The 57,671-nt window shown below is 56.2% G+C and carries 50 protein-coding genes; 27 read left to right on the top strand and 23 right to left on the bottom strand.

Going from position 1 to position 57,671, the window contains the following annotated elements:
- Positions 1-29: 29 nt before the first annotated feature.
- Together AC2FFP_RS21050 and AC2FFP_RS21045 are read left to right on the top strand one after the other, a co-directional pair.
- The gene (locus tag AC2FFP_RS21050) at positions 30-3,293 is read left to right on the top strand and encodes an adenylate/guanylate cyclase domain-containing protein (RefSeq protein ID WP_496881475.1); all 3,264 of its coding nucleotides are present in this window, start codon (positions 30-32) and stop codon (positions 3,291-3,293) included.
- Positions 3,294-3,309: 16 nt separating this feature from the next.
- Positions 3,310-4,473 (top strand): hypothetical protein, encoded by a 1,164-nt coding sequence (locus AC2FFP_RS21045; protein ID WP_496769542.1) that lies wholly within the window; start codon positions 3,310-3,312, stop codon positions 4,471-4,473.
- On the opposite strand, the gene AC2FFP_RS21040 is transcribed toward AC2FFP_RS21045, so the two are convergent.
- Positions 4,470-8,042, bottom strand: a complete 3,573-nt coding sequence (locus AC2FFP_RS21040; RefSeq protein ID WP_496769545.1) for a flavoprotein — start codon at positions 8,040-8,042, stop codon at positions 4,470-4,472. The genes AC2FFP_RS21045 and AC2FFP_RS21040 overlap by 4 nt on opposite strands.
- A gap of 472 nt (positions 8,043-8,514) precedes the next feature.
- Here AC2FFP_RS21040 and AC2FFP_RS21035 point away from each other — a divergent pair, with 472 nt between their 5' ends.
- Positions 8,515-9,621 carry a saccharopine dehydrogenase family protein gene (locus AC2FFP_RS21035; protein ID WP_496845238.1) on the top strand — a complete coding sequence of 369 codons (1,107 nt, stop codon included), beginning with the start codon at positions 8,515-8,517 and terminating at the stop codon, positions 9,619-9,621.
- 18 nt (positions 9,622-9,639) lie between these two features.
- On the top strand, positions 9,640-11,136 hold the full coding sequence (gene amaB, locus AC2FFP_RS21030) for an L-piperidine-6-carboxylate dehydrogenase (protein WP_496845239.1): 1,497 nt from the start codon (positions 9,640-9,642) through the stop codon (positions 11,134-11,136).
- A gap of 45 nt (positions 11,137-11,181) precedes the next feature.
- Here the strand turns inward: amaB and AC2FFP_RS21025 are convergent, their stop codons facing one another.
- Entirely contained in the window at positions 11,182-12,759 is a 1,578-nt protein-coding gene (locus AC2FFP_RS21025) for a DUF5928 domain-containing protein (protein WP_496881474.1), read from the bottom strand.
- A 144-nt stretch (positions 12,760-12,903) separates the two neighbouring features.
- Here AC2FFP_RS21025 and AC2FFP_RS21020 point away from each other — a divergent pair, with 144 nt between their 5' ends.
- Entirely contained in the window at positions 12,904-13,722 is an 819-nt protein-coding gene (locus AC2FFP_RS21020) for a sulfotransferase family protein (RefSeq protein ID WP_282120959.1), read from the top strand.
- 9 nt (positions 13,723-13,731) lie between these two features.
- Here AC2FFP_RS21020 and AC2FFP_RS21015 read toward each other — a convergent pair whose 3' ends face one another.
- A complete protein-coding gene (locus tag AC2FFP_RS21015) occupies positions 13,732-14,181 on the bottom strand; it encodes an NUDIX hydrolase (protein WP_496769556.1) in 450 nt (149 codons plus the stop codon).
- Positions 14,182-14,296: 115 nt separating this feature from the next.
- Positions 14,297-16,129, bottom strand: a complete 1,833-nt coding sequence (gene ilvD / locus AC2FFP_RS21010) for a dihydroxy-acid dehydratase (RefSeq protein WP_496769557.1) — start codon at positions 16,127-16,129, stop codon at positions 14,297-14,299.
- Positions 16,130-16,236: 107 nt separating this feature from the next.
- Here ilvD and AC2FFP_RS21005 point away from each other — a divergent pair, with 107 nt between their 5' ends.
- Positions 16,237-16,791, top strand: a complete 555-nt coding sequence (locus tag AC2FFP_RS21005; RefSeq protein ID WP_496769559.1) for a helix-turn-helix domain-containing protein — start codon at positions 16,237-16,239, stop codon at positions 16,789-16,791.
- A gap of 130 nt (positions 16,792-16,921) precedes the next feature.
- On the opposite strand, the gene AC2FFP_RS21000 is transcribed toward AC2FFP_RS21005, so the two are convergent.
- A complete protein-coding gene (locus AC2FFP_RS21000; RefSeq protein WP_496881473.1) occupies positions 16,922-17,998 on the bottom strand; it encodes a peptidoglycan-binding protein LysM in 1,077 nt (358 codons plus the stop codon).
- A gap of 638 nt (positions 17,999-18,636) precedes the next feature.
- Between AC2FFP_RS21000 and sseA the strand changes: the two genes are divergently transcribed.
- Both sseA and AC2FFP_RS20990 read left to right on the top strand, forming a co-directional pair.
- Complete coding sequence (gene sseA / locus AC2FFP_RS20995) at positions 18,637-19,491, top strand: 3-mercaptopyruvate sulfurtransferase (protein WP_496769561.1); 855 nt, start codon at positions 18,637-18,639, stop codon at positions 19,489-19,491.
- A complete protein-coding gene (locus tag AC2FFP_RS20990) occupies positions 19,491-20,675 on the top strand; it encodes an amino acid aminotransferase (protein WP_496769563.1) in 1,185 nt (394 codons plus the stop codon). Before sseA ends, AC2FFP_RS20990 begins: the two co-directional genes overlap by 1 nt.
- A 68-nt stretch (positions 20,676-20,743) precedes the next feature.
- Here AC2FFP_RS20990 and AC2FFP_RS20985 read toward each other — a convergent pair whose 3' ends face one another.
- Both AC2FFP_RS20985 and AC2FFP_RS20980 read right to left on the bottom strand, forming a co-directional pair.
- Positions 20,744-22,054, bottom strand: coding sequence for an ammonium transporter (locus AC2FFP_RS20985; RefSeq protein WP_496881472.1), 1,311 nt, complete (start codon positions 22,052-22,054; stop codon positions 20,744-20,746).
- A 33-nt stretch (positions 22,055-22,087) separates the two neighbouring features.
- A complete protein-coding gene (locus AC2FFP_RS20980; RefSeq protein ID WP_058273036.1) occupies positions 22,088-22,426 on the bottom strand; it encodes a P-II family nitrogen regulator in 339 nt (112 codons plus the stop codon).
- Between the two features lie 259 nt (positions 22,427-22,685).
- On the opposite strand from AC2FFP_RS20980, the gene AC2FFP_RS20975 reads away from it, so the two are divergent.
- Positions 22,686-24,872 (top strand): transglycosylase domain-containing protein, encoded by a 2,187-nt coding sequence (locus AC2FFP_RS20975; protein ID WP_496769566.1) that lies wholly within the window; start codon positions 22,686-22,688, stop codon positions 24,870-24,872.
- 50 nt (positions 24,873-24,922) lie between these two features.
- On the opposite strand, the gene leuB is transcribed toward AC2FFP_RS20975, so the two are convergent.
- The 7 genes from leuB to AC2FFP_RS20940 all read right to left on the bottom strand — a co-directional run bounded on the left by leuB (position 24,923) and on the right by AC2FFP_RS20940 (position 31,177).
- The gene (gene leuB, locus AC2FFP_RS20970) at positions 24,923-26,026 is read right to left on the bottom strand and encodes a 3-isopropylmalate dehydrogenase (protein ID WP_496769567.1); all 1,104 of its coding nucleotides are present in this window, start codon (positions 26,024-26,026) and stop codon (positions 24,923-24,925) included.
- A 166-nt stretch (positions 26,027-26,192) separates the two neighbouring features.
- Positions 26,193-27,224 carry an endonuclease/exonuclease/phosphatase family protein gene (locus tag AC2FFP_RS20965; protein ID WP_496769569.1) on the bottom strand — a complete coding sequence of 344 codons (1,032 nt, stop codon included), beginning with the start codon at positions 27,222-27,224 and terminating at the stop codon, positions 26,193-26,195.
- On the bottom strand, positions 27,221-28,051 hold the full coding sequence (locus AC2FFP_RS20960; RefSeq protein WP_496726728.1) for a hypothetical protein: 831 nt from the start codon (positions 28,049-28,051) through the stop codon (positions 27,221-27,223). Before AC2FFP_RS20960 ends, AC2FFP_RS20965 begins: the two co-directional genes overlap by 4 nt.
- A gap of 331 nt (positions 28,052-28,382) precedes the next feature.
- Positions 28,383-28,988 carry a 3-isopropylmalate dehydratase small subunit gene (gene leuD / locus AC2FFP_RS20955; RefSeq protein WP_496726727.1) on the bottom strand — a complete coding sequence of 202 codons (606 nt, stop codon included), beginning with the start codon at positions 28,986-28,988 and terminating at the stop codon, positions 28,383-28,385.
- Between the two features lie 42 nt (positions 28,989-29,030).
- Positions 29,031-29,585 carry an HdeD family acid-resistance protein gene (locus AC2FFP_RS20950; protein WP_496881471.1) on the bottom strand — a complete coding sequence of 185 codons (555 nt, stop codon included), beginning with the start codon at positions 29,583-29,585 and terminating at the stop codon, positions 29,031-29,033.
- A 37-nt stretch (positions 29,586-29,622) separates the two neighbouring features.
- Positions 29,623-31,026, bottom strand: a complete 1,404-nt coding sequence (gene leuC / locus AC2FFP_RS20945; RefSeq protein WP_058276552.1) for a 3-isopropylmalate dehydratase large subunit — start codon at positions 31,024-31,026, stop codon at positions 29,623-29,625.
- Positions 31,027-31,078: 52 nt separating this feature from the next.
- Positions 31,079-31,177: an isopropylmalate isomerase gene (locus AC2FFP_RS20940; protein WP_108861670.1), complete on the bottom strand. Its 99-nt coding sequence runs from the start codon at positions 31,175-31,177 to the stop codon at positions 31,079-31,081.
- A 102-nt stretch (positions 31,178-31,279) separates the two neighbouring features.
- Between AC2FFP_RS20940 and AC2FFP_RS20935 the strand changes: the two genes are divergently transcribed.
- From AC2FFP_RS20935 to AC2FFP_RS20920, 4 genes are all read left to right on the top strand, one after another.
- Positions 31,280-32,632, top strand: a complete 1,353-nt coding sequence (locus AC2FFP_RS20935; RefSeq protein ID WP_496881470.1) for a mechanosensitive ion channel family protein — start codon at positions 31,280-31,282, stop codon at positions 32,630-32,632.
- A gap of 164 nt (positions 32,633-32,796) precedes the next feature.
- Positions 32,797-33,156 (top strand): ribosome silencing factor, encoded by a 360-nt coding sequence (gene rsfS / locus AC2FFP_RS20930; RefSeq protein WP_058276550.1) that lies wholly within the window; start codon positions 32,797-32,799, stop codon positions 33,154-33,156.
- A gap of 44 nt (positions 33,157-33,200) precedes the next feature.
- The gene (rlmH, locus tag AC2FFP_RS20925; protein WP_496769573.1) at positions 33,201-33,671 is read left to right on the top strand and encodes a 23S rRNA (pseudouridine(1915)-N(3))-methyltransferase RlmH; all 471 of its coding nucleotides are present in this window, start codon (positions 33,201-33,203) and stop codon (positions 33,669-33,671) included.
- Position 33,672: 1 nt separating this feature from the next.
- A complete protein-coding gene (locus tag AC2FFP_RS20920) occupies positions 33,673-34,158 on the top strand; it encodes a flavodoxin family protein (protein ID WP_282170872.1) in 486 nt (161 codons plus the stop codon).
- Between the two features lie 3 nt (positions 34,159-34,161).
- Here the strand turns inward: AC2FFP_RS20920 and AC2FFP_RS20915 are convergent, their stop codons facing one another.
- Together AC2FFP_RS20915 and AC2FFP_RS20910 are read right to left on the bottom strand one after the other, a co-directional pair.
- Positions 34,162-34,509, bottom strand: coding sequence for a hypothetical protein (locus AC2FFP_RS20915; RefSeq protein ID WP_496726722.1), 348 nt, complete (start codon positions 34,507-34,509; stop codon positions 34,162-34,164).
- Between the two features lie 35 nt (positions 34,510-34,544).
- Positions 34,545-35,255, bottom strand: coding sequence for a DUF599 domain-containing protein (locus AC2FFP_RS20910; RefSeq protein ID WP_496726721.1), 711 nt, complete (start codon positions 35,253-35,255; stop codon positions 34,545-34,547).
- Between the two features lie 80 nt (positions 35,256-35,335).
- On the opposite strand from AC2FFP_RS20910, the gene AC2FFP_RS20905 reads away from it, so the two are divergent.
- From AC2FFP_RS20905 to AC2FFP_RS20860, 10 genes are all read left to right on the top strand, one after another.
- Positions 35,336-36,784: an FAD-linked oxidase C-terminal domain-containing protein gene (locus AC2FFP_RS20905; protein WP_496769575.1), complete on the top strand. Its 1,449-nt coding sequence runs from the start codon at positions 35,336-35,338 to the stop codon at positions 36,782-36,784.
- Between the two features lie 25 nt (positions 36,785-36,809).
- Positions 36,810-37,910, top strand: coding sequence for an FAD-binding protein (locus tag AC2FFP_RS20900; protein ID WP_496881469.1), 1,101 nt, complete (start codon positions 36,810-36,812; stop codon positions 37,908-37,910).
- A 4-nt stretch (positions 37,911-37,914) separates the two neighbouring features.
- Positions 37,915-39,231: a glycolate oxidase subunit GlcF gene (glcF, locus tag AC2FFP_RS20895; protein WP_496881468.1), complete on the top strand. Its 1,317-nt coding sequence runs from the start codon at positions 37,915-37,917 to the stop codon at positions 39,229-39,231.
- A gap of 118 nt (positions 39,232-39,349) precedes the next feature.
- Entirely contained in the window at positions 39,350-40,144 is a 795-nt protein-coding gene (locus AC2FFP_RS20890; protein ID WP_496769581.1) for a trypsin-like serine peptidase, read from the top strand.
- Complete coding sequence (locus AC2FFP_RS20885; protein WP_496769583.1) at positions 40,141-40,956, top strand: trypsin-like serine peptidase; 816 nt, start codon at positions 40,141-40,143, stop codon at positions 40,954-40,956. Before AC2FFP_RS20890 ends, AC2FFP_RS20885 begins: the two co-directional genes overlap by 4 nt.
- A gap of 122 nt (positions 40,957-41,078) precedes the next feature.
- The gene (locus AC2FFP_RS20880; RefSeq protein WP_496769585.1) at positions 41,079-41,546 is read left to right on the top strand and encodes an Hsp20 family protein; all 468 of its coding nucleotides are present in this window, start codon (positions 41,079-41,081) and stop codon (positions 41,544-41,546) included.
- Between the two features lie 208 nt (positions 41,547-41,754).
- Positions 41,755-43,092, top strand: coding sequence for a metal-dependent hydrolase family protein (locus tag AC2FFP_RS20875; protein WP_496770119.1), 1,338 nt, complete (start codon positions 41,755-41,757; stop codon positions 43,090-43,092).
- A gap of 300 nt (positions 43,093-43,392) precedes the next feature.
- Positions 43,393-43,920, top strand: coding sequence for a GNAT family N-acetyltransferase (locus AC2FFP_RS20870; RefSeq protein WP_496737850.1), 528 nt, complete (start codon positions 43,393-43,395; stop codon positions 43,918-43,920).
- A gap of 716 nt (positions 43,921-44,636) precedes the next feature.
- Entirely contained in the window at positions 44,637-45,359 is a 723-nt protein-coding gene (locus AC2FFP_RS20865) for a hypothetical protein (RefSeq protein WP_496881467.1), read from the top strand.
- 59 nt (positions 45,360-45,418) lie between these two features.
- The gene (locus AC2FFP_RS20860; protein WP_496780509.1) at positions 45,419-46,009 is read left to right on the top strand and encodes a transposase; all 591 of its coding nucleotides are present in this window, start codon (positions 45,419-45,421) and stop codon (positions 46,007-46,009) included.
- A 126-nt stretch (positions 46,010-46,135) separates the two neighbouring features.
- Here the strand turns inward: AC2FFP_RS20860 and AC2FFP_RS20855 are convergent, their stop codons facing one another.
- Genes AC2FFP_RS20855 through AC2FFP_RS20830 form a run of 6 tightly spaced genes read right to left on the bottom strand, consistent with a single transcriptional unit; the run spans position 46,136 to position 51,369 of the window.
- Positions 46,136-47,041 carry an HAD-IIA family hydrolase gene (locus AC2FFP_RS20855; protein WP_496770602.1) on the bottom strand — a complete coding sequence of 302 codons (906 nt, stop codon included), beginning with the start codon at positions 47,039-47,041 and terminating at the stop codon, positions 46,136-46,138.
- Positions 47,038-47,853: a phosphonate ABC transporter, permease protein PhnE gene (phnE, locus tag AC2FFP_RS20850; protein ID WP_377189683.1), complete on the bottom strand. Its 816-nt coding sequence runs from the start codon at positions 47,851-47,853 to the stop codon at positions 47,038-47,040. The genes AC2FFP_RS20855 and phnE (AC2FFP_RS20850) overlap by 4 nt, the downstream gene beginning before the upstream one ends.
- Entirely contained in the window at positions 47,853-48,668 is an 816-nt protein-coding gene (gene phnE / locus AC2FFP_RS20845; protein WP_299987288.1) for a phosphonate ABC transporter, permease protein PhnE, read from the bottom strand. The genes phnE (AC2FFP_RS20850) and phnE (AC2FFP_RS20845) overlap by 1 nt, the downstream gene beginning before the upstream one ends.
- Positions 48,665-49,465 (bottom strand): phosphonate ABC transporter ATP-binding protein, encoded by an 801-nt coding sequence (phnC, locus tag AC2FFP_RS20840; protein WP_496770605.1) that lies wholly within the window; start codon positions 49,463-49,465, stop codon positions 48,665-48,667. The genes phnE (AC2FFP_RS20845) and phnC overlap by 4 nt, the downstream gene beginning before the upstream one ends.
- Before the next feature lie 60 nt (positions 49,466-49,525).
- On the bottom strand, positions 49,526-50,500 hold the full coding sequence (phnD, locus tag AC2FFP_RS20835; protein ID WP_299987282.1) for a phosphate/phosphite/phosphonate ABC transporter substrate-binding protein: 975 nt from the start codon (positions 50,498-50,500) through the stop codon (positions 49,526-49,528).
- A 59-nt stretch (positions 50,501-50,559) separates the two neighbouring features.
- Positions 50,560-51,369 (bottom strand): DeoR/GlpR family DNA-binding transcription regulator, encoded by an 810-nt coding sequence (locus AC2FFP_RS20830; RefSeq protein WP_496770607.1) that lies wholly within the window; start codon positions 51,367-51,369, stop codon positions 50,560-50,562.
- Positions 51,370-51,720: 351 nt separating this feature from the next.
- Here AC2FFP_RS20830 and AC2FFP_RS20825 point away from each other — a divergent pair, with 351 nt between their 5' ends.
- The 4 genes from AC2FFP_RS20825 to AC2FFP_RS20810 are packed head-to-tail and all read left to right on the top strand — an operon-like array spanning position 51,721 to position 56,597.
- Positions 51,721-52,746 carry an ABC transporter substrate-binding protein gene (locus AC2FFP_RS20825; protein WP_377189693.1) on the top strand — a complete coding sequence of 342 codons (1,026 nt, stop codon included), beginning with the start codon at positions 51,721-51,723 and terminating at the stop codon, positions 52,744-52,746.
- A complete protein-coding gene (locus AC2FFP_RS20820) occupies positions 52,747-54,963 on the top strand; it encodes an ABC transporter permease (RefSeq protein WP_496770612.1) in 2,217 nt (738 codons plus the stop codon).
- Positions 54,960-56,030, top strand: coding sequence for an ABC transporter ATP-binding protein (locus tag AC2FFP_RS20815; RefSeq protein ID WP_377189699.1), 1,071 nt, complete (start codon positions 54,960-54,962; stop codon positions 56,028-56,030). The genes AC2FFP_RS20820 and AC2FFP_RS20815 overlap by 4 nt, the downstream gene beginning before the upstream one ends.
- Complete coding sequence (locus AC2FFP_RS20810; protein ID WP_496881466.1) at positions 56,031-56,597, top strand: histidine phosphatase family protein; 567 nt, start codon at positions 56,031-56,033, stop codon at positions 56,595-56,597.
- Positions 56,598-56,600: 3 nt separating this feature from the next.
- Here the strand turns inward: AC2FFP_RS20810 and AC2FFP_RS20805 are convergent, their stop codons facing one another.
- Entirely contained in the window at positions 56,601-57,392 is a 792-nt protein-coding gene (locus tag AC2FFP_RS20805; RefSeq protein ID WP_377189705.1) for an inositol monophosphatase family protein, read from the bottom strand.
- Positions 57,393-57,671: the final 279 nt, after the last annotated feature.

The following is a 57,671-nucleotide window of genomic DNA, read 5'->3' as shown; positions in this document are numbered from 1 at the left end:
TTTGGAGTTGGGGGCTTCAGAGGGGCGAAATGTCTCAGGACCTTAGGGACTGGCTAAGCGCACTTGGATTATCTGACTACGCGCAAGCCTTTTTGGATAACAAAATTGATTTTGGAATTTTACCCGATTTGACGGGTGAAGACCTGATCGAAATCGGAGTCACTGCTGTCGGCGACCGTCGGCGGCTTTTGCGCGCGATTGCCGAGCTTGAGACGTTCGAAATTGCCCCGCCATTTCAGCCTCAGGAATCCCTGGAGCCTGCGAAACGGCAGGTAACGGTCATGTTCGCCGATCTGACCGGATTTACTCGTTTGACCAGCGAACTGGATGCCGAAGACATGCACGCGCTGCTCAACGCGTTTTTCACCAGGGTGGACAAGGTCGTCGAAAAATACGGTGGCCGGATCGACAAGCATATTGGCGATGCGGTCATGGCAGTGTTCGGCGCGCCGATCTCGCACACGAATGATACCGAACGGGCCGCGCGGGCAGCACTGGAAATTCACACGGTTCTGCCTGGCCTGAACCCTCCGCTGACCTGCCATATCGGGATTGCATCAGGGCAGGTTATTGCCAGTACAACAGGCAGTCAGGCGCATACGGAATACACCGTGACCGGTGATGGTGTGAACCTGGCCTCGCGCATCACTGACATGGCGGCGCCGGGGGAAACTTTGGTTTCACATGACATTCAGCGTGCGTTAGGGCCGCTTTTTGTTGGTGAGTCGATGGGCGAAAAGGCAATCAAAGGCCTTGGTGATCCGGTTGAGCTGTGGCGGCTGGACCGGATGGCGCGCAACATCCGGTCGCGCAGGCATCGCTTTGTGGGCCGCGAGCGAGAGCTGTCCCTGTTTTCGGCAATGTTCGATCGATGCCAGCGGCACGGTAAGGGTGAAGTCCATATCGTACTGGGCGAGCCGGGTATTGGCAAAACGCACCTGTCGGAACAGGTGGCTGAGCTGGCCGACAGCCTGTCTTATTCCATCCACAATGGCGTGGTCATGGATTTCGGCGCGCGCGAGGGGCATTCAGCCATCCAATCCGTGACACGCAGTATTCTTGGGCTGGAGCCGACGGATGATACGGAAACCTGTGCATCTGTCGCGAAGGATGCAATTAGCAAGGGTTGGGTAACAGCGGCGAATGCCGCGCACCTGAATGCCCTGCTAGAGCTTGAACAAGACCCCGGTCTGGCCGAGGTCTATGCGGTGATGGACAATGCAACCCGTCTGCGGGGGCGTCGTCAGGTTATAGACGACCTGATTTCGGCCCGCAGCCAAAAAACGCCTTTGTTGATCCATATCGAGGATATCCACTGGGCTTCACCCGAGATCCTGACAGCTTGCGCCCATATCGCGGCGATGACGCGCAATCTGCCCTGCGTGTTGCTAATGACCAGCCGCGTGGAAGGCGATCCGATCGACCGCGAATGGCAACTTGCGACGGATGGTGCCCTGATATCCAAGCTGGAACTGGCGCCAATGGGGGACGAACAAGCCCGACAACTGGTCGAAGAGTTCACCGGGATCGACCCGGAACTGTTAGACGCCTGCGTGAAACGCGCCGGAGGCAATCCGCTGTTTCTTGAACAGTTATTGCGCAATATCGATGTGCTGAAACAGGAATCCGTTCCCGGCAGCATTCAGGGCATTGTTCAGTCCCGTCTGGATTCGCTGGACCGGACCAGCCGAACGTCGATTCAGGCGGCATCCGTGCTGGGGCAGAGGTTCTCGCCCGAAGTTTTGAATTTTGTTCTGGGTGAAGGGCATCTGGATACCTCGACCCTGATCCGCTCTGCCCTGATCCGCGAGGCTGAGGCCGATCTGATGTTTGCCCACGCGCTGATCCGCGACGGATCTTATGCAACTTTGGTGAAATCTGAACGCGCCCGCCTGCATCGTCAGGCCGCGAGTTGGTTTGAGGACCGTGACGCCACTCTGCGGGCACAGCATCTGGATCGCGCGGGTGCGACCCATGCGGCCCAGGCTTATCTGGAAGCCGCGGACAAGCTGATACAGGTTTTTCAGTTCGACGATGCCAGCCCGTTGATCGAACGGGGGCTGGAACTGCCAGCACCCGCAGGGGTTCGCTTTGATCTGTTCTGCGCCCGGGGTGAGACGCACCGGTTGCAGGGCCTGTCCAATGATGCCCTGCGTGAATTCAAAGAGGCCGCAGAATTGGCCGAGACGGATGAACAAATCTGCCGGGCGCAAATCGGCTTGGCGCAGGCCGCGCGGCAGGCCAGCCTGTATCAGGAAGCTCTGGAAAGTCTGGACATTGCCGAGGCAGCTGCGGAACGCTGCGGGTCTGACCGCGACATTGCTCAGATCAACTATGTGCGCGGCAATGTATACTTCCCGCTGGGGCAGGTGACAAAGGCGCTTGAGAGTAACGAAAAGGCTCTAACACTGGCCAGAAAGCTTGAATCCGCGCGACTTGAGGTTGGTGCGCTCAGTGGATTTGGCGATGCCAATTTCATGAATGCCACGATGCAAACTGCGACAGGGTTCTACACGCAGGCAGTCGAACGGGCGCGAGAAAAGGGTTTGGTCCGCGATCTGGCCGCGAACCTGCACAATCTGAGCGTCGCGCGCAGCTATACCGGTGATGTAGCGCAAGGAAAGTTGGATGCGCAGGAAGCCATTGAAGTGTCACAGAAGTACTTCGCCTTTGTCCCAGAATGCGTGGCGCAGACCTGTTTGGGCGTTGCGCACACTTTCTTAGGGGAAATAGATCAGGCGTTGGACGTCTTTACCCTGTCTGCCGAGATCGCGAACCGCGTTGGAGCGAAACGCCTAGAGGCGCAGGCGCTGGAACATCTTGCCCGCACGCAGGTTTATGCCGGGCAGCTGGAACAGGCGCGTGAAACCGGTCGCCGCGCGGTCGGCATTGCCCTTGAACACGGTCGGAATTTCGTCGGACCAAAAGCGCTGTCAGCTTTGGCCATGGCCGAAGAGGACCCCGCGACGCAAGATGATAACCTAAAGCTTGGCGAGAAGATCATCGCCGAAGGCTGTGTTGGCCATAGCCATCTTCATTTCTATACGGACGCCGCTGCCGTCATGCTGGCGCGAAAGCAGTGGGACGAAGCCACGCGATACGCGGATGCCCTGGCAGCTTTCACTGCAGATGAGCCTTTGTCGATGGTCGATCTGTCGATCCTGCAGGCTCGAACACTGGCTGAATGTGGGGGTTGGGGTATTCCTTTGACGGCACATGAAGGATTCGATGAATTGAAGGCGCGGTTTCAGGACCTGGGCATCAAACAATCGCTGGTCGGGCCGCTGGACTAATCAGGTGAGGGGCTGAATGAGCATAGAAAAGAAAGTCTGGCTGATCTCGGGTTTTGTTACGCTGGGTCTGGCCCTTGTTCTGTTCAAACTCTGGATTGAACTGAATCATTTTGACGAGGATCCGACGCAACTGCCAGATCAGGCGTCGGTCGACGCTTATCTGCAAGACCTTCCAAATTTGCCAAGCTATCAGGTCAAAACTGGCATATTCATCAAATCTTTCAGTTTTACCGGTGCCAGCGATGTGCATGTCAGCGGTTATATCTGGCAGCATTATGAGGATGGTGTGCATGACGCCATCAAACCAGCCGAAGGCGAAGTGGGGTTCATCCTGCCGGAAGCTGCCGAGGCAGCGAGTGGCCTGATTGAAGAAGCCTACAGGATAGATCAGGGCGGGTCCGAGTTGATCGGCTGGTACTTTGAACAGACCTTGCGCCAGGCCTTTGACTATACCAGTTATCCGTTTGACCACAAAACCGTCTGGGTCCGTTTCTGGCCGGGTGAGTTTGACGTAAATGTGGCTCTAATCCCTGACTTTTCGGCCTATCCGGCCACTGGGCCGGACGATATCTTTGGCATCGACAACCGGATCGTCATGGGAACGTGGGAGCGTGAAAACACATATTTCGACTATCGCCTGTCCGATCTGGATACGACCCTGGGCATCGGAAAGAACGAATATCAGACCAACCTGCCCGAGCTGCACTATAACTTCGTCATCAAACGGAACTTTGCGAATGCCTTTATCGTTCACATGATCCCCCTGATTGTTGTGACGATGCTGCTGTTCGGGGCCGTCATGACGGTCACGCGACGCCCCAATCTGGTGGAACGGCACGATTTCAGTACGTCCAGCGTTATCGGCACTTGCTCGGTCCTGTTTTTCGTGATCCTGCTGGCACATGTACAACTGCGCGAAGGGTTCGCCGGATCGCCCGTGATCTACATGGAATCGTTCTTTTTCCTGATGTATTTCCTGCTGCTGGCAGTGTCGGTAAACACCTACTTCTTTGCGGCCGAGGCCGTGCCGTCCCTGTGGTTCATCCACTATAAAGACAACCTGATTCCCAAGGCCTGCTTCTGGCCCTTTGTCCTGTCGTGCATGGTGATCATCACGGCCTATAACCTCAGCCTCAAGGACATCCCTAAGGATGAGGCCGGGATACAGGTTCAAAACTAGGTGGGCGGCTGCCACCCGGGTTTTTGTGTGCCTGTCGCCATGTCCAGCGTGTATTCCCCGACAACCCCGGCTACGCCCTGATCCAACTGGTCCAGATACTTGGTGGGCTGCGCGATCACGTAGGCATAGGCGGGTTTTTTCACACCGTCGATCAGCACATTGATCCGTTTGCGGACATAGACATTCTCGGGTGATCCGGGTCCGTGGTAACCTTCGAGCTGGTCTAGCTGTTTCAGGCCCGATGAGGTCACCCGATACACTTCTCCGCATATTGGATGGCCGCGCCCTTTCTGGTCGACCAGCGTGGCCATCCTGTGCAGGAAGCCACAGTTCGGATTGTCGCAATGCGGCTCATGCGGCACGATCAGAGGCATTCGCTGTCGCGTCACGGCCTTGCCAACGAAATCATCCAGCACATCGGCGTGGGCTTCGTGGTTCGGGAAGCCTTTCTTCAACGAACCATAGGTAAAGTAGAGATAGGTGCGCTCACGGTCATCAACCACATCGTCTTCGCCCTCTTCCTCAATCTCGGTCAGCGTGTGGCTGTTGGCCCAGTCATCCAGCATGGCCAGCACGTCTTTTGATATTTTGGCGTCTTCGATTTCATGGGCGTTTTGCAGGAAATGGATGCAAGCGCTGGCATCAATGCCATCCGCTGCCAGCAGAGTTTTGACCATTTCGACCGAGTTGTTCATCACCGCCACGTGCAGGCTGGTAAACCCATGGTCGTTGGTCGCATTCACGTTGATACCGCGCCGTATCAGCTCTTGTGCAGCCTCCAGATCAGGTTTGCCCAGGTCCTGCCCGTTTTCGTTCAGCTCGCCTTCGCCGCCTGCTGCGTAGTGCAACAGCGTGTCGCCATTGTGGTCATCCACGATGTCGATCCCGGCCATGCCATTGTCGATCGCCTCGAACACACGATTCCATTGTTCGAACTCATCCGATGCGGCGGCTTCTTGCGCCCATTTGCAGATGTTGTGTTCCTGATCGGCCAGTTCCTCGAACGCTTCGTCCAGAACCTCCATGATCTGGTCCGGGGTCGCCATCATGCCAATCCCCATCATGCCGTTTGACAGCCGCCCTTTCCGGGGACCGACCAGATCAACACCCAGATCGCGCAGCTTTTCGACATTCCTTTGGGTAGTGACATTGTTCCACATGTTGGTGTTACACGCCGGGCAAAGGATCGCCGGTTTGTTCCGGTACTGCCAGGCAACAAAGACCGAGGTCAGAAGGTTGTCGGCAATCCCATTGGCGATCTTGCCCATTGTATTGCAGGTCACGGGCGCCACGATCACGCAATCGGCCCAGTCACACAAGGCAAGATGCGAGGCGCGCAGGGGCATTCCAAATTTGGTGTAGCGAAAGTTCCATTCGTCGTCATCGCGGTAATAGTCGTTGTGCGAGATATAGTCCTCGACCTTTTCCGGCTCGTACCCCCGTTCAATCTCGACGCCCTTTTCGATCTCGATATCGCGAAAGAACTTCTCAGCGGAAACCGACGGGATCAGTTTCACGTTGTGGCCAGCGGCGGTAATTTTCTTTACCAGTTGCGGCACCTTGTCTGCGGCAGAAGACCCGCAGGCACACAGCAATACGTTGCGTTTTTCGCTGGGGGCATCGGTCAGCCCACCCTTGGGATAGCCAAAGATGTTCTTGTCCAGGCTGGGAGATTCATTGCGCAGCAGAACCGGCAATCCGGCCTTCTTGATGTCTTTTTGAAATTGACCATTAAGGATTCTGTCTACGATGTCCTTGCGCGTGCCCTGAAACACATTCTGGAAAAACAGATATGGAACCGTTTCCTTGCCGGTTCTAGCGATCAGTTGCCTGCGCATTTTCATGACATTTGCCCCGTGCCCCTCGACATCAACCAGCTTGATGTCGGTGATGCCGATATTGGCCAGAATACTGCGCAGCATGTAGGACCAGGGGTCTTCATCCGCATAGAACAGAACAAGCGGGTTTTTTTCGGTGATATGGTCTACGTCGGACGGATCTTTTGGGGCTTCACGTTCTTCGATTACCAGCAACGCAGGTTTCGTAATGTCCCGAAGACCGCGGAACAAATGTCCGCGTGGCGCTTGCCACACTTGTGAGGTCGCGGGGCTCATGTCCACAACCGTCACCATATCGGTGGCCTCTTTATATGCGATACACAGGCACCAGAACTCCTCCAACAGGGCCGTTTCGCGGAACGCATTCTTCGGGGGGCGAATGACCTCAGACCCCAGTACCTTGTTGAAATCGATATTGATCATCAGGTGACGACCTTTGTCATCGTTCAGGCTTAGCAATTGGTGGCGGAACCAGTCTTCGGGTGATTTGATGCTTTTGTCCGAACGATTGGCATAGCTGCGGAAAGTGCTGCCCAGATGCACGTCCGGTTCCTGGCTGAGGTACCGTTGCGCCATCGCGTGCATTTGCCGGGCGGTCGACACGCGGCTAAGCGCCTCGGCCAGATCGGTTTGTGTTGCTCTCAGCAGTTTATCCTCGTCAACCTGTTCATCCCCAAGGATGGCCAGGCTTTCGGCAAGAACGCCCATCGAGTTCATGTTCGGGCTGGCCCGTCGGAACAGGTTACGCCGCTTTTTGGGGTCCTTGGCCAGGTATTCCGTACTGTCGACATAATTGCAGTCCTGCTTCAGGGTTTGCAGGTATGTTTTGACAGCGTCTAGCGCCGAAAACCGCAGCATCCCCCGTGATCGCATCGATGTTCCGTCGCGGTCGGTCATCCCGGCCCACAGTCGATCAATGGTTGTCACCCATAGCTTGCCGTACTTTTCCGGGTGAACGTCCATCATATGAACGAGGCCGGTGCTGGGGTTGCACTTTGCGATAATGGCGAAATGGCCGCCCGGCATGTTTTCCTTGCCATGTGCGACACCGACCTGAAAGTTCGCCACAAGGATATCGTTCTTTCCACCCAGCCGATTGGATTCGTCTATTGCCTCAAGCAGCAGATCCACGGATGTCGTGGCCTCATCCATGAAATAGGCCTGCACCTGAATGACATCGCGCAGGTCCTGGGTATGGATGAATGTGCAGGCAACATCGAAAAGTTCGCCCAGCGATATTCCGTCGTTTACGACAAACGAGGTTGGCAAGCCGCATTCGCGAAAGATGTCGTTGACTTCGTAGCTGAATCCAAGCGCCGACATGCTAAGGGCTGCCGCAGTCACGCTGCAGCAATTGATCGGCTGTTGATAGTTTTTCAGATGCACGCTGACCAGATCGCCAAATAGCGTATCTTCACAGGCATCTTTGATCTTTTTCGGGATTGCCTTCCATTGGTGTTTGGGCAGATAGGCCAACCGGGTGCCCGGAGTGGCCAGGGCCTGAAGACTGACGGGAATGTCCTCGATTTCGAGATGTTCTTCGTAAAAATAGTCCCCGCTGTCTGCGGTCGCCAGAACCGCTTTGTCCTGCCGAAGCTGAACCATGCCGCCAAGGACCACAAACATACCCTCAGAGGGCAGGACCGTCTCTTCGGATACTTCGTAGAATTCGAATTTCGAATGAATGACTGATGAATCCTTGGATGGCAGGACCTCATCTATCAATTTCAAATCGTCTTGGGATGGGTTGAATGATTGAGAGCTTTCAATTGGATCTTTAGGCACGTCTTGTCCCCCCTGAACTTCGCCGTGAAAATTGTCAAAGACCCAACGCAGAAGCTTGTTCTTGGGTCAGGCACCCATCGGTCATACAGAATAAAAAAACCGGCCTGACGTAATTTCCCGCGCTGGGCGGACCGATTGAACACATTGATATGCGCGAACAAAAGGGTCCAATTGAGCGCACTGTATAATATCTGAATATAAAAATCACTGGCGTTGTTGATTGGGCCAATTGCGTTGCAGCCATAGGGTGATCATGTCGTTCATCGCGCCGCCGAGTGCGGAAGCTCGTACAGGTGGTGCGACGAATTGACAAAATTATCGTCAATATGACAAGCATGACCGCGATTTCGTCAAGATTGCCCCTGCGTTTCGGACAGAAGCGGCCTCATACTTTTAAAAACGAAAAAGGAGGCGCGTTTTGAGCTGGAACATTTGTGTCATCGGAGCAGGCAAGATCGGTCAGATGATCGCGACCTTGCTGAAATCATCGGCCAACTACTCGGTCACAGTGGCCGACCGGGATTTGGCTGCGTTATCAGCGTTGAACAAGCAGGGCATTTCGACCCGGCAAATTGATGTGAGCGACGAAGTGCAACTGACCGAAGGTCTGGGTGTGTTCGATGCCGTAGTCTCGGCGGCCCCATTCTTTCTGACGCCGAAAATTGCCAAGGCGGCCAAGGCCGCTGGTGCACACTATTTTGACCTGACCGAAGACGTCGCCGCGACCAATGCGGTGCGTGACTTGGCACAAGGCAGTGATACGGCGTTCATGCCGCAATGTGGTTTGGCACCGGGTTTTGTCGGTATCGCGGGGGCATCGCTGGCGGCGGAATTCGATGAAATCGACAGCCTGCATATGCGGGTGGGCGCGCTGCCGCTCTATCCAACCAACGCGTTGAAATACAATCTGACCTGGTCCACCGACGGGTTGATCAACGAATACTGCAACCCTTGCGATGCCATCGTGAATGGTGAACGAGTCAAAACCGCTCCGTTGGAGGATTATGAGCTGCTTGGCCATGACGGGGTGGAGTACGAATGTTTCAACACCTCAGGCGGTTTGGGCACTTTGCCCGAAACACTGGACGGCAAGGCGCGGGCGGTGTCCTACCGCTCAATCCGATATCCGGGCCATTGCGATATCCTGAAACTGCTTCTCAAGGACCTTGGCCTGGAACATCGCCGCGATCTGCTGAAGGATATTTTTGAGACCGCGCTGCCGCGCACCGATCAGGATGTGGTGCTGGTCTATTGCACCGCAAAAGGCATGATCGATGGCGCGCTGCGCGAGAAATCCCTGATCAACAAGAGCTTTGCCCGCACGATTAACGGACAGATCTGGAGCGCCATTCAGGTCACCACAGCCGCAGGAGTTCTGGGCGTGGTTGATCTGATGCGGACCGGCGCGCTGCCTGCGAAGGGCTTTGTCCGGCAGGAACAGGTGAACCTGTCCGATTTCCTGAACACCGAATTTGGCCGGCTCTATCGCGCCGGCGACGTAACCGAACAGAACAAGGCGGCCTGAGATATGAAAGACATCGTGATGACAGCCCAAACAACCCTCGCCAATCTGGATCTGACCGAGGCCGAACTGACCGGCGGCACGCTCAAAGTGACGTCTCCGATTGATGGCAGCGTATTGGCCGACGTGCATGAGACGCCCGTTGCCGACATGGAAGCCATCTTTGCCCGTTCTAAAACGGCGTTCAAAGAATGGCGGACAGTACCGGCCCCGCGCCGGGGTGAGCTGATCCGCCTGTTGGGAGAGGAACTGCGCGCCGCCAAGGACGATCTGGGTGCTCTGGTCAGCTGGGAGGCTGGCAAGATCACCTCGGAAGGCTTGGGTGAAGTGCAAGAGATGATCGACATCTGCGACTTTGCCGTTGGTCTTTCGCGTCAATTGTACGGCCTGACCATTGCGTCCGAACGCCCGGGTCACCGGATGATGGAGACGTGGCATCCGGCAGGTCCGGTCGGCGTGATCTCGGCCTTCAACTTCCCGGTTGCAGTGTGGTCGTGGAATGCGGCATTGGCGCTGGTTTGTGGTGACCCGGTGATCTGGAAGCCGTCCGAGAAATCTCCGCTGACCGCGATGGCGTGCCAGAAAATCTTTGAACGCGCGTTGGCCCGGTTTGGCGATGCGCCGGACAATCTGCTGCAAACCCTGATCGGTGGCGCAGCGCTGGGCGAAGCCTTGGTCGCAAGCGAAGACGTTCCGGTTATCTCGGCCACAGGGTCCACCCGTATGGGTCGCGCCGTTGCGCCCATCGTGGCGCAACGCTTTGGCAAGTGCATTCTAGAGCTGGGTGGCAACAACGCGATGATCGTTGGCCCCTCGGCCGATCTGGAAATGGCTGTCCGTGCGGTTGTGTTCTCGGCCGTCGGTACGGCCGGTCAGCGCTGCACCACGCTGCGTCGCCTGATCGTACACAACTCGATCCGCGAAGAATTGGTCGGCCGTTTGAAAAAAGCCTATGCGGGATTGCCCATCGGCAACCCACTGGTCGAAGGCACGCTGATAGGCCCGTTGGTAGACGAAGCCTCGGGCACGGCCATGACCGCTGCGCTTGAGGCCGCAAAGACTGAAGGCGGCACCGTACACGGTGGACGTCGTGTAACCGAGGGTGTGCCTGCGGGCGTCTATATGGAACCGGCCATTGTCGAAATGCCAGGCCAGACGGCGGTGGTAAAAACTGAAACCTTTGCGCCCATCCTCTACGTCATGGGCTATGACGATTTTGATGATGCGATTGAGCTGCAGAATGACGTCCCGCAAGGCCTGTCTTCTTGCGTCTTTACCTTGAACATGCGCGAGGCCGAGCAGTTCCTGACCGCAGCCGGGTCGGATTGCGGCATCGCCAACGTCAATATCGGCCCGTCGGGTGCCGAGATCGGCGGAGCCTTCGGCGGTGAGAAGGAAACCGGTGGCGGGCGCGAAAGCGGCTCGGACGCGTGGAAAGCCTATATGCGTCGTCAGACGAACACTGTGAATTACTCGGCTGAGCTGCCCTTGGCGCAGGGCGTCAAGTTCGACATTTGAACCAATTATCCAGCGGCGCTTTAAAGCGCCGCTGGACGTTTCAGATTAATCGGCAAAAAGATAATCAAGGCTCATGATGGCTTGCGCCTTGTCCCGCGACACGCCCAGAAACTCGGCAATCGCGGTCTCATTCTCAATATTTGAGTTGGTCTCGCGGATACGCAGGTATCCGTCAAACTCTGCCTCGCGGATCAATTCGGATTCGTGCACTAGTGAACTGCGCAGCGCCGGGATCAGACGGGCCACGGTTTCCCGAGGACTGCTGTCCCCGGCCAACCCAACCCGGCGAGCGTGACCGATCAGATAGTCGTCGGAATACTCGCACTCGATTTCAAGAACATGGCTGCGGGCCTGAACCGAGCAGAAATCCTGAATGATATCCAGATCTGCGGGATCCACGCACAAGACCAGCTTGTTGGAATCAAAGCTTTCAAACAGCATGCGGGCCACCGCGCGCCGGTGCCGCGTGCGCTTGGCCAGAGACGATTCAATGCCGCCCAGATCAGGCAAAGAAGTGTCTTCTTCGTTGAACAGGTATTCGACGCATGGAATGTCGGTTTCCGAGACGATCTGATCCACCAGGCGCTTGGCAACATGCCACTTCTTGCTCACGATCAGAAACACTTCGCGCTCGGGGCCCAGTGAATTGCCCGCCTCCCAGAACCGCTGCGCATAACGCCGCCCCACCCGGCCGCGCCCGGTCAGAAAGCTGTACAGGTTGCGGCCTTCGTCCGAGATGTGAAACGTCATCCCTTCGGTTGCGTACATCTGACCCAACCTGTCCTTCAGCTCATGGGCTTCGGGGCTGATCTTGCGGGCGAACAGGTAATCTTGGGATAGCAGCAAGTCATAGTGATCGTTGTAGAACGTCACCGGCATGCCATAATCCGAGAACATCAGAAACGTGGGCGTGCGGTTGTCGATTTCAGTCTTGGGGATCAGATGGCGCACCAAAGTCTGAAAAAAGGTCTCGTCCGGAATCCAGGTGGTCGAGAAAAACCGTTTCACATCCGGGCGCTTTTGCAGAAAATCCAGGATCATTTCGATGGTCCTGCGGCGCAGGCACCACCATTGGCTGCCGATCATTATCTGAACGTCTGACGGAATCTCGCGCGTCAGACCAAACCGTTTTTGCAGATTGTACGACCCGTAAAACAGCTTGGCCTGTGTGCGTTCGTTGAAATAGTGCCGATAGATCAGCCGGTCCTCGACCATGCCGGTCTTGATCCAGTTGCTTTCCAGGAAATCATGGCTTTCGACGAAATCAACGTCGTGTTGATTCAGAAAGTCGTGGATGTATTCAGCCGATTTGATCGGCATGCAGTCACCCGACACCATGTAGAAATGAGTGGCGCGGGGAAACGCATCCACAGCGGCCTGCAGGGCATTCAGCGTGGCCTGAACCAGTGACCACGCCCCCCAGCCGCATTTGATGCGCTTGCTGGCAAACGTGACATTGGGGTTGTCTTTCAAAGCCTCGCGAATGCGTTCGAAAGCGGCCGCACTGGCACGCGCGTCAAAGTGGATCGCCATGCAATCCCCGGCTGCGGTCAGTTGCTCGGCCTGCGCGATGATTGCGTCAGGGTCTTTGTGACAAAGCAATATGTAGGCAATTCTTGCCATATTGGCCTATTGTTTTCCGTTTCTGCCCGTTTCCAACCGTGATACTGAGGATGAGCGATTGAATAAATAGAATATTTTTGGTTTTTTGGTTTCGAATGCTGGCGCGTCAATTATGAGACCAGATCAGCAAAGGAGGCACAGCAGATGGGTTTTCCCGGTACATGGATGACCGAAAGCGAAAGCATGGTTTACCGTGTGGTGCCGAAATGCGCCTGTTCGACCATTGGTCAGATCATGTTTTATTCGGATCACGGGCAGTTTTTTGACGGTGATATCCATGACGCGAAGGACGGGATGCACAAATGGGCCTTCGGTCCAAGTCAGGATCAGATCTCGGGAAATGTCCGCAATCACAAGTCCTTGGCCTTTACTTGCGTACGCAATCCTTATACCCGAATTCTAAGCTCGTTCTTCGACAAAATCTGCGGCATTCAGCGCAACGGCAAGCGGTATCGGGGCAATTTGGTGCCCACGCTTATCTATAATTACGGGATCGAAGTTGGCGGCGACGATGGCAAGGGTGAGTTCGATCAGATCGCCAGTTTCCGTCGGTTTTTGCTGTTTGCGCGTGATACGATCCGCTGGCGCCGCCCGATGGATCCTGACATTCACTGGTCGGCCATGTCCGGGCATGTTTCTACCTTCATCGTGAATGGTGGGCAGTACGATCAGATTTTCTGGACTGAGCAGTTCAATGAAGGAATGCAAAGTGTCCTTGATCGGTTAGAGACACCGCACGCTGTGAATTTGTCCGAAATCCCGCGATTCAATGAATCCGAAGGCCATGGGCCCAAACGTGCGCATCCGGTCGAGGACTACTTTGACGACCTTTCGATGCACTTGGTCTACGAAATCTACAAACACGATTTCGAGTTGTTCAAATACGATTTTGAGAACCCGGGCAACAAGATGCCAATTGGGGAGATTGATTTGGACGAAGTTCACGCCAAACTGGGCGATTAGACGAACTGATCAGCGATCGATCAGCCGCTCTTTCAGGCCGGTCGGGTATAGCTCTGGACCGCCGATATCCAGAGCATCCAGACTGAACCATCCTGCCGTCCAACTCAGGCCATTGTCTTCGGTGAATGAAATCGGCGCGTCGGGCCAGTTCAAAAGCTCGGGGCACTGAATCTCGGCCACAAAGATGATCTCATGTCCCTGATGCCCTTCATGCTGGTACAGGTTCTCGATCACCAGCGGTTGCCCACTGACTTCAACTGTCACATCGAGCTCTTCCCGGAACTCACGTTTCAGCGCGTCACGCCATGTTTCGCCGAATTCGACCGATCCGCCCAAAGGGCGAACACCCTTGATGCGACCGTCGTCATTTGGGACTTCGGCAGCAAGAAGGCGGTCCCACCGCCAATGCAAGCCGATGGCTTTGACACGGATACCGTTATGCGGGCGCCAGAATGTCATACTTGTCACCGATTTTGCCATGGATGCCGTTGAATACAAAAGAAAAAGGTCTCGCTAAACGAACTAGAGAGACCTTTGAAGTTATTGCAGTTTGGGTGGTTTGGAAACCGCTTCTTCAGACTTGGCGCACGGCACCTTTCGCGGCACTTGTCGCCAGCTTGGCATAGGCCTTTAGCGCGGTTGACACCTTGCGCTTGCGCGGTGCGGCCGGAACCCATCCCTTTTCGTCCTGCTCTTCGCGGCGGGCGGCCAGTTCTTCGTTTGACACGGCCAGATGAATCGTCCGGTTGGGGATGTCGATCTCGATCTTGTCGCCTTGCTTGACCAGCCCGATTTCGCCACCCTCGGCGGCCTCAGGTGAAACGTGGCCGATGGACAGACCCGAGGTGCCACCCGAGAAACGCCCATCGGTCAGCAGGGCGCAGGCTTTGCCCAGACCTTTGGATTTCAAGTAAGACGTCGGATACAGCATTTCCTGCATCCCCGGACCGCCGCGCGGGCCTTCATAGCGGATCACCACCACGTCGCCTTCTTTGACCTTGCCGGTCAGGATGTCGTTGACCGCCTGATCCTGGCTTTCGCAAACATAGGCCGATCCGGTGAACGTCAGGCTGTTGGGGTCAACGCCTGCCGTTTTTACGATACAGCCATCTCGCGCGATGTTACCGAACAGAACCGCCAGACCGCCATCTTGGCTGAAGGCGTGTTCCTTGGACCGGATCACGCCACCTTCGCGGTCGGTGTCCAGTTCTTTGTACCGGTTCGACTGGCTGAAGGCCTGTGTCGTGCGTACGCCGCCCGGCGCGGCCTTGAACAGGTCCTGCGCCGCCGGGTTGTTCGCAACCTTGATGTCCCAGTTGGCAATCGCCTCACCCATCGTGCCTGAGTGTACGGTGCTGCAATGTTCGTGCAGCAGCCCGGCCCGGCTAAGTTCGCCAAGGATCGAGAAGATGCCACCGGCGCGGTGCACATCCTCCATGTGAACATTTTCGGTGTTGGGTGCGACTTTACAGAGACACGGCACCTGACGGCTCAGGCGATCCATGTCGGTCATGGTGAAATGCACCTCACCCTCATGCGCGATAGCTAGCAGGTGCAAAACCGTGTTGGTCGAACCGCCCATGGCAATATCCAGCGACATCGCGTTCTCGAACGCGTCGAACGTTGCGATTTCGCGTGGCAGGAAGCCTTTTTCATCCAGATCATAGTGACGCTTGGTGATCTCAACGATCCGACGACCGGCCTCAAGGAACAACTCTTTACGGTCGGCATGCGTTGCGAGCGTGGAACCGTTGCCCGGCAGCGCCAGTCCCAGAGCTTCGGCCAGACAGTTCATCGAGTTTGCGGTGAACATACCGGAACATGAGCCACAGGTTGGGCAGGCGTTTTCTTCGATATGCTGGACCTGTTCGTCGGTGAATCTGTCGTCGGCGGCGGCGACCATCGCATCCACAAGGTCGATCTTCTTGGCGTCCAGATCGGCGATGTCGATCTTGCCGGCCTCCATCGGCCCACCCGAGACAAAGATCGCCGGGATGTTCAGGCGCATCGCGGCCATCAGCATGCCGGGGGTGATCTTGTCGCAGTTCGAGATACAGACCATCGCATCAGCGCAGTGGGCGTTGACCATATATTCGACCGAATCCGCGATCACTTCGCGCGAGGGCAGGGAATACAGCATCCCGTCATGGCCCATGGCGATACCGTCATCCACCGCGATTGTGTTGAACTCTTTCGCAACACCGCCAGCGGCCTCAACCTCGCGCGCGACCATCTGGCCCAGATCCTTCAGGTGCACGTGGCCGGGTACGAACTGGGTGAACGAGTTGACGATGGCGATGATCGGTTTGCCGAAATCGTCGTCACCCATGCCGGTGGCGCGCCACAGGCCGCGAGCACCGGCCATGTTGCGGCCGTGGGTTGAGGTTCTGGATCGGTACATTGGCATGATGCTGTTTCCCTTTTGCCCCGGTTGCGATATTCGGGTTGCGTACGTTATAGCGCACGTACCACATGTGCGCTATAACGCACAAGAGGATTCGAGAGACGATCAAGATGGCACCGGACGAAATTACGTTAAAACTACGCGATGTGCGGGCGGCCTCGGGGTTGAGCCTGTCCAAAGTGGCCGAGATGACGGGTGTCAGCAAAGCCATGCTGGGTCAGATCGAACGAGGCGAATCCAGCCCGACCATCGCAACGCTGTGGAAAATCGCCAAAGGGTTTCAACTGCCGCTGAGTGCGTTGATCGGAACGGCGGCCCTGCGGGATACCGCCATGACCGACGTGTTTCACACGGTGACCTTTCCCGGCAGCATTGAGGTCAAGATCGTCTTTCCCTTCGATCCGGCGCTGGGCGCCGAAACGTTTCACGTCGACCTTGCCCCAAACCAAAGCCACGAATCCGCAGCCCATGCCGCAGGGGTGACCGAAGAAGTGTTTGTGCTGAACGGATCGCTTGAGATTCTGCGTGATGGTGACTGGGTACCGCTACAGGCCGGGCAGGGCCTGCGCTTTGCAGCCGATCTGCCGCATGGTTACAGGGCGGGGACGAATGGCGCTGCGTTTCTGAACATGCATCATTATGCACAACCAGCCGAAGTCACCTGAGGCAACGCGCTCGCTGGAAAGGTTGGGCGAGATGAAACAAGTATGTGACCCAAGTACACAGCTATGACTTTATGTCGAGGTGGCACACAGCGCGGGTCGCGCTGTGTACGGGTTCTTTTGCACGAACCGATCAGTTCGACGCAGATTGCAGCTTAGAGCTGTACTCGGACAGCGAGCTGGAAACGATATCGTACCACTCGCCCGACTGCCGCATTTCGTTCAGGCCATTGTTCAGCATCGAGATATACTGCAGCCCGTATGGGTTGGATTTATGGGCCAGCAGGCGAATGGTGGACAGATGGGTGAAGTTCTCATTCTGAACCACCTCGTTTTCCATACCCAAAGCCGCAATTGCCCCATTGGCTTGCTGAATAGCCATCCCGGTGGCGTCCGCGGTTCCGTTCATGACCGCCTCGATGCACTCTTCCGGGGTGCGGGGGCGAACAAGCGTGATTTTGGGTTCGACCAGGCCGGCCTCTTCCAGGTCATTGGTAAAGAACCCGTCCATACGACAAAATACGGCCCCTTCAAGCTCTTCGATGGAGGCTGCGCCAGCATATTTGCTGTCGGGCAGTGTGAAATACCCAACGACCGATTCATACAATGGCTGTGATGCGTAGAACCCGTTACAGCGATAAAGGCTGTCTTCACCCATGGCATCGGGGTTTTTTGCGCAATCTGGCACAACCCAGGCAACGGCGATGTCATACGCTCCGGCGGGCAGAAGTGTGTAAAGATGCGAGTTGAAATCGTTCACCCAACCCTGATTGTATTCGCGCTTGTTGCCAGCACGATGCAGGGCCGTTGTCGACAACCGCATCAAAAAGCCGCCACCCGAAAGACCTTCGTCCGTATAGGGTGCCCAATCGTTCCCGGCCAAAAGACGAATCGGTGGCTCGTAAACGTTTCTGGGTTTGATTTTTGCGGCTTTTTCTTCCTCACGCTCAACAACTTCGTTGAACTGCGATGTGGCGGTCAGTCGGCCGTCAGCGCATGGCAAATTCAGAATGGTACCAGGGGTCAGATTGTTCGGATTTCCGGCAATGACGTTTCTGTTTGCGTTGAAGATGATCTGGTAATCCCGAGAGCCATATGCCGTTTCGGAAATAGTCGCCAGCGTTTCGCCTGCTTCTACTGTGTACGATTCGCACGCGACCTGCGCCGCAGCACTTATCGGTGAGATCAAGGCAGCCAGACCCAGGGTCATGAGGCCAAACTTAATTCAAGGGGTGTTCATTTCGTTCTCCTGTAGAGTGAGTTTTTTCAACGTGCACCAGGGTCCCGGTTTTTTGTTCTATCACCCTAGTGACGTTGTGTTTTTTCTTTCGCTTACAAAATGGTAGGAAAGATGTGCCGCGCCGATTAAAATTTTACAGACTGCGGGGGAAAGCGTTTGTTCTTTTCCTGATTGCCCGTTTCCTTTGCTTCAGCGCCGATTTGTATTGGCTGTTTCCACGGCCTGAGTTCGGGCGCTTTCACAGATACTCCGGGGTACATTGACGTGGGGAAAACCGACCTTTTTGGGGCGGAAAGTGCGTTTTTTTGGGTTCAACCCTTGGTGGAGTGATAAATTACACACGGACATAAGCCCGATAAGCGGGGCTTTAGTCTTACACGCATTACTATTTGGGGTGTTTGCAACCCAGAGTATGCATGTGGTCAAACGGGTGCGCGCGCAGGACTGGTTCCTGAGAGCGCTCGCGTCAGTTGGTTTTGCCCAACATAGTCCCAATCATTCGCACATGCAGGTTCAGAGGCGTCCGTTAGCGTCATCATCCCATCCAGCCTTGAACCCGCATGCGCGCGCGTATAGGGAAAAACCAAACGCGTTTAGGGGAGGCTTTTATGCAGGACGATCCGAAAACCCTCGTTTCTACCGAATGGCTTGCTGCCCATCTCAAGGACCCGGATCTGCGGGTACTGGACGGGTCATGGTATCTGCCACAGCAAGGGCGCGACGCAAAGGCCGAATACGCCGCCGCTCATATCCCCGGCGCACGGTTCTTTGATATCGATGACATATCGGACCACCGCTCGGACTTGCCGCATATGGCGCCCCCGGTCGAAAAGTTCATGTCCCGCCTGCGGGCGATGGGCGTGGGCGACGGCCATCAGGTTGTCGTCTATGATGGGGCCGGTTTGATGTCTGCCGCCCGTGTATGGTGGTTGTTCCGGTTGATGGGGCAGGAAAACATCGCCGTTCTGGATGGTGGTCTGCCGAAATGGCAGGCCGAGGGGCATGAGATCGAAGATCTGCCGCCGGTGATCCGCGACCGCCACATGACCGTCCGGGTCCAGAACCATCTGGTCCGTGACGTCACGCAGGTATCTGCCGCCGCCAAGCTGGGAGATCATGAGATCATCGACGCACGCTCTGCTGACCGTTTTGCCGGAACCGGAACAGAACCGCGTGAAGGTCTGCGAACGGGCCGCATTCCCGGATCGCGCAACGTGCCCTTTGGCACTTTGCTGAACAAGAATGGCACGATGAAATCCCCCGAGGAATGCCGCGCCATCTTCGAGTCCGCAGGTGTGGACCTGTCGAAACCGGCTATCACATCCTGCGGGTCGGGTGTGACCGCCGCAATCCTCAGCCTTGCGCTTGAGCGCATGGGCAAGAAAGACCACTCGCTTTATGACGGCTCCTGGGCCGAATGGGGTGCCTTCCCGACCCTGCCCGTCGCAACCGGAGAGAACTGATGTTCGAAAACCTCAAACCGCAGCCTGCCGACAAGATTCTGGCGCTGATGCAGGCGTATCGCGAAGACCCGCGCGATCAAAAGATCGACCTGGGAGTTGGTGTTTACAAAAATGCCGAGGGCGTGACCCCGGTGATGCGTGCGGTGAAAGCGGCCGAAAAGCGCATCCTGGAAGAGCAAGAAAGCAAGGCCTACACCGGATTGGCGGGCGACCCGGCTTATGCCGATGCGATGATTGGCCTGATCCTAGGCACCTCGGTTCCACGCGGCAACATCGCTGCCGTGGCGACGCCCGGCGGAACCGGTGCCTGCCGTCAGGCATTCGAGATGATCCGCATGGCCAACCCCTCGGCCCGCGTGTTCGTGTCGAACCCGACATGGCCCAATCATCTGTCGATCCTGAACTATCTGGGGATGGAGACGGTCCAATACCGGTATTTCGACGGCGAAACCCGTGGCGTTGATTTCGACGGAATGATCGAGGACCTGAAAACCGCGAATGCGGGCGACGTAGTCCTGCTGCACGGCTGCTGTCACAACCCGACAGGCGCCAACCTGAACATGGTGCAGTGGCAGGAGGTCGTGAACCTGATTAACGAGCGCGGCCTCGTGGCAATGATCGATATCGCCTATCAGGGCTTTGGCGACGGACTGGAAGAGGATGCGCAGGCAACCCGACTGGTGGCCTCGTCGGTCAAGCGCTGCCTGATTGCAGCGTCCTGCTCGAAGAATTTCGGTGTCTACCGCGAGCGGACCGGCCTGTTGATGGCCATCAGTGATGACCCGGCGCAGACAGCTCTGAACCAGTCCACGCTGGCATTCCTCAACCGTCAGAACTACTCGTTCCCGCCGGATCACGGCGCACGGGTGGTGACGACGATCCTGAATGATGAAGCCTTGCGCGCCGACTGGGCGGCTGAGCTGGAAGAGGTGCGCCTGTCCATGCTGGGCTTGCGCCAACAACTGGCAGACGAGCTGCAGGCCCAAAGTGGGTCCGATCGCTTTGGGTTTGTCGCCCAGCACCGCGGCATGTTCTCGCGTCTGGGGGCGGCACCGGAACTGGTCGAAAAGCTGCGCGCGGACCACGGCATCTACATGGTCGGTGACAGCCGGTTGAACATTGCCGGCTTGAACGCGACGACAGTTCCGATTCTGGCCAAGGCGATCATTGACGTCGGTGTCTGATTCAAGCCAATAAATCAGAAAACCCGGGCGCGAACGCCCGGGTTTTTTTGTTTTCGAGTGGCAGGCTCTTAGCCTTTCGAAAACTCTGGATAAGCTTCCATACCCAGTTCTGCCATGTCGAGGCCGTTGATCTCGTCTTCTTCGCTGACGCGGATGCCGACCGTCGCCTTCAGAATTGTCCACAGGATCAACGCGCCAACAAATGTGAACACACCATAAGCTACGATACCGGTCAGCTGTGTGATCAGGTTTGCTTCGCCGTAGAAGATCACGGCAATGGTGCCCCAGATGCCTGCGAACAGGTGAACCGGGATGGCACCGACAACGTCGTCGATCTTGAACTTGTCCAGCATCGGAACCGCGAAGACCACGATGATGCCGCCAACTGCGCCGATCCACAGCGCTCCGAACAGGGTCGGGGCAAGCGGTTCTGCAGTGATCGAGACCAGACCGGCCAGCGCGCCGTTCAGCACCATAGTCAGGTCAGGTTTCTTGTACAGCACCTGCGTCATGACCAGGGCTGCGATAGCACCAGATGCGGCGGCCATGTTGGTGTTGGCGAAGATGCGCGACACGTCGGATACGTCACCTACGGTGCCCATCGCCAGTTGCGATCCGCCGTTGAAACCGAACCAACCCAGCCACAGGATGAACGTTCCCAGAGTTGCCAGCGCAAGATTGGAACCGGGCATAGGGTGGACTTTGCCGTCCTTATACTTGCCAATACGCGGGCCAAGGATCAGGCAGCCCGCCAGAGCGGCCCAGCCGCCGACCGAATGCACAACTGTCGAACCGGCGAAGTCGGAAAAGCCCATGGCATCCAGCCAGCCGCCGCCCCATTTCCACGACCCCGAGATCGGGTAGAGGATACCAGTCAGCACGATGACGAAGACCAGGAAAGGCCACAGCTTTATGCGCTCGGCCACGGCACCGGACACGATGGACGCGGTTGCCGCCACAAAGACCAGCTGAAAGAAGAAATCCGAGCCGATAGACGCGTAGTCTAACGCCGCGTCTGCGGGCGCAACACCCACGGCATCAAGTACGGTCGGACCGCCAAGGGCAAAGAAACCATTAAAGTCGCCCGGATACATCGTGTTGAAGCCGACCAGCCAGTACATGATCGCGGCAATAGAAAACAGCGCGATGTTCTTGATCATCTGCATGGCGACGTTCTTGGAACGCACCAGACCGCCCTCGAGCATGGCAAATCCTGCAGCCATGAAGAAGACAAGGAAGCCTGCCATAAGAAACAGCAGGGTCGTAAAAATATACTGGGTGTGCAGCGCAGCTTCGCCCTCGGCGGCCTCTTGCGCCAGACCCATCTGCGGCAGCACGATAAGCGCGGCGGCTGGGATGAGAGATTTCATCAGGTTCATGTGACTTCCTCGAATGTATGTGAGTGGCGGCGCTTACAGCGCCTCTTCGTTCGTTTCCCCGGTCCGCACGCGCAGCGCCTGCTCGACATCAAGGACGAAAATCTTGCCGTCACCGATCTTGCCGGTCTTGGCGGTTTTGGTGATTGTCTCGACGATTTGGTCGGCCATCGTGGCGGGCACCACGATTTCAAGCTTGATCTTGGGCACGAAATTCACCGCGTATTCGGCGCCACGATAGATTTCGGTGTGGCCCGATTGCGAGCCGAAGCCCTTGATCTCGGTCACCATCATGCCGCGCACGCCGGCCTCGGTCAGTGCCTCGCGCACCTCCTCCAGCTTGAACGGCTTGATTGTCGCAATGATCAGTTTCACGTCTGTCCCCTCTTCCTGTCCGGCGGAACCGGTTTGTTTGCACCTGCAGAAAGAGAGCGTGACTGACCGCAGTAAGAAACGGTCAGGGTGGGAGAACGCAGGGGAAAAGGGGGGTGAGGTGCACAATTTTTGCACAAAAAAACGTTGATGCCCAAAAATCAGGCAAACTATTGAGGCCGGTTAGCGGAATTTCATACCTCTACTTCGCGCCGGTGGCAGGGTATGGTGCCTCAAAATGATAACCGGGCAGAGTTTGAGCATGACTGAGTCCAGGCGTCGCAAGACATCGCTTGTTGCAGACAAAAGATACCCTTCAAAGGGGCGTAAACCCGCTGCAACAAAGCGGACGACAAAGCCCGCCGGCAAGAAGGCGACGGCGCGCAAGACGTCGACTCGCAAAACCGCCCGGAAGAAAACCCGCAAGACGTCCGGCGGTGGCGGCGGTTTCTTTCGACGTCTTTTCCGTTGGTTGTGGCGACTGATCTGGGGCGTGACCTGGCGTGTGGGCGCGGTGGCTGCCATGCTGTTGGCTTTGGCGGTTGGGGTTGTCTACTCCTCTCTGCCTGACGTCGATGCTTTGCTAGACGGTCGGGCGCGCGGGTCGGTGACCCTGTTGGATCGGGACGGCAAGGTCTTTGCCTGGCGTGGGGACCAATTTGGTGGGGTGATCACGGCCGATACCGTATCGCCCCATCTGAAGAACGCGGTCGTCGCGACCGAGGACAAGCGGTTCTATCGCCATTTCGGCGTCAGCCCGCGCGGTGTCGCAAGCGCTGTGCGCATCAACCTGAGCGAAGGGCGCGGACCGCTGTCGGGGCATGGTGGGTCGACCATCACGCAGCAGACGGCCAAGCTGTTGTGTCTGGGTGTGCCTTATGAGCCCAGTGAATGGGAATCCGAAGCTGCTTACGAGTCCGATTGCCGTCAAGGCTCGCTTTGGCGCAAGGCCAAAGAGGCGGTCTATGCGATGGCGATGGAGGTCAAGTATTCCAAGGACGAGATCCTGACCATCTATCTGAACCGGGCATTCCTGGGCGCGGGTGCGCGCGGGTTCGAGGCGGCAAGCCAACGCTATTTCGGGATTTCGGCGGCTGAGGTCAGCCCGTCGCAGGCTGCTATGCTGGCTGGTCTGCTGGTGGCACCGACGCGCTATGCACCGACGAATAACCTTCAACGTTCGCAGGATCGGGCGCGGCTGGTGGTTGGCCTGATGGAGGCACAGGGGTATCTGACCTCGGCACAAGCAAGCAGTGCACGCAGCAATCCCGCGCAACTGTCAGAAGCCGCTGCTGCGCGAGCGGGGGGCTATTTCGCCGATTGGGTGATGGCGAGTGGACCCGAGTTCTTTACGCGCAACACGACCGAAGACGTGGTAATCCGTACCACGCTGGATCAGCGTATCCAGAAATCAGCCGAAGAGGCGCTGCAATTCATCTTTCAGGAGAAGGTCCGCGAAGGTTCCAAGGCTCAGGCCGCGATCGTGGTGATGTCGGCGGATGGGGCTGTGCGCGGCATGGTTGGGGGGCGCAAGACCCGCGTGTCCGGTGCCTTCAACCGTGCCACGCAAGCGCTGCGGCAAACGGGGTCATCATTCAAACCCTTTGTTTATGCCACCGCGCTGGAACTGGGGTATTCACCGCTGGATACGGTCGTGGATGAACCTTACTGCGTGAATATTCCGGGGTCCGGTCAGTGGTGCCCCAAGAACTACACCAACAAGTTTTATGGGCGCGTCACGCTGGCGGACGCGCTAAAGAACTCGCTGAACATCCCTGCGGTGAAAGTGGCTGAGATTGCCGGGTTGGACAATGTCCGTACCGTGACCAGCGAGTTTGGCATCGATAGCGATCTGGCGCAGGGCCCCGCATTGGCGCTGGGCGCGTCGGAAAGCACGTTGATCGAGATGACGGGGGCCTATGCGGGCATCCTGAACGGTGGCTCGGCGGTGGAACCCTATGGTCTGACCGAATTGAAGCTGTTGGGCGATCAAACCCCGGTCATGGTGACGACAACGGGCATTGGTGAGCGGGTCATCAACGACAAAGCTGCCAAGCAGCTGACGTGGATGATGGAGCGTGTGGTGTCCGAAGGCACCGGTGCGCGTGCACAACTGCCCGGTTGGCAGGTGGCGGGTAAAACCGGCACGACGCAGGCTGCGCGGGATGCCTGGTTCATCGGCTTCACGGCAGATTACGTCACGGGCATCTGGATGGGGTATGACGACAACACCCCATTATCCGGTGTGACCGGAGGCGGATTGCCGGCTGAAATCTGGAAAGAAACCATGCTGCGCGTGACCGAAGGCATGACACCGACGCCGCTGCCGATGCTCGCCCCGGACCCACCGGTCAGAACAGCGCAACCGCAGCAGCAGCGCCGAAAGACCCAAACCGGGTTGGATCGGGCCATCAACAATCTGCTGAACAACATATTCGGTGGAAATTAAAAAAAAGGCGGTGCGCTGGGCACCGCCTTTTGAATTGAATGAGCGCCTGATCAGAGGCTGTCGTCAAGGGCGGCCAAAATCGCATCACCCATTTCCGTGGTCGAAACCGGCGTGACGCCTTCATCTGCCAGCAGGTCGCCCGTGCGAACACCGTCGGCCAGCACTTTCTCGATCGCTGTTTCAAGACGATCTGCTTCCTCAAGCTGATCAAAGCTGTAGCGCAGCGCCATGGCAAAGCTGAGGATACAGGCGATTGGGTTAGCTTTTCCCTGACCGGTGATATCCGGGGCCGAACCGTGGACCGGTTCGTACATCGCTTTGGGGCGACCATTCGCCATCGGGGCACCCAGGCTTGCCGACGGCAGCATACCCAGCGAGCCGGTTAGCATCGCCGCGCAATCCGACAGGATGTCGCCAAACAGGTTGTCTGTCAGGATGACGTCGAACTGCTTGGGCGCACGCACCAACTGCATCGCGCCATTGTCGGCATACATATGGCTCAGCTCGACCTCGGGGTAATCCTTGGCCACACGGTTCACAACTTCGCGCCACAGGATGCCCGATTCCATGACGTTGGCCTTCTCCATCGAGCAGACCTTTTTGTTCCGGCGCATTGCCAGCTCAAATGCCGAGCGCGCGGCGCGCTCGATCTCAGATTCGGTATAGCGCTGGGTGTTGATGCCAACACGCTCATTGCCTTCCTCGAAGATGCCCCGCGGCTCACCGAAATAGACGCCCGAGGTCAACTCGCGCACGATCATGATATCGAGACCGGCAACGATGTCTTTCTTCAGCGACGAGAAATCGGCCAACGCGTCAAAGCACTGTGCCGGGCGCAGGTTGGAATACAGGTCCATCTCTTTGCGCAGGCGCAGCAAGCCGCGCTCGGGCTTCAGTGAAAAGTCTAGATCGTCATATTTCGGGCCGCCAACGGCACCCAGAAGAACCGCGTCGACCTCTTGCGCTTTGGCCATGGTCTCGTCCGACAGGGGCTTGCCATGCGCGTCGTAGGCTGCACCGCCGACCAGATCCTCGCTCACGTCGAATTCCAGGCCGCGTTTCGCACCAAACCAGTCGATGACTCTGCGCACTTCGGCCATGACTTCGGGGCCAATTCCGTCTCCGGGCAGGATGAGGAGCGAGGGGTTGGACATGAAGGATCTCCTTGCGTTTTACAGCACAGGCCCTAGCGCCTGTGCGGCATCGGGTCAATGAGACGATCCCGCCTGACGGCAAGGAAAATACAGGTTTGTTTCCGTTAGCGTCTGAAAATTGCGTCAGGTCTGCTTTGCAGGCCAGATCATGGCGCAAAGTGCCGTATCAGCGAGGCAGTGTCAGGTCGACCCAGATCAGCCGATGACGGCTGGCGCGTTCGGCGGTTTTGCGTTCTTCAGTGCCTGCGGCGGGCCAGTGCACCCCGGATTCCAACACTTGCCATTGGGCGGATGGCAAGACGTAATCGACCCGCATTGGACCAACCGTTTTCCAGACCACCGTGGTTAAGTCGCCTGAGGGGTCTTCGGGTGAAGGGTCCTGAAGGCGGGGGTCGTTCAAAAACTCTTGGATCGCCTCTTTACGTCCATCACCCCGCACTGGGTCCAGATTGGCGTCACCCGCGATAACAAACAGACGACCGGGTTTGCGCCCGACTTCCCCGTCCATGACTGCGGACCAAAGGCGAATTTCATCCCGGTTTCGCAGGCCGTTGCGATCCTCGGGTCCGTCAAACACGGGGGGTGAGGCATGAAAAGTCATCAAATCCAGCTGCCCCGCCGGAGTTTCAATGGGCACAATCCAATGCGCCACGGATGAGAGCCGCTGGACGTTCTGCGCCGGTTCTGACGGGTAGGGGCCTGCGTCATGTTGGGGCAGTTCAGCGCCGGGCAGTTCCAGCCATAGCACGTTGGACAGGTCCTGAACCTGATCCGAAGTGATGGGGTAACGAGACATCACGGCCAGCCCACCTTGTCCGGTGAAGCGACCCCAACCCTGCGCGTCGCCGGGGCCGTGGGTTCGACCATCTCCGTCCAGATCAAGATCCGTTTCCAGGCCGGAATTTGGTTGGGCTGTGAAAGTGTAGGGATAGTCCAATCCGGCCTCGCGCAGCCGATTTGCCAGTGCCGCCAGCGCCAGCCCCTCAAAATCCCAATCGATCCCCTGCAAAGCAATGATATCGGGGCGGGTTTCCGCCAGAACCGCAGCAACCGCCATCACCTGATCATCACCGCGGCGAATATCGCGCAACAGCAACCCCGGGCCATCGCGGCTGAGCTCTGTGTTGAAGGTGGCAATACGGATCGTCTCTGCCTGCGCCATAACGGGCAACAGCAGCAAGATCAGGATGCGGATCATGCGGTCTGGGTAGACTCGGCTGTGGAATAAGCGCGCCGTTTTTCGACGATCAAATTGGCGATGCGCAGGGTCGCCATGCCACGCATGATCATGCTGGCGGGCAGGAAAGCCCAAGCGCTGAGCGTCCAGATCAGAGTCTGAGGATTGCTCAGAGAGATCGGATCTGCATAGTCAGTCAGCAGTTTGATCAGGGCCGGGATCAGGAACGGCAACAGAATACCGATGCAAATATTCAGCCGTCCGTCGCGCTGCAGGCGCGTTACCACATCACCGCCTTTGGTGGGGTCGAACAGCGGAAGGTTGGTCCAGACATTGAAGGCGCCGTTTCCGGTCGGCCAGCCGCGCACTTTCACCGCGTAGGCAAAGCTGGCGATCGTCACCAAAGCAGCGACATACGCGACGCTGGCAGAAATACGGACAAGTTCGATCAAGGGTGCGCTTGCATCAGTCGGCAGCATTAGGATGATCAGCCGTACTGGCGAATAGGGAAAGTCGACCACATTTGCGACGCCCAAGCCAAAGGAATAGAAGGTCGTCGTCAGGCCTGTCGGCGTATACGCATTTTTGCAGATCAACGTCAGGAAGGTGACCATCGACATCAGCCCGACAAAGCGCAAACGGTTCACAGGCGGCGCGTCGCGGAACTCGATAAAGCTGGGAAAGGCAGAGTTGTATTCAGCGAATGTCAGGAAAAACGCGAGAATGGCGAGAAAGACGACAATCTCGGTCCCATTCGTAGACGTTACTGGCAGGTACAACGCAGGTGTCAGCACCAGTAGTGCGACCAAAACTCCCCGAATCGCCGCCCCTGTTGTGCGCGCAATCACTATCCAAACCCTTTCAAAACGGATTGACCGTTTCTATTTCTTTGACGGCTTTGTCCCATCTTGCATCCGACATTTTTTGCCGGAGACCACCATTACCGCCAACATTGACGATAAGCGACAATCCGCTCAAGCCAAGGCGTAGAAAACATGTGATTTTGGGCAAAATGATGGCAAAACTGGTGCACCTTTGCATCATCCGTGCCGCAAATTAGGCGTGTATTGGAGGGTGGCCGCTACATGTTGTGATTGCCAGGACTTCAACCCCAAGAACGCGAAAGGGGCCGCCTAGGCGACCCCGATAGGTTGAGTATCCTCAGATTCGCTGCTGGAATCACACCCAGGGGCGGGCCTGGCTTGCGTGATCTTCGAATTTGTCGATGTGATGATCTTTCTCCATCGTCAGGCCGATATCGTCCAAACCATTCAGCAAGCAGTGCTTGCGATGTGGGTCGACACTGAACTCGATCACAACGCCATCTGAGGTGGTGATCTGCTGATCTTCCAGATGCACGGTCATGCGAGCGTTTTCGCCTTTGTGGGCATCTTCCATCAGGATCGCGTGGTGCTCTTCCTCGACCACGATGGGCAGAATTCCGTTCTTGAAGCAGTTGTTGAAGAAGATGTCAGCAAAGCTGGTCGAGATCACAACCTTGATGCCGAAATCCTTGATCGCCCATGGCGCGTGCTCACGAGATGAGCCGCAGCCAAAATTGTCGCCCGCGACCAGAATTTCGGTCTGACGATAGGCGGGTTTGTTCAGAACGAACTCTTCGTTTTCGCCCCCGTCATCATGATAACGCATCTCATCAAACAGCACGACGCCAAGGCCGGACCGTTTGATGGTTTTCAGGTGCACTTTCGGAATGATCATATCGGTGTCGATATTGATCAGCGGCATTGGGGCGGCCACCCCGTGGACTTTGTCAAACTTTTCCATGTCTACACTCCTGCAGGAGAGGGCCGCGCCCATATCCCGCGTTTAAGCTTCTTTCGCTTCTGTTGTTGCGTCGTTGGGTGCGTTCCGGATGAAGAACGCCATGAAGACCAATCCGAACCCGTTGAACAGCATCTCAATGCCCAGGAAGATGCCCAGAATACTCAGCAGCACCTGAGGATCGCTTCCCACATAAGTCCAGATGATACCGGCAAGGACGATCGACAAGATGCCCGAGATCATCGTGGGCCAGAAAAACTGTGTTCCTTTCATCTGGAACGACAGAATGACCCGCGCGATGCCGCCTGCCATGAACAGGATCAGCATAACGGTTGCCAGTGTTAGGGTTCCCTGCAGCGGGTGATCCAGAAAGGACCAGCCCAGAAACAGCATCACCGCACCCATGATGAGTGACAGAATTTTGTTGCCGGTACCTTCAACCGTAAAGCCGCCAACAACTTGCAGCGCGCCCGAGACCAGCAGCAACACACCGGTTACCACCGTCACGGCGACAGACGCCACAACTGGCGCGCCCAGTACAAAGATACCGAACGCTATGGACAGAAGCCCCAGCAGGAGCCATTTGACCCAGTCACTCATGTTTTCAATCCCTCAAATATCTAGATGTGATGGGACCTTACATCAATTCACGGACGTCTGTCAGCCGTCCTGTGATTGCCGCAGCGGCAGCCATTGCAGGGCTCAGCAAATGGGTACGTCCGCCCCGGCCCTGACGGCCTTCGAAGTTGCGGTTTGAGGTCGCTGCACAGCGTTCGCCCGGCTGCAACTGGTCCGGATTCATCGCCAGACACATTGAACATCCCGCCAGACGCCATTCGAAACCGGCGTCCTTGAAAATCTCGGCCAGACCTTCTTCTTCGGCCTGCGCCCGAACCAGACCCGAACCTGGCACGACCATGGCACGCATGCCGTCCTTGACCTTTTTGCCCTTCAGGATCTCGGCCGCGGCGCGCAGGTCTTCGATGCGGCCATTGGTGCAGGATCCGATGAAAACGGTGTCAATCTCGACGTCGCTCAGCTTTTGACCGGCTTCCAGACCCATGTACTCGATCGAGCGGCGGGCTGCATCGACCTTGCCACCTTCAAAATCTTCGGGGTTCGGTACAGTTGCGGTGATCGGCAGTACGTCCTCGGGGCTGGTGCCCCAGGTCACGACAGGCGCGATATCTTCGCCGCGCAGGGTTATGACCTTGTCAAAATGCGCGTCATCGTCGGTAAACAGCGTTTTCCACCATGTCAGAGCGGCTTCCCACTGGGCACCTTTCGGCGCGTGGGGACGGCCTTTGACATATTCATAGGTGGTCTCGTCTGGCGCGATCAGGCCGGCGCGGGCGCCGCCTTCGATCGCCATGTTGCAGACGGTCATGCGACCTTCCATCGACAGATCGCGGATCGCTTCGCCGCAATATTCGATAACATAGCCGGTTCCGCCGGCAGTACCGGTCTCACCGATCACAGCCAGAGTGATGTCCTTGGCGGTCACACCGGGCTGCAATTTGCCGGTGATTTCCACCTTCATGTTCTTGGACTTCTTCTGGATCAGGGTTTGCGTGGCCAGAACATGTTCAACCTCGGACGTGCCGATGCCGTGGGCCAAAGCACCAAACGCGCCGTGAGTGGCCGTGTGGCTGTCGCCACATACAACTGTCATGCCAGGCAGGGTCCAGCCCTGTTCGGGGCCGACGATGTGCACGATGCCCTGACGAACGTCATTCACCGGGTAATAGTGAATGCCGAAATCCTTCGCGTTCTTGTCCAGCGCTTCGACCTGAATACGCGATTCGGGGTTTTCGATCCCGTTCACCCGATCCGCAGTGGTCGGAACGTTGTGATCCGGCACGGCGATGGTCTTTTCCGGCGCGCGTACTGGACGACCCGCCATGCGAAGCCCTTCAAAGGCTTGCGGACTGGTGACTTCGTGCACCAGATGGCGATCGATATAAAGCAGGCAGGTGCCATCATCGGCTTCGTGCGCGACATGGGCATCCCAGATCTTGTCATAGAGTGTTTTGGGGGACATCGGTCCTCTCCCGTATGTAATGAGAAATAGCTGGCGAGTGGCTGGGCGCCGCTTATAGGCGGGCCAGAACCGTGCGGGCGGCCCCAAAGAACCGTTCACGCAGGCGCGTGCGGTCTTGCAGTGTCGGAGCAGGGGCCAAATAGACTCTCATGCGCCTCAGATATATCGCGTGTGCCCGTCAATCAAGGTTCAATCCGGCCTCGGGCTTGCATCACCCCGAGTTGCTGTCCAAGCTGCTGTTCAGGAGACCTGTATGAACCAAGACCTGATCCCCAGCTCGCTGTCGGAACTCTATGAAAACATGGTCGCGGGGTTTTCCGTGCAGTTCGGCAAACTTGTTGATCTGATCGTCACACCGGGTTGGCGGCGGCACCAGTTGATAATCATCCTCGCCCTGTGGGCTTTGGCATATGTGCTCAAACTGGTTACGCAAAACCGATGGGAGGCCTGGGCACGTGCCCGCACCGGCTGGCCCAAATGGCGGCTGCGCACTCTGGTTCAATTGATGCAGCGCCTAACGCTGGTCTATTTCGTTTTGTTGTCCTGGACGCTGTACCTGTTCATGCAGAATGTGACCTGGCCGTCGCACAGTTACATTATCGGCGTGATCGCGACATTGGCCGCCGCTTGGCTGGCGATCGCGCTGGTGGCGCGACTTGTCCGCAACCGTACGCTGCGGCGGATCTTTAAATGGGCAATGTGGGTCTATGCAACGCTGGTTGCGCTGAATCTGACCGATGATGTGGCCGAGTTTCTGGACGGCGTAGCGATCTCCATCGGTGATTTGCACATCTCGGCACTGGGAATTCTCAAGGCCGCATTGCTGATCGGCGTGCTGCTGACGTTGGCCCGCATCGGGACCCGCACGGCCGAGCGGGGATTGCAGAGGAACGACGACATCACGCCTTCGATGCAGGTTCTGTTGGCCAAAGGCATTCAAGTTCTGCTGTACGGAGCTGTCTTTATGGCGGCCATCCGCACGCTTGGGTTTGATCTGACTGGCATCGCGCTGTTGTCAGGCGCGATCGGCGTGGGCATCGGTTTTGGTCTTCAAAAGGTTGTGTCGAACCTGATTTCCGGGATCATCATCCTGATGGACCGCTCGATCAAACCGGGCGACGTGATCTCGTTGGGTGACACATTCGGATGGATCAATGCGCTGGGCGCGCGCTATGTATCAGTGGTCACCCGAGATGGGCGTGAATACCTGATCCCGAACGAGGATCTGATCACCAATCAGGTCGTGAACTGGTCGCATTCGGACAAATATGTGCGGTTGGATCTGGATTTCGGCACCAGCTATGACGACGATCCGCACCTGGTGCGCGCAACCGCGATCCGGGCAGTTAAATCGGTGAAACGTGTTCTCAGCGGCGGTTCACATGAGCCGGTCTGCCATATAACCGGGTTCGGCGACAGCAGCGTGGACTATGTGCTGCGGTTCTGGATCAGCGATCCGACCAAGGGGCTTACCAATATTCGGGGCAATGTTTACCTCGCCCTCTGGGACGCCTTCAAGGCCGAGGGGATATCGATTCCTTTCCCCCAGCGCGAGGTTCGGCTGCTGCCCGACGGCGCAGACTCGCAACAGATCGCCAAAGAGTGAGCACCCGTGCGGACGCAAAAGCGCCCGTTCATTGAAATGTTGCATTCCCCTTGTTACCTTATTAGTACCCCTGCGCCGGGGTTTGGCGGCGCGCAACAAAGGAGGACTATGTCCTGTCTCTACATACACAGGCGGGTTTGCCCGCCGATGACGGGGCCAATGTAATGGCCCACTCTCAGTCAATCAGCGACAAGCTGCTTGAGCGTATCCTTTCCTCACTTTCCGATGACAAGGCCGAAGATGTCGTGCAGATCAACCTGCAAGGCAAGTCGTCTGTCGCGGATCACATGGTCATTGCGTCCGGGCGTTCGACACGTCAGGTCTCGGCCATGGCCGAAAAGCTGACGGATCGCATCAAGCAGGAATTCGGTTTCACCTCGAAGGTCGAAGGCAAGGATGCCGGCGACTGGGTGCTGATCGATACGGGCGACGTGATCGTCCATATCTTCCGCCCCGAAGTGCGTGAATTCTATCAGCTGGAAAAGATGTGGCTGCCTCAGGGCGGCAGCGCCTCGGCCAACTGAGGCGCTATCCCGGCCTGCATTAACAGGCCGGAGGCGAGAGAAATATGCGTATAAGCATTTGTGCGGTCGGGCGATTGCGTGCCGGACCGGAGAAGTCCCTGCTTGACGATTATCTGACCAGATTTGACCGGACCGGCCGTAGCCTGAGCCTTGGTCCTGCACAGGTGATCGAAGTTGAGGACAAAAAAAACGCAGGGATGGGGGCCGAGGCCGCGTTGCTGCGCAAGGCCCTGCCCAAAGGTGCGGTGATCTGCACACTGGATGAACGTGGGCGGGTGATGTCCTCGCCTGATTTTGCAAAAAAACTGGGTGGCTGGCGCGATGCCGGGCGGCAGGATCTGGCATTGATCATTGGCGGTGCGGACGGAATAGACCCTGATCTGCGGGCCGAGGCCGATTTTTCCATCTCATTCGGGTCGATGGTCTGGCCGCATATGCTGGTCCGTGTGATGCTGGCCGAGCAACTTTACCGGGCCGCGACCATCCTGTCGGGCGGTCCCTATCACCGGGTCTGACATGGCGCAGCTTTTGATCGTCTACCATTCGCGCACCGGCGGCGCCCGTCAAATGGCCCAAGCCGCCGCGGCAGGAGCGCGGGACGAAGCGGAAACGGTTCTGAAAACTGCAGATCAGGCGACCCCTGAGGATTTGCTGGCCGCGGATGGGTTTATCTTCTGCGCGCCCGAGAATCTGGCTGCGATTTCAGGTTTAATGAAAGAGTTCTTTGATCGCTGCTACTACCCTGTTCTGGGCAAGATCGAAGGACGGCCCTATGCCCAGATGATCTGTGCCGGGTCTGATGGCGAGAATGCGGCCCGCCAAACCGCGCGGATTGCCACTGGGTGGCGCTTGAAAGAGGTTCAGTCGCCGCTGATCATCTGCACCCATGCGCAAACGCCCGAAGCTATTCTGGCCGAAAAGACCATCCCGCAAAACCAACTGGATGAGTGCCGTGATATTGGGGCTGCGTTGGGTGCGGGTCTGGCGCTGGGTGTGTTCTGAAGATCAGTTCAGTGTGACCAACGTCGTCTCGTCACCCCAGCCATCGACACTGCACCGCGCCTGAATCTGAACCTGAGACACGCCATCTGGAATCGCCACCCCGGATAGTGAGCGTGTAAAGGGCTGCTCATTCTCATGCGGGTGATGCAATACGCGCATACCCAGTTCATTGCCGTCCATGTCCAGAACACGCCAGCCATCGGCATAGTGATCCCACCCGGTATCGGGATGGCGGATCGTCACGTCGAATCGCCACGTGTCGCCGCTTTGGCTGGCCGCCACGTTTTCAAGCATAGAAGGGTCGGCAAGCGCTGGGCTGGCGAGAAAAAGGCTGAGAATCAAATACCGCATGAGGCGATCCTAGGCTGTGTCCGTCGGCTTCGCGATCACGAATCCGTGTCGCGCGGTTGGGACAGCAGGACCAGCCGGGAATGCGACGCAAACTCGCGCCGGTATAGGACACCAAATGTGATCGCCGTGCCCAGCATCAGCGCCACGGGGCCAAGTATCCAAGCAACGGATGCCAGGGCAAAATAAGTCACGCGCAAACCGCGGTTAAAGCTGCGCGCCGCGGTGACGCAGATCTCGGCCGCTTGTGCTGCGCGCGGATAGGCTTGTGGGTCCGACGGTTCATTGGGCACCGAGGCCATCAGAACCGCGCAATAGCCAAACAACCGGTGCGCCCACACATATTTCAGGAATGCATTGGCCAGAAGCAGGATGATGATCAGGATCTTGATCTCCCACACCATGGCCGGTGCGCTACCGATGGCCAGATCATTGGCGACGCCGGCAAGACTTTCGGTATTGCCCAGCAGGGCCAATCCGCCCCCGATGGCGATCATCGTGGTCGAGGCAAAAAATGTGCTGCCCTGCCGCATCGCCGCGACCACCTGCGCGTCAAACATTCGGGGTTGCCGGGTGACCATTTCCCGCATCCATTCTCGACGATAGTCATCCATCATCACTGTGACGGAATGCTTGTTGGGTGACGGGTTTTCGATCCGCCATCCGATCCACAGCCAAGTGATCAGCAACACGGCAATGGCCGCATAATCCAGCGGTGAAAACAGTTGTGCGCGATCAATCCAAGTCATGCTGCGACCTTAGGGCCAGACATGAGAACTTGCCAGATGGGGAAATTGGTAATATTATTTTACCAAATAGAGGATCAGCCATGGAAATGCCAACGCCAAACCCTGACATTCTGCGCCGCAAGACCGTGGTTCTACAACGTTTGTTGCAAGTGTTGCCCGAGGACGCGGTGATTCACGAACCGTCCGAGACTCGTGCTTATGAATGTGACGCGCTGACGGCATATCGGTGCCCTCCGATGCTGGCGGTTCTGCCGTCGACCACGCAAGAGGTCTCGGACGTATTACGCATCTGTAATGAAGAAGGTGTTCCTGTGGTTCCGCGCGGTTCGGGTACGTCATTGGCCGGTGGCGCCTTGCCAACGGCGGATTGCGTCATCCTTGGCGTCGCCCGGATGAATGAGGTGCTGGAGGTCGATTATGACAACCGTTTCATTCGCGTTCAATCAGGCCGCACCAACCTGAGTGTGACTGGAGCGGTCGAGGAAGACGACTTCTTTTATGCGCCGGATCCGTCCTCACAGCTTGCCTGTGCCATTGCCGGGAACATCGCGATGAACTCAGGCGGGGCGCATTGTCTGAAATACGGCGTGACCACGAACAACCTGTTGGGCGTAAAGATGGTGCTGATGGATGGCAGCGTGGTCGAGATTGGCGGCGCGCACCTGGACTCTGGCGGCTTGGACCTGTTGGGAGTCATCTGCGGGTCAGAAGGGCAGTTGGGCGTGGTGACCGAAGCCACATTGCGGATATTGCGAAAACCCGAAGGTGCACGACCCGTGCTCATGGGATTTGATGACAACGAAGTTGCCGGGCAATGCGTCTCGGACATTATCAAGTCGGGCATCCTGCCGGTTGCAATCGAATTCATGGATACCCTGTGCATTAAGGCCTGCGAAAACTTCGCCCATGCAGGCTACCCCGACTGCACCGCTTTGCTGATTGTCGAGGTCGAAGGGTCCGAGGCCGAGATGGACTATCAATTGTCAAAAATCATCGACATCGCCAAGCGCCATAACCCGGTGGAGCTGCGCGAAAGCCAATCGGCTGAGGAAAGCGCGAAAATCTGGCTGGGGCGCAAGTCGGCCTTTGGTGCGATGGGGCAGTTGAACGACTACATGTGCCTGGACGGCACGATCCCGGTATCGTCCTTGCCGGAAGTGCTGCGCCGGATTGGTGAAATGAGCGAAGAATACGGCCTGCCGGTCGGCAACGTGTTTCATGCAGGCGATGGCAACATGCACCCGTTGATCCTGTTTGATGCCAACAAGCCGGGTGATCTGGAGAAATGTGAGGCGTTCGGAGCCGATATCCTGAAGCTTTGCGTTGATGTGGGTGGCTGCCTGACAGGTGAGCACGGGGTTGGGATCGAAAAGCGCGATCTGATGCACCATCAATACGCGCCTGCGGACCTTGAGGCGCAGATGGCCGTAAAGGATGTGTTCGATCCAAAGTGGTTGCTGAACCCCGCCAAGGTTTTTCCGTTGAATGCGTCTGAATCCCGACGCATCGCGCAGATTGCCGCTGAATAATCGGCTCTAACAAAGAAGAATTGTCATGAAACCAAAGACAGAAGCCGAACTGGCCGAGTTGGTGGCCGGGCTGAACGAACCGGTCCGCATCAAGGGAGGCGGTACGCGCGGTGTTGCGGGACAAGATGCGGTGATTGAAACAAGCGGAATAACCGGCATCACACTTTACGAACCCGGTGCGCTAACGCTGGTGGCGAAAGCCGGCACGCCGGTGACAGAGATCGAGGCCGCATTAGATGCAGAAGGTCAGCAATTGGCTTTTGAGCCTATGGATCATCGGGGACTGTTGGGGACCAGCGGCATTCCGACCATAGGCGGTGTCGTGGCGGCCAACATATCAGGGCCACGGCGGATACAGGCAGGGGCATGTCGTGATTTCCTTTTGGGCGTGCGCTATGTCGATGGCATGGGGCAGGTCGTCAAGAATGGCGGCCGGGTCATGAAGAACGTCACCGGCTATGATCTGGTCAAGCTGATGGCGGGATCCTGGGGCACTTTGGGTGTTTTGACCGAAGTGTCGTTGAAAGTACTACCCAAGCCCGAAATCTCGGCTACGCTGTCCGTTCAGGTGCCCGATGTGACCACGGCAGTTGCAGCGCTGTCCGCCGCATTGAAATCCCCTTTTGACGTCAGCGGAGCGGCGTACGACCCGGATATGGGAAGCGCCTTACTGCGCCTCGAAGGATTTGCGGGTTCGGTGACATACCGATCAGATCAACTGAAATCCCTACTGTCTGTTTTCGGCGAGGTTGCCGAACTTGAGCATCCTGGCACATTGTGGGCCGACCTGCGTGATGCAGCCGGTTTCCACGAACAAAGCGGTGATGTCTGGCGCATTTCGGTCAAACCCTCGGATGCGCCGGACATCGTTGCGCGCATCCGGGCAGATCGGACGTTGTTTGATTGGGGTGGCGGGTTGATCTGGGCCTTGGTGCCGGTTGGAACTGATCTGCGGGCGCAATTAGGCGCGTTTAACGGTCACGCAAATATCGTGCGGGCAGGACAGGATACACTTGCCGAACTGGGGCGTTTTCAACCGGAGGCGCATGGTATTGCGGCTCTAACCAAGGGTATTCGTCAAAGATTCGACCCCCGCGGTTTGTTTAATCCGGGGTTGATGGGGTAAGCCGATGCAGACGACGTTCACCGAAAAGCAGTTGCAAGATCCCGCGATCCAAAGATCAAATGAAATCCTGCGAAACTGCGTCCATTGTGGGTTTTGCACAGCCACATGCCCGACATATCAGGTGCTGGGGGACGAGTTGGATAGTCCACGGGGGCGCATTTACCTGATCAAGGACATGCTGGAAAACGAGCGTGTGCCGGATGAGAAAACGGTCAAGCATATCGACCGCTGCCTGTCTTGCCTGGCCTGTATGACCACATGCCCATCGGGGGTGCACTATATGCATCTGGTCGACCACGCGCGGGAATACATCGAAGAGAACTACAAACGCCCCTTCTCGGATCGTGCGCTGCGTTGGGTGTTGGCTCAGATCCTGCCTTATCCGATGCGGTTCCGCTGGGCTTTGATCGGGGCGAAGCTCGGGCGGCCATTCCGCTTTCTGATGCCTGATGCCCGGTTGCGTGCCATGCTGGACATGGCACCCAAACATATCCCGCCCGTTAGTCGCAATGACGACCCGCAGAGATTTCCGGCTAAAGGACCGCAGAGCAAGCGCGTTGCGCTGATGACGGGTTGTGCGCAAAAAGCTTTGAATACAGACATTAACGACGCAACTATTCGACTTTTGACGAGGATGGGATGCGAAGTCGTCGTGGCCGAAGGGGCAGGGTGCTGCGGCGCCCTGACCCATCACATGGGCAAGACTCGCGAAAGTCATGAGGCCGCAAAAGCCAATATCAGGGCCTGGACCGCAGAAATGAACGGCGACGGGCTGGACGCCATCGTCATCAACACCTCGGGCTGCGGTACGACGGTGAAGGATTATGGCCATATGTTTCGCAATGATCCCATGGCCGAAGACGCGGCGCGGGCGTCGTCGATTGCAATGGATATCAGCGAACTGCTGATCCAGCTGGAGCTGCCACAGGGCGAAGACAAGGGCCTGACCGTTGCATATCATGCAGCGTGTTCTCTGCAGCACGGTCAAAAGATCAAAGCTCATCCCAAAACTCTGCTGAAACAGGCTGGTTTCGCCGTGTTAGAGCCTGCAGATAGCCACCTGTGCTGCGGCAGCGCAGGGACTTACAACCTGATGCAGCCCGAGATTTCGGGCAAGCTGAAGGACCGCAAGGTCACAACGCTGGAAGCCAAAAAGCCGGACGTGATCGCGGCAGGCAATATCGGATGCATGATGCAGATCGGCTCTGGCACGAACATTCCCGTGCTGCACACGGTCGAGCTTTTGGATTGGGCAACCGGCGGGCCGGTGCCGCGGGCCTTGCGTGAACCAGCCAAATCTGAGGTTCCGGTCCTTAGATAGACCATGCTGATGCAACTGCGCACCACTCGCCACGTTAAACGGACGCGGGCGTCATCGCCCTATTTTTGCCGCACCGGAGACGTAGGAAAATACGTCAACAGCAAAGCCGGAGTGCCGTTTGCGAAACTGGATCACAGCATTGGCACTGGCTTTGACGCCATTGTCCGCCGCAGCCCAGGATACCGGGTTGAAAAGCCTGGACACCACCGATGCGGGGCGCGCGTGGATGGCGGTCGGGCGCCTGGATATCAAGGACGGCGCCGGGTTTTGTACCGGGACACTGATTTCTCCGACCCAGGTTTTGACGGCTGCCCATTGTCTGTTCGATAAGGTAACTGGTCAGCGGATCGACCTGGCAGAGGTCGAGTTTCTGGCCGCCTGGCGTCTTGGACGTGCATCGGCCTATCGGGCCGCACGTCGCGCTGTTGTTCACCCAGACTACGAATACAGCACCGAGGCAACGGCCTCGCGGCTGTACAATGACATCGCGCTGATCGAGCTGTGGCAACCGATCCGCAATACGAGCGTAATTCCGTTCGAGACCGGAAACCGTCCGGCCCGAGGTGCCGAAGTGGGGGTCGTGTCCTACGCGCAGGATCGGGCCGAGGCTCCCTCGTTGCAAGAAGTGTGCTCGGTCATGACGCGCACATCCAACGTTTTGGTGTTGTCCTGTGACGTCGAGTTCGGGTCGTCGGGCGCACCGGTCTTTTCCTTTGAAGGGGACCGGCCGCGCATCGTTTCGGTCGTCGCAGCCAAGGCCGAATTCAACGGGCAGCGCGTGGCCGTCGGCACCGCGGTCGAAGATTCATTGGAACTGCTGCAGGCAGAATTGTCGGCTGGCCGCGGATTTGGCGTATCTTCCTCCCAAGGAGGGACACGCCGCAATATTGGAGCAAGGTTCATAAAACCATGAGTCGCTTTTTTCTGAATTTTCTTTTGTTTCTTTCAATTTCCGCCTCTGCAACTTACGCCCAGACCGCCAAGCGCAAACTGACGGACCGCGATGACCTTTACGGGTGGGAGGCGGTTGGACGTCTGGACATCGGCGATGACGGGTTTTGCACAGGCACCCTGATTGCGCAGGATCTGGTTTTGACCGCTGCGCACTGTGCGTTGGACAAGGCTAGCGGCAAAACCTACGAGCCGGGAAAGGTGACTTTTCGCGCTGGTTTGAGCCATGGTGAGGCGCTGGCAGATCGCAAAGTCATGCAGATTGCCGTGAACCCGGAATATGTCAGCAATGCCCCGCTGTCACCGAATAATGTCCGCGCCGATGTTGCGCTGATGCGTTTGGAACAGCCGATCCCTTATTCTATCGCCAATCCGTTTGCCTTGCACACGGGGCGCGTTGCCGGAACCGAGGTCAGCTTAGCCTCATACGGGCGCGGCCGGTCCGAGGCGATCACGCGGGAAAGGTCCTGCCGTATCCTGGGTCGCCAGCAAGGGTTGATCACCTTCAACTGCGACATCACTTTTGGCTCGTCCGGTTCGGCATTGCTGGCCAGAAATGGCCCGCGCTGGCAGATCCTGTCAGTTGTCTCAGCAATCGGAACCTACGGGGGCCGCGTGGCCGGCTACGGGATGGAACTGTCTGGAATTGTTGCCGAACTCAAGGCGGACTTGCGGCGCGATGCCCCGCGCCCCCAGGCAACGATCCGCCGGCTGCAAGTCGGATCCGACAAGTCGAATTCCGGCGCGAAATTCATCAGCTCGGGCGGGGGTTGAACTCGATCAAAATGCTACCCATGTGAACTGTGTCGGGTCGCCACGAACGGGGCCCGTATCAACCAGATGCCCGTCCGAACGGAGGGCAGAACACAGATCGCTCTGATATGAGGATATGACACATGCGTAGTTTTGATTTTGCACCCCTGCACCGCGCCACCGTTGGTTTCGACCAGATCGCCGATATGATGGATCGCGTGCTGACCAATGATGTGGCTCAGCCGAGCTACCCGCCTTACAACATCGAAAAAACCGATGCCGACACGTATCGCATCTCGGTTGCAGTCGCCGGTTTTTCGGAAAATGACCTGTCGGTCGAAGTGAAAGAAAACGCCCTTATCGTTGCTGGCAAAAAAGCCGCCGAGGACAAAGAGCGCAGCTATCTGCATCGTGGCATCGCCACCCGCGCGTTCGAACGCCGTTTTGCGCTGGCCGATCACGTGCGTGTCACCGGTGCCAACCACGAAGACGGCATGCTGAACATCGACCTGAAGCGCGAAGTGCCTGAGGCCCTGAAACCGCGCCGGATCGAGATTTCTTCGGCCAATGCCATTGAAAAGGACGTGGTCGACGCCAAAGCCGTGAACTAAGGCGACGGCAATACGCCGCGATAATCGTTCCTCTCTGGATTATCGCACCATACGCCCCGCGTTCCTCCAGACGCGGGGCGTTGTTTTTGTAAGACCGGGATGTCTGCTCTGCGGACAAAGCCGACCTTGCGGAAAAGTGACGGAATCCTTGAAAAAGCTTGCTTCCGCTGGGATGGTGTCTCCGACAGAATTTTCTGAGGAATTGAAAATGCATTTCCCCAAACTTGCGGCGGTTTCGTCGATTGTTCTTGCAATAACCAGTTCGCAAGCGCTCGCCCAGGATAGGGGCCCGATACTGTTCACAAACGTCAACGTGTTTGATGGTGTGAATGAGGAAATGATTGAAAATGCCAATGTCGTTGTAACCGACAATCTGATCACAGATGTGTCCTCAGAACCCCTCGCCGTCGCCAATGGTATCGTCATCGATGGCGGCGGGCGCACGTTGATGCCGGGCCTGATCGACGTACACTGGCACACGCTTTACTGTTGCAATCCGCAGAGTGTGGTTGTGACCGGCGATATTCTTGAGGTCGCGGTGCGTGGTGCCATCGGGTCCGAAGGCACGTTAATGCGCGGCTTTACAACGGTGCGCGACGTTGGCGGCAATTCATTTGCCATAAAACGGATGATTGACGCAGGCGAGATCAAAGGCCCCCGTATCCTGCCGTCCGGCCCACCCGTAACACAAACCGGCGGCCACTTTGACTATCGCCCCTACCAAGCGGTTCCGACGAACGGCGCGGATTCGCAATGGTACTGGTACAGCGTTGGTTTGATGGCGCAGGCTGATGGTGTTCCGGAAGTGGTCAAGCGCGCGCGTGAAATCATGCGCATGGGCGCAAGCCAGCTTAAGATTTCCACCGGTGGCGGGGTGTCATCCACTTATGACCCTCTGGATGTACGCCAATACACCAAGGCCGAAATCGAGGCTTTCGTAGAGGTGGCCGACACCTACAACACCTATGTTGCATCTCATGTCTTCACGGACGAGGCAGTGGAAATTGCCGTTGCCGCAGGCGTTAAGTCCATCGAGCATGGCTTTTTGATGAGCCGCGAAACGATGGAACTGATGCGCGACAATGAAGTTTGGTTGTCAGTGCAGCCCCTGCTGGATGACGAGGATGGCTTTTCTTTCGACGACCCTGTTAGCCAGCAGAAATGGATCGACGTCACCAACGGTACAGATTTCACTTACAAAACGGCGAAAGAAGTTGGCGTGAAAGTCGCTTTCGGCACCGACATCCTGTTCGATCCCAAACTGGCCGAACGTCAAGGCGCGTTCCTTGCCAAATTGCAGCGCTGGTACACGCCATACGAGGTGCTGAAAATGGCGACTTCAACCAATGCTGAACTGCTCAAACTCTCCGGCCCGCGCCACCCTTATCAACAAGGTGACTTGGGTGTGATCGCAAAGGGCGCTTATGCAGATTTGATCCTGGTGGACGGCAATCCGCTGCAAGATATCGACCTGATCGCAGACCCGCATGAGAATTTCGATCTGATCATGAAAGACGGCAAAGTCTACAAGAACACGCTGGACTAAGTTCCAGATGAAGTCCTTTGCTCAAAGCCAATTTTGTAACAACTGCTTTGGGCTCAGTGCAGTCGCCGGATGCGATGCAGCACTACCGAGGTAGCCTCACAAATCCTGTGGAGCTTGCGGCCCGTAAGAGACATCGGCCGATCCGCTGGACGCCGCGATGCAGCTTCCCCGAAGCGGACATCGGCTACCGAATGCAGAAACTGATCTGGAAAGAAAGCCGCACTGCGGACGAAGATGACGTCGCCTCTTTTCCGGCCTATCCTATTTGCATTGAGTTCTTTCGGGACAGGTGGATGACCCATGCAAGATGTAAGAATTGAGAACTGTGAGGAGCTGCCAGCTAAGGGCGAGCTCAATAAGATCCTATCGCAGTATTATGAACTCATCGTCCAAAGGATGCGGGCCATAGGCTTCGATATTGATCCTGCGGCACCCCAAAGTGCGCTCGCTGAATTCTGGGAAAACTCGGATGACTATCTGCCTCCGAAGGGATGTCTGGTTGTTGCAAGGTCTGAAGCCGGTGAGATTGTCGGCTGCGGAATGATGAAGTGTCTCGGGCCAGATACCGGCGAGCTCAAAAGAGTTTTTGTTACCGAACAAGCCAGAGGAATGGGCACTGGCCGTGCATTGATTGAGGCGCGTGAGAATGCTGCGCGCAATATGGGTCTCAAAAGGCTGATTGCGGACACGCTCACACCCAATATAGAAATGAGAAACTTGTATCCCAAGCTAGGATTTGTAGAGTTGGACGGTCCGATAGAAACGACAACGTACAAGGATCAACCCACGTTACGCCCACATCTGCACTATTTCGCCAAAGATATTTGAGACAAATGCAGCCGCAGTCAAATTTGGCTGGCATAGGTAACAGGCGCTCGCGGCCCTTACCGGACCTTGGTTCCTTTATCGCGATGCCGCGTTGCGGCCCGTCATTCCAGACATTCGCCGCAGGCGCAAAGCCAACGACTCGTCGAACTCATAGATTGCGCAATTAAATTTGAGTTCGCTAACGGTTCAGAGCCAATTTGAACGGTCGAATGAAAACCATCGGCGGGGCCTGGCTGCAGGGCCAGGTTCATAGCCTTAACGATTGTGTTGGCCATCGTCGAAATGCGGTTCGGGTTTATGATTGTCTTTTCTTGGCCAGAACCAGGGAAACAGAAGTTCTGTTGCCCCTGGAAGCGAGGAGATACGTCGAGACATTGGTAGGGTTCCATTTGTAATTGATATGGATCGACCCTGCTCACCTCATCTCTAACCAACCACTGACATGATACGGATTACCCGTAAGTCATCCGTAAGTCTCTTGGCACAATAGACCTCAACAGGCATGTTAAATCACGAAGTCCTCCAACGTTTGTGGGTCTGTATGCCAGTTCAACCTTCTCTGTTTGCTGAAAAGCTACGCCGCTGGCGTTCCGACAACGGCACCCACGGTCGCATCACACAAGAGGTATTGGCAGCGTTGTTAGATGTAAGTGTAGATGCAATCGGCAAATATGAACGCTCGCTGTCGTTCAATTCGAGGCGACCTGGAGAGCAGATTGTCGGAAAGGTTGGGGTGGAGCATTGACGAGATACTAGCTTGTCGGCTGGATTGGGAGGCACGACAGGGTAATTTTGTCGATACAAAGTACCAATTGCTGGACGATGCGCTGGTGGACAGGCATTTTAACGGGTCATACCGGGAGGCGATCTGCCACATGATCTCAACCGCGGACACGGAATTGGGTCGATTACCCGAGGAGCTGGCCGCCGATGAGAGAGTTTTCCTGCCGATCTATCAAACCTACGACGATCATTGGCAAATGGTTATCAGGGATGGTCGGATGGTCGCAAAATGGGCTCTGCTATTGCTATTCCCTGAAGATGAAGCCGAATTTCGTGCGTGTAGACTGCGTGAATCAAATCTATCCGTCGAGCGAGTACGACAGCCTATCCTGCCGGGCACATACTTCGGCTATTGCCCTGCCTTAATTGTTAGCCGTGGTCACGAAAGTGCTGCGCCTTTGTTGTTGTCGTCCTTTGTAACCTACCTAGAACAATTGGCTCGTCGCGATATTGTTCTGCATGGACTCGGCTCTATTAGCTGTTCGCCAGGTGGGGCTCAGGTGTGTCAGGACCTGGGAATGACCCGTCTTGGCGACTACCGGCTTGGGCCGGAATATGGAGTATGGGAATTGCCTGGCTCGGCGGTGTCCGCTTCGCTTTTCGGTCGGCGCAGTCCAATGCTGCGCCAAGCCTACACCCAAGCTTTTCTAATTTAATTGCGGGTCAGGGCCTCAAATATATCGTCAAACATGGCAACGCTGCCTCGGTGGTTGACATGACCCCGGAAAAGCTCGCCGGCGATACCGGCTACGGTTCAGCTGAGATGCTGGGCTGGCTGGTGGAGGAACGTGGCGTCGCCCCACACATCCCGGTTTGGGATAAATCGAAACGAACGAACGGCACGTTCTCTCGTGAAGACTTCGTCTACGATCCAGCAACTGACAGCTACACATGTCCCGGTAACAAGGAACTGCGGACATATCGCCGGAACTTCTCAAAACCACGAAAGCCCAACGGCGGCAAAGATGGTTTCATCCGATACCGCGCCTCAAAACACGACTGCGATGTATGCCCGCTCAAACCGCAATGCTGCCCAGGTGATCCGGGGCGACGCGTGATGCGATCCGTCCACGAAGCGGCTCGCGACGTTGCCCGCGATATCCGAAAAACCGACGCCTACATGACGTCGTTCATTCAGAGGCGGAAAGTCGAGATGCTGTTTGCACATCTAAAGCGATACATAGGCGTGTCGATGATGCGGCTGAGAGGACCCAAGGGCGCATATGAACAGTTCCAACTCGCAGCCACGGCCCAAAACCTTCGGAAACTCGCAAAACTGGTTCCGCAACCAGAACCAACAGGCTGAGAGGAACGGACCAGCTGCTTTGGGCTTCGCCCATCGGCAGCTCCAAGGTCGACTTATTCAACACTATGCGGGCTTACAGGACATTCGAGTTGAACGGAAAATCTATCGAAAATGAATGCTCTAAACTCAAGGCCGGCCTACTATAAAGTTTGGTACTATCCCCGCCTTCTTGATCGCTGCTTCAACATCATGCCCTGCGAAGAATCCATATCCTGAGATGAGTGCCGAATCTATGCCTGCGCTGGATGCGCCCAGAACGTCAGTGTGCAGGCTGTCGCCAACCATCAGAATTCGGGACTTGTCGATGTGCCCGAGGCGTTGGAAAGCGAGATCATAGATGTTGCCGAAAGGCTTTCCAAAGAACTGAGGGGCGACACCCGTTCGGTCTGCCAGCCGGTGCGCAAAAAGACCGGGCTCTTTGGAAAATCCGTACTCGCGAGGAGCAACAATATCTGGGTTTCCGACCATTACCGGGCGGGGACGCTCTAGCAAGGCGGTCTCCAACATGGCTTGACGCGTTTCAGTCCAAACCGCTGACCCGATCATCAGGAATCCGTCGACAGTTCCGTAGGGTTCTGGGTCATCCTCCAGATAGGATAGTTTCAACCCCTCCAAATCGCGAAGACCGGCGCTGGGGGTCGCCATCAAGCCCCAATGCAACCCACTTTGACCGTTTACTTCTGATAGCAACGTCGCCCGGCTGGTGATCACGTCTCGGGGCGCAAAGTCATAACCAAGCCTGGAATATTTTTCCAACAGAGTTGTGTGAGGAAACCCAGCAGCATTTGAAACGACCAAAACATGTTTGCCGGCGGCTTTCAGTGACCTGACCCGATCCGGTGTATCCGGGATTGCCGTATCACCTATATTGAGAACCCCGAATGCGTCGAGGAGGAACACGTCGAACTCATGAGCTATGTCATCAAGCGTTTCAACCTGACGATACTTCACTTCAGTAGGTCTAGCTTCGGGAAGTCGGTGGCGTACAGCCTCATAGGCATCGAAAGCGTCCTGCGCAGAGAACCCGGTCAAATGATCGCCCCTCGAACCTTTGCCGAGACCCATTCGCTAATCAAAACCGCAACGAGAATTATAATCAGGATGAGGCTGACTTGCGGCCAGGCCAGCACGTTGAGCGAAGCTGACAGCTGTAACCCTATGCCTCCGGCACCAACTAGGCCCAGAACCGTTGACTCGCGAATATTGATGTCCCAACGAAAAACGGCAATGCCGGCAAATGCAGGCAATATCTGCGGAACGATCCCGTAAGCCATGATTTGCCAGCGCGACGCACCAGTCGCCGTGATCGCTTCGACCTGAGCGTGATCAATTTCCTCTATGGCCTCGTACAGAAGCTTTGCGCAGAAACCAATAGAACGGATTGCAATTGCAATAACACCCGCAAAGACGCCTGGGCCAATAATTGCGATCAATAGAAGGGCCCAGATCAGCGAGTTGATAGAGCGAGTCGAGACAATGACCAACAAAGCAACAGGGCGGATGAACAATGTCGACGGCGTGGTATTGCGCGCGGCCAAGAAGGCAACCGGCACTGCCATGCACAAGGCGATGATTGTACCCAGGGTGGCGATGTTCAGTGTGTCCCAAATCGGGCGGCCCAGCTGTGTGATGTAGTCCCATTTGGGAGGCGTTGCGCGGGTCCAGATATCGTTGGCAATGCGGGGTGCATCCCAGACGAAAAACCAGGTCGTCGATTCCGAGATGAATTGCCAGCAATAAACAAAGACAGCCACACCCAAAAGCCAGCCAAACCAGCGAACAAGACTTTGACCCGTCGTCCGTCGGCGCCAGATCTGAGTATCGTTTTGTTTAAGAACCGGCATTATTGAACCCTCGCGCGGATAATTCCCGAAAGGTATTCAAGTGCCATGACGATCCCGATGATCAGGATGAGAATGGCTGCTGCTGTGTCGTACTCATATCGATCGAACGCAGTGTTCAACGTCGCACCAATTCCGCCGGCGCCCACCAGGCCAAGAATTGCGCTTTCTCGGAAATTGATGTCGATCCTGTACATGGAAAGGCCCACAAGTCGCGGCATAACCTGTGGCTGAACGCCATAGTTGATCCATTGCGGCCAACGCGCGCCAGAGGCCTTGATTGCCTCGGCCTGAACCTTGTCCATCGCTTCGATGTCTTCGGCCAAAAGTTTTGAGAGAAATCCAATGGTGGCGAAGGAAAGGGTCAGAAATCCGGCCAGCGGACCAAAACCGAAGATAGCCACCAGCAAAATGGCCACGATGATTTCTTGCAAGGCTCGACTGATGGCAACAATGCCCCGGCAAATCATGTAGATTGGCAAAGGGGCGATGTTGCGTGCCGCGCCCAACCCTATCGGGATCGAAATCAGGATGCCCACGACCGACGCAGCCACGGTCATAATGATACTCTCCAGCAGACCGCTCCAAATGTCTGACCACCGCGAAACGAAGTCCGGGCTGGTAAACGCAAGTACAAATGCCCACCCCCGATCCAGTCCTTCATAGACACGACCCCAATCAACTTCGATGGTCATATAGGCGGCGATCAGGTAGGCAAAAAACCCAAGGAACAATGCCCAGCGGAGCAAAGGGTTTTTGACAAAGGCAGGTTTACGCCAGCCTTTTCCGAGCATGTCGTCCAGTTCTCGATGGCTCATTCTGCGGCCTCGACATCTTCATCTTCATCTTCGTCCACTTTTTCGATGCTCGCTTCCCAATCTTCCTCGCCGTAGATCTCGGTCAGCTTTTCTGGGGTAAGACCTGTTGGAAGGCCGTCATACACAATCTCACCAAAGCGAAGGCCGACGACTCGCGGAACAAACATTTGGGCGAGAGCCACATCATGGATGTTGATAATGGCCGCCAACCCTCGCTCCTGACATAATTCTGTTATGAGGCGCATGATTTGACGGCTGGTTTTGGGGTCCAGCGAGGCAGTTGGCTCATCGACCAGCAGCAGTTTCGGGTTTTGAATCAATGCGCGGCAAATGCCGACCCTTTGGCGTTGACCACCCGACAGTTCATCCGCTCGTTTGTCAGCCATGTGCAACAACCCCACCCGATCAAGCAGGCGGAAAGCCTCGTCGACGTCCGACTGCGGATATCGCCGCAGGAAACTGCGCCAGAATCCCACATATCCCAGCCGTCCCGACAATACGTTTTCCATCACCGTGAGACGTTCGACCAAGGCATATTCCTGAAAGATCATGCCCATTTCACGGCGCGCTTTACGTAAAGCGCCCGATCCGAGTTTGGTCAGGTCCACATCATCCAAAAGGACACCACCGCTTGTGGGTTCAACCAACCGGTTAATGCACCGGATCATGGTCGATTTGCCCGCACCCGAGGGCCCAATCAATGCAAGCACCTGTCCTTTGGGCACCTCAAGATCGATGGCCTTCAGCGCCTGATCTCCGGTCTTGTATGTTTTCGTCAGCTTTTGAAGACGCAGCATAAAATGCCCCAGATTAGGTTGAATAACGGGCCCTTTCGGGCCCGCAGTATTGGCCAAAGGTCACTGGCAGGCGTAGGAGACGCCATTTGCTGCGTCAATTTTACGAATGACATCCCAGAATTCCTGATAGGTCATCTCAAGGAACTGGCCTTCGTTCGATTTCGAAAACTCAGCTTCAAGTGTCGTGCCCTCCCAGTCGAAGCTGAAGAAGGCATTGCGGATTGTCTCCTGCAGCTCGGGCGTCAGGTTGTAAACGGTGCCAAACCCAGTGGTCGGGAAAGTCTGCGATTTATAGATCGTAACAACATCATCTTCGTTGATCACGTCGCGCAAAATCATCCGCGACTTTACCGAGTTGGCAATCGAAGCCGCCAAGTAATCCTTGTTGGCCACGCCCAAGATCGAGTTGTCGTGTTTACCCGAGTAGACAGGTTCGAAATCACGCTCCGGCAGCAAATCAAAGTCGCTCTTCAAAATTGCTGATGGCGCTTTGAAACCTGAGTTGGATGTGGGGGAGGTAAAGGCCAGTTGCTTGCCTTTGATGTCCTCAACCTTTTCGATTCCCGAACCAGGAAAGGTAATGATTTCCATCTCATAGCCAAAATTACCGTCTTTCGAGGCCATGATCGTGAACGGCCGGAACCCGGCGCAGTTTACAGCCAAAGGGTTGGAACCAGTGTTGAAGCCCGCAATATGCAGACGCCCCGAACGCATCGCTTCGATCTGAGCTGCGTTGTTCTGAACCGGGAAAAAGACGACGTCCTTGCCGGTTTCCGCCTTCAAATGCTCAAGAAAGTCTGACCATGCGGTTTTGTAAACGGCGGGGTCTTCGACTGGTGTATATGCAAAAATCAAGGTGTCAGGGTCTATTTGCTCGGAGGGATCTGTTGGGATATCCGCGATCAAATCTCCGTCGGAGTCACAAAAACGCTCGTCCAAGTCACCGCGCGGACAATCCTGCGCCGAGGCTGTCCCCGAAAGCGACAGTAGCGCAATTGCAGATGCCCCAACCAATAGTTTGATGTTGATCTTCATGTTTTCCTCCCAGTTATGTGCGGCCTTAATCAGCCGCAGTTAGTCATTCCTTTTCGTTCTCAACCGGCAACGAGAATATCGACCTCGGCACCACCTATTGCATCGAGCAGTTCCCCGGTTGGTTTTGTGTCGGTGACTATGGAATCCAATTCGGCAAGATCGCCTACTTGAGACAGACCCTTGCGCTCAAATTTCCCGGAATCGATAAGAAGATGGCGTTTCGCAGCACGCGCCAGCATCATCCTCTTGATCGCCGCAAAGCCCCTTACCGTCTCTGACGGGCCTTCTACTGAGAAACCCGAGGAACCGATCATGCACCTGTCAACGTTGAAACGAGACAGGAATTCCAGTGTCTCGGTTCCGATCGTTGCAGATTCAGTTGCCAAGTATTCTCCGGGGCACAATAAGACCTGGGCAGCACCATGGCCAAGGGTCATCGCCACGGGGATTGAATTCGTGATCACCGTACAATGGATATCGAGAAATGCCAGCGCGCGTGCCATCTCGACAGTCGTCGAGCCGGAATCGACCATGACCGTTTCACCGTCCTGAACAAGCTCGGCCGCGCTGATTCCTATCCGTTCGCGCTCTTCGATCTGTGCGCCGGTCCGTTCTTCCAGACTTGGATAATGCCCTTGCACTGGGGCTGATGCCCCACCGTGCGCACGCGCGATCAGGCCTTCATTGGACAGGGCTTCAAAATCCCGGCGAACGGTCTCATTCGAAACGTTGAAACGCTGTGCCAACTCGTTGATGCGAACGTGCGGGCGTAGTTTCAATTCCAGCAGGATTTGCTGGCGTCTGTCGGACTTTTTTACCCGACCAGGACTTTTTTCAGATTTCTTACCGCGCGTTTTGGTTTTGGACATTCAACGACTCGAATATTTTCAGAACTCAATTTTGTGGGGTTTCGGGCATTTTGCAATAATTTTTGTTGCATAATCCTCATTTCGTAGTGAAAATTCACATGACATCAAAGATTTCACGGGACAGGGCAATATACGCAGGCTGATCAATTTCAAAATGAAAGACCGGGCGCATCGTTGGTTTTCTCTTGGTGAAGTTGGTGGTTGCAAAAAAATCCTGACGCATTTTCCAAAGGTTTTGACAGATAATCAGGAAGCCCCAACTATCTAAAAGAAAATTCGTAAGGCTGCATGAGGAAGGGCAAAAAAGAACCGGGAAACCCGGGCGAATTAAACCCTAAGGGAGGAAAAATAATGAAGAAACTAACATCCACTGCCGTCGGATCTCTGATTGCCTTGGCCGCGTCTTTGTCCGCGGCGCATGCTGAAAAGCTGACTTTCTATTGCTCAGCTCAAGAGGATTGGTGTCAGCTGATGGCACGTAGCTTCGAAGATGCAACTGGCATCGACGTGAACATGACCCGAAAGTCCTCGGGCGAGACATTTGCACAAATCCGTGCCGAAAGCTCGAACCCGAAAGGTGACGTTTGGTGGGGTGGTACGGGCGACCCGCATCTGCAGGCCGCCGAAGAAGGCCTGACGATGGAATACGTATCGCCGATGCGCGACCAGCTTCACGATTGGGCGATATCCCAGGCTGAAAGCGCGGGCAACAAGACGATCGGCATTTACTCAGGCGCGCTTGGGTATGGCTACAATGCCGACCTTGTCGCTGCAAACAACTTGCCCGAACCTGCCTGTTGGAAGGATCTTTTGAAGCCCGAATACAAGGGACACGTTCAGATGGCGAACCCGAACTCTTCAGGGACGGCCTATACAACGCTGGCCTCAATGGTGCAGATCTTTGGTGAGGATGAAGGCTTTGAGTTCATGAAAGGCCTGCATTCGAACATCAACCAGTATACCAAGTCCGGCTCTGCGCCGATCAAGGCCGCCGGTCGTGGCGAGAACACGATTGGTATCGTCTTCATGCATGACGCCGTAAAGCAGGCCGTGTCGGGGTTCCCGATCAAGGTCGTCGCACCATGCGAGGGCACGGGGTACGAAATTGGCTCAATGTCGATCATCGACGGCGCCCGCAACGAAGAAGAGGCGAAGAAGTTCTATGACTGGGCCCTGTCGCCTGAAGCTCAGAATCTTGCCCTTCAGGTCAATGCGTTTCAGGTGCCATCGAACAAGGGTTCGGAGACCTCAGAAAGCGCACCTGATATGAATCAGATCAAGCTGATTGACTATGACTTCAAAAAATATGGTTCATCAGACGAACGGAAGCGTTTGCTGCAGAAATGGGACGAAGAGGTTTCGGTTCTGCCGCAGTAAATGACTGACACTACATCAAAAACGACCCATCCGGTCCTGATCTTCTGGATCATCGCCGGGTGGGTCGGATTCTGCCTGCTGCCCTGGTACATGGTCGACGGCGGCCTGTGGTCGTTCGAATGGCTCTTGGACGGCTACCCATTCGATGAGGATTATGCCCCTGCAGCTTTTCTGATTGGACAAGGTGAGAAACTATGGCTCGCTCCACTCCTGATCGCTCTCGCCCTACCGCTTTTGGTGTTGAAACGCGCCAAATCTGACCCGATTTATGCCCGCATTCTGGTACTCTCCGGAGCGCTCGGCTTCGGCTGGTTGATCGTTCAGGGTTTCAGCATTGGCATCAGAGGATTCAACTTCGACTGGTTGGAAACGATGATTGGCGACTTTGGCGACCGTCAGTTCGGCATGGGCTACGGCGCAATGATCTGCGCCTCGAGCTTTCTGTTCCTGCTCACTCAAGGTATCGCGGCGAGGGGTGCCATTAATGGTGATGTCTTCGTCGTAAGCGCTATTGGCGGTGTGATTACCATCGTCACCGCTTTTGTCTTTTTCCCCATCGCCAAGATGCTTTTCGCTGCTTTCATCACCGAAGACGGCGCTTATTCCATTGCGGTTTTCTTCTCGAAGTTCTTCGACGACCGGTTGTGGGGACTGGGGTGTTTTCAAGGTGCCCGATGCGGTGCGGCCTGGAACTCACTTTTCCTGGCCATCCTCGTTGGCTTCATCACAACGATCCTCGGCCTATGCTTCGCGTTGGTCGTGACGCGCTCGGGTTTCCGCTACAAACGCGCGTTACGGGCTTTGACCGTTCTCCCGATAATCACTCCACCGTTCGTGATCGGCCTCGCGCTCATCCTTCTTTTTGGACTGTCCGGCTCTGTCACCCGGTTCTTTGCCGAATTACTCGGCACACAGCCGACGCGGTGGCTTTACGGAATGCCAGGCATCCTGATCGCGCAGACACTCGCGTTCACGCCGATTGCGTTTCTCGTGCTGATTGGCGTGGTTGAAGGCGTCTCTCCCTCGATGGAGGAAGCGGCCCAGACCCTGCGGGCCAGCAGATGGCAGACGTTCAAGACGGTTTCCTTGCCCCTGATGCGGCCCGGTCTTGCCAATGCCTTTCTTCTGGGCTTCATCGAAAGCATGGCCGACTTCGGCAACCCGCTTGTTTTGGGTGGGAATTTCGACGTGCTGTCGACCGAGATATTCTTTGCCATCGTCGGCGCTCAATACGATCAAGGGCGCGCTGCGGTTCTGGCAATGGTGCTGCTGTTCTTTACCCTTTCCGCCTTTTACGCGCAGCGCGTCTGGTTGGGAAAGAAGAGCTACACAACAGTCACCGGCAAAGGCGATGCGGGCGTGCATCCGCTGATGCCAACCGGCCTTTCGGTGCCTGTACTGCTCATCGCCTTTGGCTGGGCATTATTCACAATTATTGTCTATGCGATGATCATCTACGGCAGTGTAGTTGAGCTGTGGGGGGTCGATAATTCGCTGACGATCAAGCACTACATCACTGCATTCTCAGTCCGCTTTGAAGAAGAGGAAATTCGCTGGACCGGAGCCGCCTGGGACAGTTTCTGGACGACCATCACGATCGCGGCCATTGCTGCACCATTGACTGCCGCCGTTGGGCTGGTAACGGCCTATCTGCTGACCAGGCAAAGCTTTGCAGGCAAGAACGCTTTCGAATTCGGAACAATGTTGTCCTTCGCCATCCCCGGCACGGTCATCGGCGTTAGCTACATCCTTGCCTTCAACGTTCCGCCAATCGAAATCACTGGCACAGGTGTCATCCTCGTTGTCAGCTTCATCTTCCGCAATATGCCGGTTGGCGTTCGCGCCGGCATCGCGAGCATGTCGCAGCTGGACCGCAGCCTTGATGAATCCTCGCTGACCCTTGGCGCAAACTCATGGCAGACGTTCCGCAGTGTCATCCTCCCGCTGTTGCGCCCTGCGATACTTGCTGCGCTTGTCTACAGCTTTGTACGTGCCATGACTGCAATCTCGGCCGTCATCTTTCTGGTCAGCGCGGAGTATGACATGGCAACCAGCTATATTATCGGTCGGGTCGAGAATAACGACTATGGCCTTGCTATCGCCTATTCGACGACGCTGATCTTCGTGATGCTCGCGGCGGTCGGCTTATTGCAACTTCTCGTTGGCCGGGTCCAGATTGGTCGACGCACGCAGCACGGAACGGAGACATCGCCATGACCGACACCAAAATCGGTTCCAAGGCCGCCCCGGTACGGTTTGAGAACGTGTCGAAAGTGTTCGGCAAGGATGTGGTCGCCGTCGATAACATCAACCTCCACGTAGACGCAGGAAAGCTCGTTACGCTGCTTGGTCCGTCAGGCTGCGGAAAAACAACGACACTGCGCATGATTGCAGGGTTGGAGATGGCAAGTTCGGGCAAGGTCTTGATCGGTGATCGGGACGTGACCAAACTCCCAGCCACCGACCGCGATGTATCTATGGTGTTTCAGTCTTACGCGCTGTTCCCTCATATGAGCGTGTTAGAGAACGTGAAGTATGGCCTCACATTCTCGGGCTTTGCGAAGGATGAAGCGCGCAGTCGTGCCTTGTATGGCTTGGAGTTGGTTGGCCTACAGGGGTTTGACAACCGCCTTCCCTCAGAGCTATCCGGCGGCCAGCAACAACGTGTTGCCGTCGCACGCGCACTGGTGCTTGAGCCGCAAGTTCTGCTGTTCGACGAGCCGCTGTCCAACCTCGACGCCAAGCTTCGCCGTCAGGTGCGTGAGGATATTCGGGCGATACAGCAAGACCTTGGCTTGACAGTTGTTTACGTCACACACGATCAGGAAGAGGCACTGGCGGTCTCGGATGAGATTGTTGTTATGCGCAATGCAGCGATCGCTCAGATGGGTACACCGCGCCAGCTTTACGATGCCCCAAATGACCGGTTTGTTGCCGATTTCATCGGTGAGGCAAACCTACTGAGCTGCCAAATCGTAGATATTGATGGCGGCATGGCAACCATCGAAGTCGAAGGCTATCGCCACACGCTGCCACGTCGCGGTCTGTCCGAAGGACCGGCAACCATCGCCGTGCGACCCTCACGTTTGGTGATCGGTTCAGATCAAGGTATTCCAGCCACAGTGGCCAAGGCGACCTATGTTGGCGTTCGGATGGAATATACATTGAAAGGTGCATTCGGTCAGGTTTTTGCCGTTCAAGATGATGTCGACGCACCGCTAGAACCCGGCACTGAAATCATGATGGGTTTTGCTGACAAAGGGCCCGTGCTTTTGCCTGACTAAATGCCGAATCTCACGATCATCACACACCCCGAAGTCTCTATCGATCCGGCCATCCAGATAACAGATTGGGGCCTGAGTGTGACGGGCCGTAAACGCGCGACTGAATTTGCTTCCTGCGAGGCGTTGTCGAATGTCACGCAGATTTGGACCAGTAACGAGCGAAAGGCCCGCGAAACGGGTAAGATTCTTGCTGCACCACAAACGCTGCCCGTGAATTGTCACTTGGGTCTCGGTGAAAACGACCGCAGCGCAACCGGCTATTTGCCTCGAGACGATTTCGAGGCAGCGGCTGATGCCTTCTTTGCCCAGCCGGAAGTTAGCTATAGCGGTTGGGAAACAGCTGTCGAGGCGCAGAAACGCATTCATCGGACAATCACCGAGATTATCCAAATGCACGACGCCGGAGATATTGCAATCGTGACACATGGGGCGGTCGGCACATTGCTGTGGTGCGCACTCTCGGATTGTTCGATAGACCGCAAGCACGATCAGCCATCACAAGGCCATTTCTGGCAGGCAGATCTATTGACGCTCAAACCCTATTCAGGTTGGGTTTCGTTGGCATAAACGTTAGTCGTTCCAAGCGTTCTCTGCGATTTCAACCAAGGTCTCGAACACATCTGGTGTACCCACGATTACGCGCCCACCTTCGCGGATCATCACATCGGCGTTCTGATCCTCAACAATGCCACCCGCTTCCGAGACCAGCAATTGCCCAGCCAGACAATCCCAGGCATTCATGTGTTCTTCCACGTATCCCAAGAGTCGCCCAGCAGCGACGTAGGCCAATGATAACGCTCCACTGGCGTTTCTGTGAAACATAGCCCCGTGCTCGATTAAGTTCTCGACAATAGGTAAAACATGCCGGGTCTTAATCCGGTTCGAATACCCCACGGCGACTGTTCCGTCCCGCAGCGCCACCCCTGACGCAACGCGCATTGGGGATCCGTTAAGCGTCGCACCTTCTCCGCGCATCGCTACAAAGGTCTCATCCACATTTGGATCACGTATCACACCGACCTCAGTATGTCCTTCCGTGACACTAGCCAGAACAATAGTCCATGCAGGTATGCCGTTGACGAAATTCGTTGTCCCATCAATTGGGTCAATCACCCAGTCAAAACCGCTTTTACCAACAGTAGCCCCGTGCTCTTCACCGAGAATTCCATCATTGGGCCACGCCTTTGCAATCCTCTGACGAATAAAGGTTTCAACATTCTTGTCCGCCTCGCTCACCCAGTCCTGAGCACCTTTTTGATCAACGACAAGATTACCTCGATCCGCGAAATACTCTTCAGCAATTACCCCAGCCTCCTCGCAAACTTCGATGGCAAAATCTCTGCGTTCTGAAAGTCGAGACATGGGTGGTCCTTTTCCGAATAAAGAGCTGCCATGCAACAATGCAAGCTAATCGAATGCCTATCAATCAAAGAGTCATTTCGATTGTTTTCGGGAGCCGTTTCGGTGCCGCAAACCTAAAAATTTTAGTGTTGATGAACTCCTCCGCAAAAAACAGCAAGTCAATCATTAGCTAATTTTTGCACGCATTCGGGCTCAGGGCCGACTGTCCGTCGTCAGGGATTTTGGGACAGATGGCGCTCTGATCTAAGAGAGGATGTGGCTCATCTGGTTGGTTTGATT

It is taken from the genome of Ruegeria sp. YTSC004 (assembly GCF_059609805.1).
Note: the sequence above shows the minus strand (reverse complement) of the source record. Positions and strands in the feature narration are given on the sequence as shown.

What these genes read in the sequence shown, in the direction of transcription:
- AC2FFP_RS21050 (WP_496881475.1), top strand. Translation starts at nt 30, where the DNA reads ATGTCTCAGGACCTTAGGGACTGGCTAAGCGCACTTGGATTATCTGAC.
- AC2FFP_RS21045 (WP_496769542.1), top strand. Translation starts at nt 3,310, where the DNA reads ATGAGCATAGAAAAGAAAGTCTGGCTGATCTCGGGTTTTGTTACGCTG.
- amaB (WP_496845239.1), top strand. Translation starts at nt 9,640, where the DNA reads ATGACAGCCCAAACAACCCTCGCCAATCTGGATCTGACCGAGGCCGAA.
- AC2FFP_RS21025 (WP_496881474.1), bottom strand. Translation starts at nt 12,759, where the DNA reads ATGGCAAGAATTGCCTACATATTGCTTTGTCACAAAGACCCTGACGCA.
- AC2FFP_RS21020 (WP_282120959.1), top strand. Translation starts at nt 12,904, where the DNA reads ATGGGTTTTCCCGGTACATGGATGACCGAAAGCGAAAGCATGGTTTAC.
- AC2FFP_RS21015 (WP_496769556.1), bottom strand. Translation starts at nt 14,181, where the DNA reads ATGACATTCTGGCGCCCGCATAACGGTATCCGTGTCAAAGCCATCGGC.
- ilvD (WP_496769557.1), bottom strand. Translation starts at nt 16,129, where the DNA reads ATGCCAATGTACCGATCCAGAACCTCAACCCACGGCCGCAACATGGCC.
- AC2FFP_RS21005 (WP_496769559.1), top strand. Translation starts at nt 16,237, where the DNA reads ATGGCACCGGACGAAATTACGTTAAAACTACGCGATGTGCGGGCGGCC.
- AC2FFP_RS21000 (WP_496881473.1), bottom strand. Translation starts at nt 17,998, where the DNA reads ATGACCCTGGGTCTGGCTGCCTTGATCTCACCGATAAGTGCTGCGGCG.
- sseA (WP_496769561.1), top strand. Translation starts at nt 18,637, where the DNA reads ATGCAGGACGATCCGAAAACCCTCGTTTCTACCGAATGGCTTGCTGCC.
- AC2FFP_RS20990 (WP_496769563.1), top strand. Translation starts at nt 19,491, where the DNA reads ATGTTCGAAAACCTCAAACCGCAGCCTGCCGACAAGATTCTGGCGCTG.
- AC2FFP_RS20985 (WP_496881472.1), bottom strand. Translation starts at nt 22,054, where the DNA reads ATGAACCTGATGAAATCTCTCATCCCAGCCGCCGCGCTTATCGTGCTG.
- AC2FFP_RS20975 (WP_496769566.1), top strand. Translation starts at nt 22,686, where the DNA reads ATGACTGAGTCCAGGCGTCGCAAGACATCGCTTGTTGCAGACAAAAGA.
- leuB (WP_496769567.1), bottom strand. Translation starts at nt 26,026, where the DNA reads ATGTCCAACCCCTCGCTCCTCATCCTGCCCGGAGACGGAATTGGCCCC.
- AC2FFP_RS20965 (WP_496769569.1), bottom strand. Translation starts at nt 27,224, where the DNA reads ATGATCCGCATCCTGATCTTGCTGCTGTTGCCCGTTATGGCGCAGGCA.
- leuD (WP_496726727.1), bottom strand. Translation starts at nt 28,988, where the DNA reads ATGGAAAAGTTTGACAAAGTCCACGGGGTGGCCGCCCCAATGCCGCTG.
- AC2FFP_RS20950 (WP_496881471.1), bottom strand. Translation starts at nt 29,585, where the DNA reads ATGAGTGACTGGGTCAAATGGCTCCTGCTGGGGCTTCTGTCCATAGCG.
- leuC (WP_058276552.1), bottom strand. Translation starts at nt 31,026, where the DNA reads ATGTCCCCCAAAACACTCTATGACAAGATCTGGGATGCCCATGTCGCG.
- AC2FFP_RS20940 (WP_108861670.1), bottom strand. Translation starts at nt 31,177, where the DNA reads ATGAGAGTCTATTTGGCCCCTGCTCCGACACTGCAAGACCGCACGCGC.
- AC2FFP_RS20935 (WP_496881470.1), top strand. Translation starts at nt 31,280, where the DNA reads ATGAACCAAGACCTGATCCCCAGCTCGCTGTCGGAACTCTATGAAAAC.
- rsfS (WP_058276550.1), top strand. Translation starts at nt 32,797, where the DNA reads ATGGCCCACTCTCAGTCAATCAGCGACAAGCTGCTTGAGCGTATCCTT.
- rlmH (WP_496769573.1), top strand. Translation starts at nt 33,201, where the DNA reads ATGCGTATAAGCATTTGTGCGGTCGGGCGATTGCGTGCCGGACCGGAG.
- AC2FFP_RS20920 (WP_282170872.1), top strand. Translation starts at nt 33,673, where the DNA reads ATGGCGCAGCTTTTGATCGTCTACCATTCGCGCACCGGCGGCGCCCGT.
- AC2FFP_RS20915 (WP_496726722.1), bottom strand. Translation starts at nt 34,509, where the DNA reads ATGCGGTATTTGATTCTCAGCCTTTTTCTCGCCAGCCCAGCGCTTGCC.
- AC2FFP_RS20910 (WP_496726721.1), bottom strand. Translation starts at nt 35,255, where the DNA reads ATGACTTGGATTGATCGCGCACAACTGTTTTCACCGCTGGATTATGCG.
- AC2FFP_RS20905 (WP_496769575.1), top strand. Translation starts at nt 35,336, where the DNA reads ATGGAAATGCCAACGCCAAACCCTGACATTCTGCGCCGCAAGACCGTG.
- AC2FFP_RS20900 (WP_496881469.1), top strand. Translation starts at nt 36,810, where the DNA reads ATGAAACCAAAGACAGAAGCCGAACTGGCCGAGTTGGTGGCCGGGCTG.
- glcF (WP_496881468.1), top strand. Translation starts at nt 37,915, where the DNA reads ATGCAGACGACGTTCACCGAAAAGCAGTTGCAAGATCCCGCGATCCAA.
- AC2FFP_RS20885 (WP_496769583.1), top strand. Translation starts at nt 40,141, where the DNA reads ATGAGTCGCTTTTTTCTGAATTTTCTTTTGTTTCTTTCAATTTCCGCC.
- AC2FFP_RS20880 (WP_496769585.1), top strand. Translation starts at nt 41,079, where the DNA reads ATGCGTAGTTTTGATTTTGCACCCCTGCACCGCGCCACCGTTGGTTTC.
- AC2FFP_RS20875 (WP_496770119.1), top strand. Translation starts at nt 41,755, where the DNA reads ATGCATTTCCCCAAACTTGCGGCGGTTTCGTCGATTGTTCTTGCAATA.
- AC2FFP_RS20870 (WP_496737850.1), top strand. Translation starts at nt 43,393, where the DNA reads ATGCAAGATGTAAGAATTGAGAACTGTGAGGAGCTGCCAGCTAAGGGC.
- AC2FFP_RS20860 (WP_496780509.1), top strand. Translation starts at nt 45,419, where the DNA reads ATGACCCCGGAAAAGCTCGCCGGCGATACCGGCTACGGTTCAGCTGAG.
- phnE (WP_377189683.1), bottom strand. Translation starts at nt 47,853, where the DNA reads ATGCCGGTTCTTAAACAAAACGATACTCAGATCTGGCGCCGACGGACG.
- phnE (WP_299987288.1), bottom strand. Translation starts at nt 48,668, where the DNA reads ATGAGCCATCGAGAACTGGACGACATGCTCGGAAAAGGCTGGCGTAAA.
- phnC (WP_496770605.1), bottom strand. Translation starts at nt 49,465, where the DNA reads ATGCTGCGTCTTCAAAAGCTGACGAAAACATACAAGACCGGAGATCAG.
- phnD (WP_299987282.1), bottom strand. Translation starts at nt 50,500, where the DNA reads ATGAAGATCAACATCAAACTATTGGTTGGGGCATCTGCAATTGCGCTA.
- AC2FFP_RS20830 (WP_496770607.1), bottom strand. Translation starts at nt 51,369, where the DNA reads ATGTCCAAAACCAAAACGCGCGGTAAGAAATCTGAAAAAAGTCCTGGT.
- AC2FFP_RS20825 (WP_377189693.1), top strand. Translation starts at nt 51,721, where the DNA reads ATGAAGAAACTAACATCCACTGCCGTCGGATCTCTGATTGCCTTGGCC.
- AC2FFP_RS20820 (WP_496770612.1), top strand. Translation starts at nt 52,747, where the DNA reads ATGACTGACACTACATCAAAAACGACCCATCCGGTCCTGATCTTCTGG.
- AC2FFP_RS20815 (WP_377189699.1), top strand. Translation starts at nt 54,960, where the DNA reads ATGACCGACACCAAAATCGGTTCCAAGGCCGCCCCGGTACGGTTTGAG.
- AC2FFP_RS20810 (WP_496881466.1), top strand. Translation starts at nt 56,031, where the DNA reads ATGCCGAATCTCACGATCATCACACACCCCGAAGTCTCTATCGATCCG.
- AC2FFP_RS20805 (WP_377189705.1), bottom strand. Translation starts at nt 57,392, where the DNA reads ATGTCTCGACTTTCAGAACGCAGAGATTTTGCCATCGAAGTTTGCGAG.